The organism is Aeromonas sp. 600282, assembly GCF_049175755.1.
GTDB classification, from domain to species: Bacteria; Pseudomonadota; Gammaproteobacteria; order Enterobacterales; family Aeromonadaceae; genus Aeromonas; species Aeromonas veronii_A.
The window spans coordinates 57,672-115,342 of sequence record NZ_JAAKVR010000014.1 but is presented as its reverse complement, the minus strand read 5'-3'; the positions used below and the strand labels follow the sequence as shown (position 1 = coordinate 115,342).

Genomic DNA, 57,671 nt, shown 5'->3' with positions numbered 1-57,671 from the left:
CCCGATCAGCTGGGATAGCACGGAAGCACCCCCTATGGTGGTGATGCTGCGTAGCAGTTTCATAGCGCGCCCCGGGTGGGTGCACCACAGAATCTCAGGTTCTCCGCCCCTTCCAGATCGCGCTCGGCGACCTGGGTCAGCACTGTCCCCAACACCGCCACTCTGGCATCCCGCAGCTGTGCCAGCACGCTCAGCACCCGACTGGCAGGCAGCTGGCCGGACTGGATCACATGAATGGCACCATCCAGCGGCTGCCCCAGCAGCAGGGCATCCTTGCCGACTTCCAGCGCAGGGGTGTCCACTATGATGCGGTCAAACTGCCCTGCCAGAGTTGCCAGCAGTTCGCTCCAGCGTGGCGAGCCAAGCAGTGCCAGCGGGGAGGAGACCGGCTGGCCAGCCGGCAGCAGGGTCAATCCCTCTTTTGGCACCAGACAGGCAGCCAAATCGGCTTCGCCTGCGAGCAGCTCGGCCAACCCCGGTCTGGCTGCCTGCCCCAGCAACTGGCGACCGAGGGAGCCCCGGCGCAGATCCCCATCCACCAGCAGCACTCGCTCATGGCGGGCAAAACTGGCGGCACAGAGAGCCGCCAGCGTCGACTTGCCCTCACCAGCACGGGTCGAGGTGATCATGATGCGCTGCAGCTGACCCGGCTCCAGCCGCATGATGGCGTAGAGGTCATCGGCACTGGCACCTACTCTGGGATTGACCGCCCCCACCCGCAGCAGAGCACTCTGATCCTGCAGGGCCGCCAGCCGCGGGATTTCACCAAGCACCCGACCACCGAGCTGGGAAACCAGCTGGCTCAGACGATCCAGGGTATTGCGCAGCGCTCCGGCAGTGATGACGGCCAGCACGGCAACCATGCCCGCCATGATCACCGCCATCAGCAGAAACAGCATCTTGTTTGGCTTGGCTGGCAACAAGGGCACCGATGCCGCATCGTAGAGGATGGCATTCGACTCGTGCAGCTGAGCGTTCAGGCGAGTCTCTTCCTGACGGCGGAACAGCTCGTTATAAAGCTGACGGGTCTTGTCGATATTGTTCTTCAGGTTGTTGTACTCATCCTTCTTGACTGCCAGCGAGGAGAACTCCCGCTTCTTCTCGTCAAGCTGGGCGAGGTATTCCTGCTCCTTGCGCTGGCTGCTCTGGTAGCGATCCTCGATACCGTCGGCAATCTCCCGCATCAGCTGGTTTGACTGGGTATTGAGCGCCTTGATGCGTGCTTCGGCCTGCAGAATACGGTCATGCTTGGGGCCATAACGCTTGGCCAGCTCGGAGAGCTCCTGCTGGGCCTTGATGAGGGCGATGCGCAGATCCTGCATCTGGGGGTGGTTGGAGACCTCGGGCAGGGAAGCCAGCGCCGCCGGATTACGGCCGTACTCCTGAATGGACTGGAATTCGGCCTGCGCCGCCAGCCGACGCTCGCGGGCATCCGCGTACTTGTTGGTGATGATGCCGAGCTCTTCGGTTTGCAGACCATCTACGCCGCGAAACGTCAGCAGATCATTGCGGGCAAGGAAATCGCTGAGCTGCTTCTCCTGCTTCTCCAGACTGGCCTTTATCTCCACCAGCCGGCTCTGGTTCCAGTGCGATGCCGTGGTGTTGGCATCGACCCGCTCCTCCACATTGAGATCGATGTAGGTCTGGGCCACCTCATTGGCGACACTGGCGGCCAGCTCGGGAGAGCGGGATTCGAACCCGATGCTGACCAGCTGGGTATCGCGCACCGGCGAGACGGTCAGGTGTCTGGCCAGATACTCCAGCGCATGCTGGTGGCGTGAGGAGACATCCTCCTGATGTCCGGCACTCCAGAGCCCCTTGATGCGGCTCAGCCAGCTGTCGGGATTGGGCTGTCCGTTGAATTCCGGCAACTCGGCCAAACCCAGATGAGTAACCACCTTCTCGGCCACCCGGCGTGACTTGAGCAGCTCGAACTGGGTGTTGTAGTACTCGCGGCGGCTGGTATCGACCCGGTAGACGGGCTCGATAGGGGAAGCGCTGTTGGCATCTGCCTTCAGCAGCAGGGTCGCACTGGATTGATAATAGGGCGGCATGCTGAGGATAAAGGGGGCTGCCGCCAGGGTCACCACGGCGGCAAACAATACCACCTTCCACCAGTTTGCCTTGAGCACCCGCCAGGGGCCGCTGAAATCGAGGCGACTCTCTAGCGCACGGCCATTTTCAACCAACAATGAAGTCATGAAGAGCGTCCTGGATCAGAAGAAACTTTGTTCGATGGTGATGATGTCGCCGGGATTGAGCTGCCGTTGCAGGCTCACCTCTTCCAGCAACTGATCGCTGCCATTGAGGCGCAGGCTGATATCCCGTCTGGCGGCGCGATCGGTGTAACCACCCGCCAACGCGACAGCCTTCTCCACCGTCAGGCCGGGCTGGTATTCATAGCCACCCGGGTGAGCCACCTCGCCAGCCACAAACACTTGGCGGAAAGTGGTCACGTTGACCGTCACCATGGGGTCGAGCAGCACGCCGTGCTTGAGCCCTCTGGTCAGCAGCTCGGCCACCTCAGTGGTGGTATGGCCCATCAGCAGCACCTGACCCAGATAGGGGTAATTGACGTGGCCACTGGTATCGACCTTGAACTTCATCGACAGATCCGGCTCGCCATACACCCGGATTTCGACCTCGTCCCCCGGCGCCAGCCGGTAGGCGGAATCGTTGCCTTGCGGGCTCTGGCCAGCCCAGACCGACAGGCTGAACAACCAGCCAAGCAGAAGCACCATCACGCTTTTGTTCATGTTAAATGGCTACCTTGAGTGAAAGAGAAAGCTGTTGTTTGTCGTAACCGAGGGCACGGCCATAGCAATTGCCGCCGATGTCGATGGGCTGCCCGGCAAAGCTGGAGCCGGAGTCGGCCTGCTGGTAGTGGAGCCCCAGATTGACGGAGGGACGAATGTCGTAGCTGATGCCCATGCCCCAGCGATGGATATCGTCCTGACGGTGGCGGTTGTCGTTACCACAGACCACCGACTGGTGATAATCATCCCGGATATCGTGATAAGAGAGCGTGGTCGCCACTCCGGGTGACCAGTGGTGCTGCCACTCGGCGCCATATAGCTGGCTGCTGACATAGCCGCCGTCACCACCCGGATCACGAATGGTCCGGCTGGAGAGCAGCGCGAGCTTGCTGTAATCGAGCGGTTGCCACTCCAGACGTAGATCCCAGTTCAGTCCTTTGAAACTCTCTGCCTGCGGATCGTTGACGAAACGCTTGTAGATCCCGCCGATATTGGCATCGATCCGGGTCTTGCCAGTCAGCTGGCTCATCACCCCGGTGATGAGAAAAAACTCGTCGGAATCCTTGCGCGGATTGGCCGGATAGCGTCGCAGATTGGTCTGCAGGGTGTAACGAAAACGGCTGACATGGCTCACCTGATCGAACAGCTCGACAATAGCAGTGTTCTCCTGCCACTCCTGCTCGGCCATATAGCGTTCAAAGTCATGCAGGTAGAGGTGCTTGTCGAGATAGCCCAGCTCCTTGTGGGAGAGCGCCAGCTCCAGCTTTCCTCTGGCATCGGGAGCGCCGTAACTGTAGCGGCCACCCACTTCGCTGCGTTTGAAGCGCAGCGGCTCATTTATCTGAAATCTGCCGAATGTGGCATCACCACAGAGCGCACGACCTTTCTTATCAGCGTCGCTGGGACAAGGAGAGGCATCTCCCTGCAACATAAAGCCTTCGGTCAGCCCCTCGCCACGCGCCTCATGGCCCAGCCGATACTGGTACATCAGTTTGAAGGCGTTGCGCAGGGAGAAGCGCCAGCTGCCGTCAAACTGGAACTGGTGATCGGCATAGTCATCCGCATGGCTGCTGCCATAGCGACGATAATCACCCAGATAGCTGAACTGATAACGATCCAGGCCGCGTTCACCCACCATGCGAAATTCCGGGGAGATCCCGACGAAATCGGAGTCAATCGCCTGACCACTGTCACGCAGCCACAGCAGGTTGCTGTCGTGACCATAACGACTCTCCACTTCGGTCTGGATCTCCAGACCCAGCGGCCCCTGATGGGATACGGGAGTGACCTCGGCACGGACTGAAAGAGAGGGGGAGAGCAGCAGTCCGGCGCAAACGAGGCTAGTAAGCGGACGCACCAATAAACCCCTTGAATACAGTCAGGAAAATGACTTTGAAATCCAGTCCGAGCGACCAGTACTGGATGTACTTGAGATCGAACTTGACCCGCATCTCCATCTTGTCGAGGGTGTCGGTTTCACCACGAAATCCATTTATCTGGGCCAGCCCGGTAATCCCCGGTTTGACCTTGTGGCGCAGCATGTACCGCTCCACCAGTGAGCGGTACTGCTCGTTGTGTGCCACGGCATGGGGACGTGGCCCCACGATCGACATGGAGCCCTGAATCACATTGAAAAACTGCGGCAGCTCATCCAGCGAGGTACGACGCAAAAACGCACCGAATGGCGTCACTCTGGGATCGCCTCTGGTTGCCTGAGTCACCACGGCATCATTCTCCATGACGCGCATGGAGCGGAATTTCCAGACCTGGATCCGTTTTCCCCCCAGGCCGTAGCGATCCTGCTTGAAGAGTACAGGTCCGGGTGAAGAGAGACGCACCCCGAGCGCCACCAGCGCCATGACCGGAGAGATGAGCAGCAGGATGAGTGAACCCAGCACCAGATCTTCAATCCGTTTGAGCAGGGCGGCGCCCCCTTCAAACGGGGAATCGAAAAAGCTGAAGGTATAGATATCGCCCACCCGATCGATGTGGGATACGGTCAGGCCATACTCGTAAAAATCGGGTACCAGATAGGTATCGACCGTGGTATCGGAGAGTTCGTAGAGGTAGTGATTTATGCGCTCCCGGGCAGTCAGGGGCAGCGCCAGATAGACTTCGTCGACCAGCCCTTTGCGGGCCAGCTCGAGCAGTTCGTCGACATCACCCAACAGAGGACTGCGAGTCGGGTAACCGAAGCGCTCTTCGCTGCGGGCATCGAAAAATCCGAGCATCTGGATATCGTGACGCGGACTCTCCCAGAGGGATTTCTCCAGCGCTAGTCCAGCCGGAGTCACGCCAATGATGGCCACACGACGACAACAGGAAGCACCGCTGAACCAGAGGGTCACCAGTTGGTACAGCACCCGATAGCCGGTAGAAATAAGACAGGCCATGGCAAGCCAGAGCACAGCCAGCTCAAGCGGGAAAGGGTGGTAGGGTTTAAAGATGGGAACCAGATAGACCAGCAGGTAGAGCAGGGTAGCTGTTACCAACCAGGAGAAGATGAGGCGCAGCAGAGACTGCGCCAGATGTTTACGAACCCGGCTGCAATAGAGCCCGGTATTCTGGGAAACCAGAAAGAAGACCACCATGCCCAGCGTGGCCAGTGACATCTCGTCCAACCCATGAAACAAACCAAAGTGCCGCGAAAGCAGCACCATTGAGACTGAAATTCCCACCAGATCGACAAAGCGGGAAAACAGACTGTGGCTCGCGTCTGCGAGCTTGATGATTCGTTTGTTCATGGGTCGCCTTCATACTGATATCACTTATCAGTTTTCTTGACCGGACGAGCCCAGTTCTTGATGTGACGCTGGGGTACCCGGGTAATCACGAGTTCATTTTCACCCACGTCCTTGGTAATAGTAGAGCCGGCTCCCAGGGTGGCCCCCTTGCCGATGCGAACAGGCGCTACCAGTTGGGTATCAGAACCGACGAACACATCGTCCTCGATGATGGTCTGGAATTTGTTGACCCCGTCGTAGTTGCAGGTGATGGTACCGGCACCGATATTCACCCCGGCTCCTATCTCGGCATCACCCAGATAGGTCAGATGACCGCACTTGGAACCAACCCCCAGACGGGCCTTCTTCATCTCGACGAAGTTGCCAACGTGCGCATCCTGCTCCAGAACCGCCCCCGGACGCAAGCGGGTAAACGGACCCACTGAGCACTGATCTGCCACCTGTGCACCCTCGATAACCGAGTAGGGTTTCACCTCGGAGTGATCGCCAATGACACAATCTTTCAGTACGCAACCGGCTCCGATACGAACGTGATTGCCGAGAGTCACCTTGCCCTCAATGATGACGTTTGCATCAATAACAACCTCTTCACCAATTTCCAAAACCCCACGCAAATCAAAGCGTGCGGGGTCGATCATGGTTGCACCTGCAATCATCAGTTTCTCGGCCTGCATCTGCTGATAGCTGCGCTCAAGCTGAGCCAATTGCACCCGATTGTTGGCCCCTTCCACCTCGGCGGCACGCTCCGGATGAACGGCGGCAATCGGGCAATTATCGCCGTGAGCCATGGCGATCACATCGGTCAGATAGAACTCGCCCTGGGCGTTTTTGTTGTCGAGACGAGACAACCATTGACGCAACTGGCCCCCATTGGCCACCAGCACGCCGGTGTTCACCTCACGAATGACCAGCTGTTCGGCATTGGCATCCTTCTGCTCGACGATACCGACTACCTGACCATTTTCACGGACGATGCGGCCATAGCCGGTGGGGTTGTCCAGCACCACGGTCAGCAGTGCCATCCCGTTTTCAGCCTTGGCGGCGAGCAAGCGCTGCAGGGTCTCGGGCTGGATCAGCGGGGTATCGCCGTAGAGCACCAGCACATCGTCTTCATCCTTCCAGAACGGGATGGCCTGGGCGACGGCATGACCAGTTCCCAGCTGCTGAGCTTGCAGCACCCAGTTCACATCGGCCGCCACGATCCGCTCTTTCAGCAGCTCGGCACCGTGGCCATAGACCAGATGCAGCTGCTCGGCACCGACCTGACGAGCGGTATCGATCACATGGGAAACCATGGGTTTGTTGGCTACCGGGTGCAGTACCTTGGGCAGGGAAGAGCGCATACGGGTACCTTTACCCGCAGCCAGGATCACGACGTTGAGGGACATAAATTGGCCTTTGGAACATGAAAAATACTCGGCGGAGTCTATCCAACGGGTAAAAAAAAAGCGACCCGAAGGTCGCTTTTTGCATCACCGTTATTAGCGGTAATTCTTTTTGACGATATCGATGACTCGCAGTTGAGCCATCGCCTTGGCCAGCTCGGTGGCGGCCTGGGCGTAGTCGATATCACCATGGGAGCTGTGGATCCGCTCTTCGGCTGCGCGCTTGGCTTCCTGGGCTTTCGCCTCATCCAAGTCGTCAGCACGAATCGCGGTGTCCGCCAGCACGGTCACGGATTCAGGTTGTACTTCCAGCATACCGCCGGAGATGTACAGCACCTCTTCAGTTCCGTTCTGCTTCACCAAGCGGACCAGGCCCGGCTTGATGGCAGTCAGCAACGGAGCATGACCGTGGCGGAGACCCAACTCACCTTCGGAGCCTGATACCTGAGCGGATTGCACGCGACCGGAAAACAGTTTTCCTTCGGCGCTCACCACGTCCAGGTGAAAGGAGATCATCTCTGCCATGGGCCCTCCTGTCGAGGCTTACAGTTTCTTGGATTTCTCGACGACTTCGTCGATACCGCCAACCATGTAGAACGCCTGCTCGGGCAGATCGTCATACTCGCCTTTCAGGATGCCCTGGAAACCACGGATGGTCTCTTTCAGCGGCACGTATTTACCCGGAGAACCGGTAAACACTTCTGCAACGAAGAACGGCTGGGACAGGAAACGCTCGATCTTACGGGCACGGGCTACGGTCAGTTTGTCTTCTTCTGACAGTTCATCCATACCCAGGATGGCGATGATGTCCTTCAGCTCTTTGTAGCGCTGCAGTACGGTCTGAACGCCACGAGCGGTCTCGTAGTGCTCCTTGCCAACCACCAGCGGATCCAGCTGACGAGAGGTAGAGTCCAGCGGGTCAACGGCCGGGTAGATACCCAGTGCCGCGATCTGACGGGACAGTACGACGGTCGCATCCAGGTGGGCGAAGGTGGTCGCCGGAGACGGGTCAGTCAAGTCATCCGCAGGAACGTAAACGGCCTGTACGGATGTGATGGAACCGGTCTTGGTGGAGGTGATACGTTCTTGCAGAACACCCATCTCCTCGGCCAGGGTCGGCTGGTAACCTACTGCGGAAGGCATACGGCCCAGCAGTGCGGATACTTCGGTACCGGCCAGGGTGTAACGGTAGATGTTGTCCACGAAGAACAGCACGTCACGACCTTCGTCACGGAACTTCTCGGCCATGGTCAGGCCGGTCAACGCTACGCGCAGACGGTTTCCGGGCGGCTCGTTCATCTGACCGTAAACCAGAGATACTTTGTCCAGTACGTTGGACTCCATCATCTCGTGGTAGAAGTCGTTACCCTCACGGGTACGCTCACCTACACCGGCGAATACAGAGTAACCACTGTGTTCGATCGCGATGTTACGGATCAGCTCCATCATGTTTACGGTTTTGCCTACACCGGCACCACCGAACAGACCAACCTTACCCCCCTTGGCGAACGGACATACCAGGTCGATAACCTTGATGCCGGTCTCCAGCAGCTCGGTACTGTTGGACTGATCTTCGTAGCTGGGGGCTTCACGGTGGATTGACCAGCTCTCTTCTTCACCGATCGGGCCTTTCTCGTCGATTGGCTCGCCCAGTACGTTCATGATCCGACCCAGTGTCGCAGTACCGACCGGAACCTGGATGGATTTACCGCTATTCATTACTTCCAACCCACGACGCAGACCGTCGGAGGAACCCATGGTGATGCAACGAACGACGCCGCCACCGATCTGTTGCTGAACTTCCAGCACCAGACCCTGGCCTTGACCTTCGCTAACGACCTTCAGTGCATCGTACACCTGGGGCACGGCATTCTGCGGGAACTCGATGTCCACTACAGCGCCGATGATTTGGACGATGAAACCGTTACTCATGTCAAATCCTCTAAACCTTTGATAACCCTTGCCTTACACCGCAGCAGCACCGGATACGATCTCTGTCAGCTCCTGGGTAATACTGGCCTGACGGGCCTTGTTGTATACCAGTTGCAGATCGTTAATCAGGTTACCGGCGTTGTCAGTCGCGGCTTGCATGGCAACCATTCGGGCTGCCTGTTCACTGGCCAAGTTTTCCACTACACCTTGGTAGACCTGAGATTCGACATAGCGAACCAGCAGGGTATCCAGCAGCTTCTTGGGATCCGGCTCATAGAGGTAATCCCAGTGGTGTTTCTTGGCGAGCTTGCTGTCTTCAGTTACGGGCAAAGGCAGCAGTTGATCGACCCGTGGTTGCTGCACCATGGTGTTGACGAACTTGTTGTACACCAGATACAGCTTGTCAATCTCACCGTTGTCGTAAGCCTTCAGCATGACCTTGACTGAACCAATCAGGTCATTGACGCTCGGGTTATCGCCCAGTCCTGCGACATGAGCTTTCACCTTGGCGCCGTGCCGTTCAAAGAAGTTGGAGGCTTTGTTGCCGATCAGAGCCAGGTCAACCTTGGCACCTTTCGCGCTCCATTGCTTCATATCATTGAGGGCAGCCTTGAACAGGTTGATGTTCAGACCACCACACAGGCCACGGTCGGTGGAGACGACGATGTAACCCACTCGCTTGACCTCACGTTCGATGAGGTAGGGGTGCTTGTATTCCAGGTTCCCCTGAGCGATATGGCCGATCACCTTGCGCATGGTTTCAGCGTACGGACGGCTGGCAGACATGCGATCCTGCGCACGGCGCATCTTGCTTGCTGCCACCATTTCCATAGCGCTGGTGATCTTTTGAGTGTTTTTAACACTCCCGATCTTGTTACGTATCTCTTTTGCGCCGGCCATCTCTTCTCTCCATCAGGTGGCAGCTTGCGCTGCCACACTCGCTTACCAGGTCTGGGTTGCCTTGAAGTCATCCAGCAACGCAGTCAGCTTGCCAACGATCGCGTCGTTGTAGTCAGCCTTGGCATTGATTTCAGCCATCAGCTCAGCATGCTGGGTATCGGCGAAAGAGAGCAGAGCGGCTTCGAAGTCGAGGATCTTGCTCAACTCGACATCAGAGAGATAGCCTTTTTCCGCGGCGAACAGCACCAGAGACTGGTGAGCCACGCTCATCGGAGAGTACTGCTTCTGTTTCATCAGCTCGGTCACTTTCTGACCGTGGTCCAGCTGCTTGCGAGTTGCATCGTCCAGGTCGGAAGAGAACTGGGCAAAGGCAGCAAGTTCGCGATACTGGGCCAGCGCGGTACGGATACCACCGGACAGCTTCTTGACGATCTTGGTCTGGGCGGCACCACCCACACGGGATACGGAGATACCCGGATCAACCGCAGGACGAATACCGGCGTTGAAAGACTGGGAAGTCAGGAAGATCTGACCATCGGTGATGGAGATCACGTTGGTCGGAACGAACGCGGATACGTCGCCCGCCTGGGTTTCGATGATCGGCAGCGCGGTCAGAGAACCGGTTTTGCCCTTCACTTCACCCTTGGTGAACTTCTCTACGTACTCGTCGTTGACGCGAGCTGCACGCTCCAGCAGACGGGAGTGCAGATAGAATACGTCGCCCGGGAATGCTTCACGTCCTGGCGGACGGCGCAGCAGCAGGGAGATCTGACGATATGCAACGGCCTGCTTGGACAGGTCATCATAAATGATCAGGGCATCTTCACCGCGGTCACGGAAGTACTCACCCATGGAGCAACCTGAATACGGAGCCAGGTATTGCAGGGCAGCCGCTTCGGAAGCAGAGGCAACCACTACTATGGTGTTGGCCAGAGCACCGTGCTCTTCCAGCTTGCGCACCACGTTGGCGATGGTGGAGGCCTTCTGGCCAATCGCAACGTAGACACACTTAATGCCGGAGTCTTTCTGGTTGATGATGGTGTCGATCGCAATGGCAGTTTTACCTACCTGGCGGTCACCGATGATCAGCTCACGCTGGCCACGACCGATAGGGATCATGGAGTCGATGGCTTTCAGACCGGTCTGGACAGGCTGGTCAACAGACTTACGCTCGATAACGCCCGGGGCAATCACTTCTACCGGAGAGAAGCCATCGTGCTCGACCGGACCTTTACCGTCGATAGGCTGACCCAGGGTGTTGACCACCCGGCCCAGCAGACCACGACCGACCGGCACTTCCAGAATGCGGCCAGTACCTTTTACTTTCATCCCTTCGGCCAGATCGGCATAGGGACCCATCACTACGGCACCAACGGAGTCACGCTCCAGGTTCAATGCCAGAGCGTAGCGGTTGCCCGGCAGCTCGATCATCTCACCCTGCATGGCATCGGCCAGGCCGTGGATACGAATGATACCGTCACTCACGGAGACGATGGTACCTTCGTTACGCGCTTCGCTCTTTACATCAAACTGCGCAATGCGCTGCTTGATCAGCTCGGCGATTTCAGTGGAATTCAGTTGCATGCTCTAATACCCCAATCAAGATTGCAGCGCGTCAGCCATGCGATCCAGCTTGCCGCGGACAGTTCCGTCGATAACCAGATCACCGGCCTTGATGAGCACCCCGGCCATCAAGGACGCGTCGATGCTGCAATTCAGCTTCACTTTGCGCGCGAGACGTTGTTCCAGAGAAGCCTGAATATTGGCTTTCTGCTGGTCGGTCAGTGCAATCGCCGAAATCACGTCAGCCTGAACTTCTTTGTCCAGTTCAGACTTGAACACCACAAATTCGGCAACGACCGCCGGCAGCACACCCAAGCGACCATTCTCTGCCATTACCCGGATCAGGTTCTGGCCATGCTCGTCGAGTTGCTCCCCGCAGATGCTGACAAACAGTTTTGCCAGCTCGTCGGCAGCCACAGAGCCGTTAACCAGGGAGTGGATGGTCTCGTTCTTCACTACTTCCGCAGCGAAGCTGAGCATCCCCAGCCACTGATCAACCGCCTTGTGCTCAACGGCAAACTCGAAAGCAGCCTTGGCGTAGGGGCGAGCGATTGTAGTCAGTTCAGACATAGCCCCGTTCCCGTTACAGTTCAGCTACCAGTTTGTCGACGATGTCGCTGTTGGCAGCCTGGTCGATTTGGCGCGCCAGGATCTTCTCTGCACCCGCAATGGCAAGAGCAGCAACCTGCTTGCGCAGTTCCTCTTTGGCACGATGACGTTCAGCTTCAATCTCGGCACGGCCTTGAGCCAGGATTTTTTCCCGCTCAGCCTGAGCACCGACAGTTGCCTCATCAATGATCTGGGCCTTGCGTTTGTTGGCCTGTTCAATGATTTCAGCAGCCTGCAGCTTGGCTTCTTTCAGCTGATCGACGGCATTGGCCTTGGCCAAATCCAGATCTTTCTTGGCTCGTTCGGCAGAAGAGAGACCGTCAGCAATAGCTTTCTGACGGGCTTCGATGGCAGCCATCAGCGGCGGCCATACATACTTCATGCAAAACACAACGAAGAAGAAAAAAGCAATTGCTTGGCCGAGGAGGGTGGCGTTGATATTCACAGCCGATGTCCTCTTTAGTTAGTTAATGGGTTATGCCTGGAGATGTCGTAACGACTTAGCCAGCAACCGCAAACATCACATACAGACCCAGACCAACGGCGATCATCGGGATCGCATCCACCAGACCCATTACGATGAAGAACTGGGTACGCAGAACAGGGATCAGATCAGGTTGACGAGCAGCACCTTCCAGGAACTTGCCACCCAGAATACCGATACCGATGGAAGCGCCGATAGCAGCCAGACCCATCATCATTGCAGCAGCGATGTACAGCAGGTCCATGTTCAAGTTTTCCATGAGGATCTCCATTTATTTAGATGTAATTGATTGTATAAAAAGGATTATTTGAGTCGCATCAACCATGGTCTTCCTGTGCCATCGACAGATAGACGATGGTCAGAACCATGAAGATGAATGCCTGCAAAGTGATGATCAGGATGTGGAAAATTGCCCAAGGCACGGACAGGATCCACTGTGACCACCAGGGTAGCAAACCCGCAATCAGGATAAAGATCAGTTCGCCAGCATACATGTTGCCGAACAGTCGAAGACCCAGAGAGACCGGTTTGGATACCAGCGTAACAGTTTCCAGGATGAGGTTAACCGGGATGGCCGCCGGGTGGTTGAAAGGCTGAAGCGTCAGCTCCTTCACAAACCCGCCGATACCCTTGACCTTGATGCTGTAATACAGGATCAAGAAGAACACGCCCAAAGCCATGGACATGGTGATGTTAACGTCAGCAGAGGGAACCACACGCAGATAGGGAATACCCATCAATTGTGCAGCGTGAGGGATAAAGTCAACGGGGATCAGATCCATCAGGTTCATCAGGAAGATCCAGACAAACACAGTCAACCCCAAAGGTGCGATGACCTTGTTGCGACCATGAAAGATGTCTTTGACGTTACCATTCACAAACTCGACCAGCATCTCCACAAAGCACTGCAGCTTACCCGGCACCCCGCTGGTAGCGTTAACGGCTACTTTGCGGAACAGCAGGATAAACAGGGCGCCTAGCACGACGGAGAATACCATTGAGTCGATATTCACCGTCCAGAACCCGGACCCGACTTGAAGGTGGGTCAGGTGGTGGGAGATATATCCCTGAGGAGTCAGGACTTCTCCGGTTGCAGACATGAGTTTTCCTAATAGTGGTTGTTAAGCGTGAATGAGACTATCCACTGTACAACGAGGGCGAGGATATAAGTGGCGAAAAACGAGACGGTAACGACCTCGACTTTCGCACCAAACAACAGAGCAAACAGACCTGCTGTCGAAACGAGCTTAATCCCAGCCCCACCATAAAAGTCCCGCAAAACCAGGCCCACACTCTCGGTTGTCACCTTGCGGCGCAGCACCCAGACAGTAAACAAGGCTTGAGGAACCCAGTACATCCCCCCTCCGTAAAGGGCGGAATAACCGGCGCTGGCACTAATCTGATAAAACCAGACAGCACTCATCGCCAGGATCAGGATGAGCTGACAAACGAGCATAACCCAGGCTAGCGTAAAACCTTCCAAGGCTATTTTCTGCTTCACCAACCTACCCCTGAACATTACAGAACTGTAAAAAATCGGGATCCGAAGACCCCATGTTAACAGCTCTTAAAGCCGGTCAAATTATACCCTTGAGGGCCGCTATTGCAATATGACAAAAATCCTTAATTTTTGCGGCTTTCCGCGGCAAATCAAGGTTATGGCCATATCAAAAGGAATGGATGTTTTATTACTACAAAAAGCGTAAGAATCACGATTCTGACACGCCAAAATAGCCCAATATACGGTCCAAATCGGATAAATTCTCGTAACTTATTACTAACTTTCCGCTATCCCGCTTGCCAGGCTGAAGTTGCACCTGATTGCCAATTTTTTCTGCCAGTTGGCGCTCCAGGTAGCCGATCTGCGGATCACGGGCCGGTTCGACCCTGGCTTTTGCCGGTTCAAGCGCTTTTTGCACCAGCTTCTCGGTATCGCGTACAGTCAGCCCTTTCTGGGCAACCAGCTTGGCCAGTTCGGACTGAGCCTGACCGCTCAGGGCCAGCAGGGCTCGGGCATGACCCATGTCGAGGTCGCCATGCTCGACGAAACGCTTCACGTCGTCGTTGAGCTGGTTGAGACGCAGCAGGTTGGTCACCGTGGTGCGGGACTTGCCCACCGCCTCGGCCACCTGCTGGTGGGTGAGTTCGAATTCGGTCAGTAGTCTTTGTAAAGCGACCGCCTCTTCGATGGCATTGAGGTCTTCCCGCTGGATGTTCTCAATCAGCGCGATGGCAACGGCAGCCTCGTCGGGTACATCCTTGACGATGCAGGGCACCACCTCGAGCCGCGCCAGCTGGGACGCGCGCCAGCGCCGCTCACCGGCGATGATTTCGAAGGATTGTTCGCCGAGAGGGCGTACCACGATGGGCTGGATCACCCCCTGGGCGCGGATGGAGTTGGCAAGCTCTTCCAGTGCATCCTGGGACATGTCCTTGCGGGGCTGGTACTTGCCGGACTGCAACCACTCCACCGGCAGCTTGCGCAGCTCGCCCTGATTGGTGGGGGCCATGGCCTCTTCAGTACGTTGATCGCTCATCACCTGTTTCTGGCGGGCAGCCGTGCTGGTACTGAGCAGGGCATCCAGCCCCTTGCCCAGTCCACGTTTTTTCGGAGTCATATGCTCTCTCGGTCTGCGATGGTCGCCTGACGTTCCTGCTCCTGGCGGCGCAGGATCTCGCCAGCCAGTGCCAGGTAGGCCTTGGCGCCCACCGATGATTTGTCATAGTGCATGGCCGGGGCACCGAAACTCGGGGCCTCAGCCAGTCTAACATTGCGGGGAATGATGGTGCGGTAGACCTTGTCGCCAAAGTGCTGTTTTAGCTGATCGGACACATCATTGGCCAGCCGGTTGCGGTGATCGTACATGGTACGCAGCACACCTTCGATCTTGAGATCGGGATTGACCACGGCGGCCAGCTTGCTGATGGTGTCGACCAGGGCGGTGAGCCCTTCCAGCGCATAGTATTCGCACTGCATGGGCACCAGCACGGAGTCGGCGGCGGCCATGGCATTCACGGTCAGCATGTTGAGGGAAGGTGGGCAGTCGATGAAGACGTAGTCGTACTTGTCCCGCACCGAGGCCAGCGCATTGCGCAGACGGATCTCGCGGGCGAAAAACTCCATCAGGCGGATTTCGGCTGCGGTCACGTCGGCGTTGGCGGCGATCAGGTGATAACCACCGGAAGTTTCGGGTATGATCACCTCGCTGATGGGAGCATCTTCGATCAGCAGCTCATAGGCGGTGCGCTCGACTTCGTACTTGTCGACGCCGCTGCCCATGGTGGCATTGCCCTGCGGATCCAGATCGATCACCAGCACCTTGCGCCGGGTGGCGGCCATGGAGGCGGCCAGGTTCACACAGGTGGTGGTTTTACCCACTCCACCCTTCTGGTTGGCTATGGCAATGACTTTTCCCACACTATCCCCTAAATGAAACTGCGACCCTATTCGGGCTGGATATGTTTGAATTCCAGCAGATGACGTTCGCCTTCCAGCTCCGGCACCCGCAGCTCATGACAGGCTACCAGACGGATATTGGCAGGCAACTGGGCCAGCTCCTCTGCGGGATATTGTCCCTTGAGCGCGAGGAAGCTGCCCTGTTCTGACGGCAGGTGGTGACACCAGCTCAGCATGTCCTCTAGCGAAGCGAACGCTCTGCTGAGTACACCATCAAACCCGACTTCGGGTTGATACTCTTCCACCCGGGATTTGATCGGCGTCACATTGGTCAACCCCAGCTCCAGAATGACCTGGCGGATGAAGTTGATCCGTTTGCCCAGACTGTCTAGCAGAACGAACTGCTTGTCCGGATTGATGATCGCCAGCGGCAATCCCGGCAGGCCGGGACCGGTCCCCACGTCGATGAAGCGCTCACCGTGCAAGTGGGGGCTTACCACCAGGCTATCGAGGATATGCTTGACCAGCATGGCGTCCGGATCTCGCACCGAGGTGAGATTGTAAGCCTTGTTCCACTTGTGCAGCAACTCGACCAACTGCACCAGTTGGCTCTTTTGGGTATCGGTGATAACAATTCCGGCCTGCATGAGCAGGCCGTTCAATCTTTCCAGCATATTTTCCAACGGTAAGAATCCTCAGGCGGTTTTACGCAGCAGGCCGTGTTTTTTCAGGTGAACCAGCAGGATGGAGATGGCCGCCGGGGTGATGCCGGAGATGCGGGAAGCCTGACCAATGGTCTGCGGCTTGGCATCGTTCAGCTTGGCTTTCACCTCGTTGGAGAGGCCGTTCACCTCGCGATAGTCCAGATCCAGCGGCAGCAGGGTGTTCTCGTTGCGCAGCTGCTTTTCCACTTCATCGTGCTGACGCTCGATGTAACCGGCGTACTTGATCTGGATCTCAACCTGTTCGGCCGCGGCAGGATCGGTCACGGAAGGGCCGACACCTTCGATGGCCATCAGCGCATCATAGGTCACCTCGGGACGACGCAGCAGCTCTTCCAGACTCTGTTCGCGGGTCAGCGGGGTGTTGACCAGGGCGTTGACTGCCTCCAGTGACGGATGTTGCGGGTGGATCCAGGTTGAACGCATGCGCTGACGCTCCAGCTCGACCTGTTCCATCTTGGCGTTGAATTTGCTCCAGCGCTCGTCATCCACCAGACCCAGCTCGCGACCGATGGCGGTCAGGCGGATATCGGCGTTGTCTTCACGCAGCAGCAGGCGGTATTCGGCGCGGCTGGTGAACATGCGGTAAGGCTCGCGGGTCCCCAGGGTGGAGAGATCGTCCATCATCACGCCCATGTAGGCCTGATCCCGACGCGGGTTCCAGGGATCCTTGTCTTGGGCACGCAAGGCCGCGTTCAAACCCGCCATCAAGCCTTGTGCCGCTGCCTCTTCGTAACCGGTCGTGCCGTTGATCTGGCCGGCAAAGAACAGATTTGGAATGCACTTGCTCTCCATGTTGGCCTTGAGATCCCGCGGATCGAAGAAATCGTACTCGATGGCATAGCCGGGGCGGGTGATGTGGGCGTTCTCGAAGCCACGCACGGAACGGACGATCTGCACCTGCACGTCAAACGGTAGGCTGGTAGAGATCCCGTTCGGATAGAGTTCGTGGGTGGTCAGGCCTTCCGGTTCGACGAAGATCTGGTGCGCAGTCTTGTCGGCGAAACGGGTGATCTTGTCTTCGATCGACGGGCAGTAGCGCGGGCCGATCCCCTCGATCACCCCGGCGTACATGGGGCTGCGATCCAGGTTATTGCGGATCACATCGTGGGTGCGCTCGTTGGTATGGGTAACGTAGCAGGGCACCTGACGGGGATGCTGGCTGGCATCACCGATGAAAGAGAATACCGGACGCGGATCGTCACCGTGCTGTTCCTGCATGACGGAGAAATCGACGCTGCGGGCATCGATGCGCGGAGGGGTGCCCGTCTTGAGACGATCGATGCGCAGCGGCAGTTCACGCAGGCGCTGGGCCAGAGCGATCGAGGGAGGATCCCCGGCACGACCGCCCTTGTAGTTTTCCATCCCGATGTGGATCAAACCATTCAGGAAGGTACCGACCGTCAGCACCACAGTCTTGCCGCTGATGCGGATCCCGCTTTGGGTGACCACACCGGCAACACGATCCCCATCCATGATCAGATCGTCACAAGCCTGCTGGAAGATCTTCAGGTTCGGGTAGTTTTCCAGCATCTGGCGAACGACGGCCTTGTAGAGCAGGCGATCCGCCTGGGCACGAGTGGCTCGCACTGCCGGGCCCTTGGAGGAGTTGAGGGTGCGGAACTGGATCCCGCCAAGATCGATGGCACGCGCCATGATCCCGCCGAGTGCGTCAACTTCCTTGACCAGGTGTCCCTTGCCGATCCCGCCGATCGCCGGATTACAGGACATGTGTCCCAGCGTATCGATATTGTGGGTCAGCAACAGGGTGTTCATGCCCATACGGGCTGCCGCTGTTGCTGCTTCGGTTCCGGCATGACCGCCACCGACGACGATCACATCAAATTGTTCATGGTATTGCATTGGGATCACCTTGATCTGCACGCCTGAAGATCTTTATTTGCCTGGGCTAAAGGGCGGAACATTCTATCTGTTTCGCGTCCTGAGGGGAACGTCTACTTAACGTTCAGTATGAAGGGAGGATCCACTAATTAGATCTTAAGGATCTTTAGATCGATCTTTTACTGGATCTCTTATTAGGATCCGCCCTTTCTGTTGATAAGCACTTTTTGATCATAAAGATCATTAATTTAAGGACGATCCTAGCTTGTGGAAAAGCTTGGATCCTGGCCCGGTGAACGAGGGGATAACCAGGACTTTTATACACAGATGTCTGTCGGTCTGGATCTAATACATGGATAACTATAGGTTTTACAGAGCTTTACACCGTAGTTATGCACATTACCCCTGGGCGTTGTGGGTAACCTTGTAGAACAACTCCCCCGGATCAATCTGTTAATAACATGGTGGATAGTCGATCTGGGGATAAGTGGGGAGATCAAGCTTTTTTTCAGGATCTCCCGCACGCCGATCAGGCGATCATCGTCATCCAGTCGCGGATCCACACTTCTGCGGCATCTTCGGGGATCTCGTGTTGGGTCACATCGATGTCGAGTCGCTCGCCAATCCGGCTGGCTCCGCACTCGGCCAGCAGGCGATCCAGCGTCTTGCCGCCCTGGCAAAAGGTGTCATAACTGCTGTCACCAAGGGCGATCACGCCATATTTCAATGAATTAAGATCCGGATGCTGCTCGGCAAGCTCCTTGGCGAAGGGTTGCAGGTTGTCGGGCACATCCCCGGCACCATGGGTGGAAGTGACCACCAGCAGGATGGATCCCGCATCATCCAGTACCTCTGCCAGCTTGGCCGGGTTGTGGATCCGGGTCTGGTGGCCAGCCTGTTCCAGCAGGTTGGCGACGTGGTCTGCGACATATTCGGCGGCGCCCAGCATGGAGCCGACGACGAGATTGAGTTTGGCCATGGAATGGATCCTGATTTCAGACAAAGAAACGGAAAGCCGGATTCTACCGCCAAAGGGTGTGGATAAATATGGATAAAGCTTGGGGATAATGGATCCAGTCAGATAATGCCATCGGATCCATCCTGCCGATCTTTTTTCTGCTTCTTTATATTCCTCTCCATTTTCTTCTCCGCTCATAGCTCTCCTGATGGCTCCCATCTCCCGCGAAATCCTGCCAACGATGCAGCCAGATAACAATGTAGATGCAAATGATTAGCAATTATTGAATCGATTCGATCACGGCTCCTGTAGTAGGATTGCGCTGCTTTATTCGCCCATGGAACAGGGTGATGTCGTGACAAACGACCACAAATAACAATTAAAACAACATAACTCATTGATAAACGAGACTTTAATATGATTGCGCAAAAATACACAACAGGACCCGGCAAGAAGGGCGCCTTCGGCGTGCTTTCGCTCTCCGGTTTGCTCGTCTCCCTGCCGCTGATGGCCGAACAAACCACCGCTGAGCTGCCCAAAGCCAGCGAAACCATGGTGGTGACCGGTACGGCCATGAAGGTGGAAGTGCCGATGGCCGAGACCCCTCGCGCCGTCTCCGTGGTTAATCGCGAGGAACTGGATCAGCACGCCGTGTTGCAGCTGGATGAAGCGATTCGCTACCGTTCCGGCGTATTGACCGGTCTCTATGGTTCCGACAACAACACCGACTGGTTCAAGGTGCGTGGCTTCGATGCCGCCTCTTATCTGGATGGCAACCGCTTGTTTGGCACCGGCTACTACGTCTGGACGCCGGAACCGTTCGGTCTGGAGAGTGTGGAAGTGCTGAAAGGGCCAGCCTCGATCCTTTACGGTGAGGCGCCTCCGGGCGGGGTGATCAATGCCATCAGCAAGCGGCCGACCGCCACGCCGCAAGGGCAGGTGGATCTGCAGCTTGGCAGCCGGGATCATCGTCAAGTCGGGGTGGACGTCTCTGACGCGCTCTCCGACAACAGCCGCTACCGCATGGTTGCTCTTTATAAAGAGCGTGATGGGGTGCTTACCGGTACTTACAACGATCGGGTTTATCTGGCGCCCAGCGTCACCTTCGATCTTTCGGATCGTACCAGCCTGACCCTGCTGGCCAGTTTTCTGCACGACGAAGGGGTCCCGACCAACGGCTTCTTCCCGGTCTATGGCACCCTGAATACGTCAGGTGGCCAGATTGATCCCTCCACCAACCTGAGCCAGCCGGATTACGATCGCAACCGCAATACCCAGATCTCCACCGGTTACGAGCTGGCCCACCAGCTCAACCAGACCTGGGAGTTCAAGCAGAACGTCCGCTTCAACTACAACGATCTGCTGCTGCGCCAGACCTATATCTTCCCGACCTATGAAGGCACAACCGCCAGTCGTGGCCTGGTTTACCGCGATGGCAATACCAAGAGTGCCACTATGGACAACCAGATGGTGGGCTACTGGAACACCGACAGCACCGAGCAGACCTTGCTGCTGGGGGTGGATCTGCAGCGTCACGTCAATGAAGGGGTCGAGGCCGACAACTACGCCATGGGCTCCATCAATACCATGAACCCGGATTACAGCGGCTTCCCCGGTTTTGATGAGTCGACTGCTACTCACCAGAAGAGCAGCAAGGGCCAGAGCGGTCTCTATGCCCAGCACCAGATCCGCTGGGACGATCGCTGGTTGCTGACTGCCGGTGGCCGTTTTGACTATGTGGAGACCCACAACACCAATACCAGCAAGGACGAGCGCCAGTACGATCACGAGCTCTCCCTCTCGGGCAGCCTGATGTATCTGGCTGACAACGGCCTCTCTCCCTACTTTGCCTATGCCGAGTCGTTCGAGGTGCTGCCGGGGATCGATCCCAACACCAAGAGTTCCTACAAGCCGCTCAAGGGCAAGCTCTACGAGACCGGCGTGAAGTATGCGCCTGCCTTCCTCGACGGTTACATCAATCTGGCGCTGTTCGATCTGGCCCAGACCAACTCGCTGGTCTCTACCGGTTCCGGCCAGCAGACCCAGGCGGGTGAAGTGACCTCTCAGGGGGTTGAGCTGGAAGGGAGCGTGCAGGTGACCGATGCGCTGCGTCTGACCGCTGCTTATACCTACACCGATGCCAAAACCAACGACACAGGCAGTAGCGATCGCCGTGCCAGCCTGATCCCGCGCCACCAGGCCTCCTTCTGGGGTAACTACAAGGTGCAGCAAGGGGTGGCTTCGGGTCTGGAGCTGGGTACCGGTGTGCGTTATATCGGTTCCAGCGTGGGTATTGGCGCCGTGAATGCGGACTACACCCCCATCTACGGCTCTGCCGAGGTGCCGGCCCATACCGTCTGGGATGCGATGATCGGGTATGACTTTGCCAAGAACTGGCGTGCCCAGCTCAACGTCAACAACCTGCTGGGTGAAACCTACGTGGCCAGTTGTGACTACTACTGCTACTACGGCGAGCCGCGCAGCGTAGTGGGCAGCATCAACTACCGCTGGTAATCGAAGTCGGGCGGGAACCGGATTCCCGCCCTTCTTTTCACCCGCAGTTGTTCTGATCTCTCTGGAATACCGGTCCGTTATGGAACTCTTGTCTCTGGTTTATCGCCAATATCGTTGGCCCTTTATCGCCATCACCCTGCTCAGTCTGCTCAGTGCCGTCAGCGGGATTGGCGTCATTGCTTTTATCAATCAGTCTCTTATCGAATCTATAGGTGATCCGCTGCCGATCCTCGGTCAGCTGGTCGGCCTGATTGTGTTGCTGCTGGTGATCACGCTTGGATCCCAGCTGGCCCTGACCACTCTCGGTCACCATTTTGTCTACCGGTTGCGCGGCCGTCTGCTCAAGCAACTGCTGGATACCGATGTCGCCCGCATCCGACAGATTGGTCAGGGGCCACTGCTGGCCTCCCTCTCCAGCGATATCGGCCAGATCACCATCGCCTTCGTGCGCCTGCCTGAGCTGGTGCAGGGGCTGGTGCTCACGCTGGGCTCTGCCTTTTACCTCGGCTGGCTCTCTCCGGCCCTGCTCGGGGTGACCGCGCTCTGGGTCACCGTCACCATGGTGGTGGGCTGGTTGCTGGTGAACCGTGTTTATCGCCATCTCTCCCACATGCGTCAGGCCGAAGATCGGCTCTATCAGAACTATCAGGCCATCATCGCTGGCAGCAAGGAGCTGGCGCTCAACCGCGAGCGGGCTCACTTCGTTTACCACCAGCTCTATGAGCAAAATGCCCGTGACTATCGCCAGCAGATCATCCGCGCCGACACCTATCACCTGAGCGCGGTGAACTGGTCGAATATCATGATGCTGGGGGCCATCGGTCTGGTCTTCTTTCTGGCCAACGGCCTTGGCTGGGCCAACACCAATGTGGCCGCCACCTTCGCCCTGACCCTGCTGTTCCTGCGCACCCCGCTGTTGCAGGGAATTGGCGCCCTGCCGACCCTGCTTGCCGCTCAGGTGGCGTTCGACAAGATCGCCGCCCTCAATCTGGCCGAGCCGGATGCGGACTTCCCGCTGCCGCCCGCCATCCGACCCTGGCAGCGTATCGAGCTGGAGCAGGTGAGCTTTCACTATCAGGGGGAGGGCGGTTTTGCCGTTGGCCCAACCGATCTGGTCATCGAAAAGGGGGAGCAGATCTTCATCATCGGTGGCAATGGCTCCGGCAAGTCGACCCTGGCCATGCTGCTGACCGGCCTCTATCAACCGGTATCGGGCCGGATCCTGCTGGATGGTGAGCCGATCACCGATCGCAATGGCTATCTGGCGCTCTTCTCCGCCATCTTTACCGACTATCACCTGTTCCAGCACCTGCTGGGGCCGGAACCCAAGGATGAGCTGGTGGCCGAGTGGCTGGAGCGGTTGCAGATGGGCAGCAAGCTCACCATCAAGGATGGCTTTATCGCCGATATCGATCTCTCCCAAGGGCAGCGCAAGCGGGTCGCCCTGCTGCTGGCGCTGGCCGAGCAGCGCGAGGTGATGCTGTTTGACGAGTGGGCTGCGGATCAGGATCCCCAGTTCCGCCGCATCTTCTATCAGGTGCTGTTGCCGCGCCTCAAGGAGATGGGCAAGACAGTGATTGCCATCAGTCACGACGATCACTACTTCCCGCTGGCAGATCGCCTGCTGGAGATGCGCCAGGGCCAGCTCACTGAGCTGACCGGGGCGCGCCGCGCCGCAGTGAGCCGCGATGCGATCGCCCATCTGGATTGCGAGGTGCCGGCTTGATACCGGCACCGATGAGACTGACGGCAAGCCAGCACAGGAATTGCTTATGTTCGAGATGAAATCAACCAGCTTCACGGTCAATGACCGCACGCTGCTGCACCCCACCGACCTGCGTTTTGAGCAGGGACAGGTCTATGGCCTCATCGGCCACAATGGTTCGGGCAAATCGACCCTGCTCAAGCTGCTGGCACGCCAGCAACCCTTGAGTGATGGAGAGATCCTGTTCGATGGCAAGCCGCTACCCGAATGGGGCAACCGGGAGTTCGCCCGTCAGGTGGCCTATCTGCCCCAGCATCTGCCGAGCGCTGAGAATCTGCTCGGGCGGGAGCTGGTGGAGATGGGCCGCTATCCCTGGCGCGGCCTGCTGGGCCGGATGGGGGCGGAGGATCACCGCCAGGTCGATCGGGCCATCGCCCTTACCCATACCGAACGCTTTGCCGATCGGCTGGTGGATACCCTCTCCGGCGGCGAGCGGGGGCGGGTCTGGCTGGCGATGCTGCTGGCCCAGGAGAGCCGTTTTATCCTGCTGGACGAGCCGCTGGCCGCGCTGGATGTGGCCCATCAGGTGGAGGTGCTGACGCTCGTCAAGCAGTTGAGCCGTCAGCTAAACCTTGGGGTCATCATCGTCATTCACGACATCAATATGGCCTCCCGCTTCTGTGATCGGCTGGTGGCGCTCCACTCCGGCCGCCTGCTTACCCACGGTGAACCTGAGGGGCTCATGACCAGCGAGACCCTGCACGCTATCTATGGCATTCCGATGGAGGTCATTCGCCACCCGGCTCATGCTCATCCCATCGCCATCGTCTGACCGGGGGGCTCTCTTGAACCGTTTATTGAAGAAGATGGCACCCTGCCTTATTAGCCTGCTGCTGCCACTAGCGGCGCAGGCCGACACATCCCCGATCGCCTCTGCGCCGCTACCCCGTATTGCCACTGTCGACTGGACCATAGCCGAGACCCTGCTGGCGCTCGGGGTGACGCCGCTGGCGGTGGGGGATGCAGGCCCCTATCAGGCATGGGTCGGCGAGCCACGGCTACCTGCCGGAGTGGTGGATATCGGCCTGCGCACCCAGCCCAACCGTGAGCTGCTGGCGGAGCTCAAACCCGATCACATCCTCATCTCGCCGCTGGCGGCCCCGCTGGCGCCAACTCTTTCCCGCATTGCACCGGTGAGCACCATCGCCCTCTATGATGGGCAAACCGATCTGTGGCAGCGGCTGCACGAGGTGACCCTGACCCTCGCCCGCATGGTGGGCAAAACCGCCGAGGGCGAACGGCTGCTGGCCGGGCTGGATCGGGATCTCGCCAGAATGCAGGCCGGATTGTCTGCGGATCTGCCGCCTCTGCTGGTGGTGCAGTTTATCGATGAGCGCCATGTGCGGGTGTTTGGTCGCCACAGCCTGTTCGATGCGGTGATGACGCGGCTCGGGCTGCGTAATGGTTGGCAGGAGCAGACCAATGACTGGGGTTTCTCGGTGGTCAGTATCGAGCAGTTTATGACCTTGCCAACCGCGCGGCTGGTGGTGGTCGATCCCATCCCGGTAGGGGTGAGCGAACGGCTGCAGGAGCCTGGGCTGTGGCAGCATCTGCCGCAGGTACGGCAGGCGCCTGTGCTGCATCTGCCTGCGGTCTGGAGTTTTGGTGGCGTATTGGCCGCCCGCCGTTTCGCCGGTCTGCTCAGCGATGCATTGTTGCAAGATGCCGAGCGTATGGAGGCTAGCCGATGAAGCGACTGCTCACATCGCCGCTGCTGCGGCCGGTCTCGATCCTGCTGGGATTGACCCTCTTGCTCGCGTATTGGGAGCTGGCTCGCCAGCTGCCCGCTGCGCTCTGGTGGCAGAGCCTGTTCACCCCCAATCTGGATGATGTCAGCCAAGCGGTGGTGCATTTCAGCTGGCTGCCCCGCTTGGTTGTCACCCTGCTGGCTGGGGCGGCGCTCGGGCTGGCAGGCACCCTGATGCAGCAGGTGCTGCGCAACCCGCTCGCGTCACCGACCACCTTGGGGGTGGCCTCCGGCGCCCAACTGGCGTTGATGATGGTGACCCTGTTTGCCCCCTCCTGGTTGCTGTTGGGGCGGGAGTGGATCGCCATGGCCGGTGGCAGCCTCGCGATGGCACTGGTGTTTGCCCTGGCCTGGCGTCGCCAGCTCAATCCGGTGGTCATCGTCTTTGCCGGGCTGGTGATCAACCTCTATCTGGCGGCCATCAGCATGGGACTCTTGCTGTTCTTTCAGGAGGAGCTGAAAGGCTTGCTGGTGTGGGGCAGTGGCTCGCTAGTGCAGAACAGCTGGAGCGGGGTGAGTTACCTGTTACCCCGCCTGCTGGTAGCCGCTGCGCTGGCCGTTGTGCTGGTACGCCCGCTGGCAGTGCTGGAGCTGGATGATGCCAGCGCCCGCAGTCTGGGGGTCTCCCTGCAGCATCTGCGTTTTGCCGGACTGGGGCTGGCGGTGTTTATCACCACTTGCGTGGTAAGCGTGGTGGGGCTGATCGGCTTTATCGGGCTGGCGGCGCCCGCCATGGTGCGGCTGCTCGGGATCCGCCAGCTTGGCCAGCGGCTGCTGTGGGCACCGATCCTCGGCGCCCTGCTGCTGGCGGCGACCGATCTGCTGCTGCAGAGCCTGAGCCGCTTCTGGCCAGTCTTGATACCCACCGGCGCAATGACCGCCCTGCTGGGCGCACCGCTGCTGCTCTGGCTGATCCCGCGCCTGGGCATCAAGTCGGGTGCGCCTAAGGCAAACGCCGGCCTGCTGGTGGCCCGCCATCCGGCACCGACTCGCCTTATCGGCCTGTTGCTGGTCGGGCTGCTGCTGGCCGTGGTCGCCTCCCTGCTGGTTGGGCAGGGGATGACGGGCTGGAGTTGGCCAAGCTGGCTCCGCTGGCAGGCCCAGCTGGAGTGGCGACTGCCGCGCACTCTGGCTGCGGGGGCGGCTGGCGTGCTGCTGGCGCTGGCGGGCACCCTGTTGCAGCGGGTCAGCAACAACCCGATGGCGAGTCCGGAGCTGCTGGGGGTGAGCGGCGGCACCTTTATGGGGGTGATTACCACAGCGCTGCTGCTGCCCGCGTTGCCCCTGCCGCTGATGCTGGCCGGTGGCTTGCTCGGAGCCTTCGGCTGCCTGTTGCTGCTGGTGGTGGTCAATCGCAAGCACGGCTTTCAGCCGGAGCGGATCCTGCTCTCAGGTATCGCCATCACGGCACTGTTTGAGCCGCTGCAGGCCATTGCGCTGGCCAACGGCGACCTGCGGGTGCAGCAACTGCTCTCCTGGATGTCCGGTTCTACCTATTACGTCACCCTGCCGGTGGCCTATGGGCTGGTGGGGCTGGCGCTGTTGATGCTGGCCGCCTGCCTGCTTGTCAGCCGCTGGCTCGATCTGCTGCCAATGGGGAGTGCGGTGGCGACCGCACTCGGCATTCGCCTCAACCGTGCCCAGCTCGCCATCCTGCTGCTGGTGGCCGTTCTCACCGCCAGTGCCACCCTGGTGGTGGGGCCGCTCTCCTTCATCGGTCTGCTGGCGCCGCATATGGCCAAGCTGATGGGGTTGGTGCGGGCACGTTGGCATCTGCTTGGGGCCGCCGCTTCCGGCGCCCTGTTGATGGTGTCGGCGGACTGGGTCGGCCAGCAGATCATCTTCCCGCAGGAGGTGCCGGTCGGACTGGTCTCCACCCTGTTGGGGGGCGCTTACTTCATGTGGTGCCTGCGCCGCCTTTAGGTTTGTGGATTGGCTATCGTGTAGTCGGATCAGGGTTGCCAATATGGCAGTAACGATAGGCAGTGTTTTTTGGGGCCAATAACTTGGCCCCCAATATGAGCCGACGTGGCAACTGTTGGGATCATGCTGTCTCTGAATCGTTCTTCAGTTCGCTGAAAAAAAGATCGCATCATAAAAAGGATCAACAAAACCCACGATCTGGCCCGCGCCGAAATCTTCGATTGCATTGAAGCGTTCTACTACAGAGTGCGACGCTAGAGCCACCTTGGATGCGCGCCACACCAAAGGTCTTCGAATAAGTCTCGTCGTGAGAACAGAATATGTCTACCATCGTGGGCTAAGTCCATCTGATCTGGGTATGATCCTGCGCCAGATTGTCTCGACTTCACTTGCTTATTGTCTTATAAATACAAACGTTTAGATATTGCCAACCTAGCGAGGCAAAGGATGAAATTTATTTTCGATCTCGACGGAACACTTAGCTGCTGTGAAACATTGCCTATCATAGCTAAAAGTTTCAATGTCACTACGCAAATAGAAGAGTTAACTGCCCAGACTATTAATGGTCAGATCCCATTCATGGAAAGTTTCATCAAGCGGGTTGACATACTTGGTCACCTAGATGTGGCTCAAGTTGCTCGCATCGTAGCGGATATTCCCCTTAACCAGTCTCTGCTCGATTTTATCAATAGTAACCGTGATGACTGTATTATTGCCACTGGAAATTATAATGGCTGGATCGCAGAATTAGCCAAAAAAATAGAGTGCGTAATTCGATCATCAGAAGGGGAAGTTGATGCCAATGGCAAGGTTAGATTAACCAAAATACTAAAGAAAGAAGATATTGTTAAAGAGTATCAAGCGCAAGGTGAGCAAGTCGTTTTCATCGGTGATGGAAATAATGATGCTGAGGCCATGAGGATCGCTGATGTTTCTATTGCTTGCGGCTTGATTCACCAACCGGCAAATACGGTAATGCAAGTTGCAGATTATGCAGTATATGATTCTGTTGCTATGCTCAGGTTACTGCAACAGATAAAATCACCTCAAAATGGAAGGTCAGTGGTAATTAGTGCTGCGGGGGTTGGTTCGCGCCTTGGGCTGGGACAAACAAAGTCGCTTATTAAGCTACAAGGGGTGCCACTTATTCATCTACAGCTAGAACAATTCCGGCATGTAAGTGATCTTAGAATAGTTGTTGGTTTTCAGGCTAGCAGTCTTATTGATGAAGTATGCTCGATCAGAAAAGATATTATTTTTGTTTTCAATCACGATTATTTTCACTCTAAAACTGGCGCTAGTCTCTATCTTGGTGGTAAACATGCTAATGAAATGATTATTGCTTGGGATGGGGATCTATTAGTTCACCCAGATGATATTGCTCAGTGCATTGAAGCAGAGCAAGAATTTATTGGGGTGAGTCAAAAAGTGAGCGAAGACGCAGTTTTTGTGAAGCTCAATGAACAAGAACAAGTTGTTTCATTTTCCAGAGATGATGGTGATTACGAGTGGTCTGGACCTGCTGCCATCCGCAGGGAAAATATAAGATTTACCTCGGGCCATCTTTACAATCTTTTAGAACCATTATTGCCAATGTCTGCGAAGATAATACGAGCGCAAGATATTGACACTTATGAAGACTATAAGAAAGCTGTTGATTTTGTGGACTCGTGGAGTAGTGGTAATCATAAAATAAATAGTTATTATGAAAAACTAGCCAGCAAAATAAAATCACCAATAGAGACTAGAAATAAAGCCCCCGATTTTTCTATTTTTGATATTGAGTTAGTCAAACGTTTCTCAGATAAAAGTAAAACCCTGCTTGATCTTGGTGCTGGTACTGGGCTGCTTGTTAATCACCTTACAGAAGATTTCTCTAAAATAGTCGCTGTAGAAAAATATTCTAACTTTAGCGATTTTATAAAAAGAATGGACAACCTGAAAGTTATTAATGAAGATCTCAATATATTTGATGTGGCAGAGAAATTTGATCTTGTTACCATTTTTGGTGTGATGAATTTCTTCAATAGAACAGAGGCGGAACGGATTTATCAGAAGGCTCGCTCATGGATACGACCTGCTGGTACTTTGATAGTCAAGCATCAGATGGGGTGTACTGAAGATGTCATTGTTGATGGTTACTCCAAAGAGCTAGGAACAGATTACTACTCTGAATATAGATGGCTACAGCATGAGATAGATCTTATACGTCAAGCCGGTTTCAGCATTAAGGAAGTTGTTGATATTTATCCAAAAGAGTACAACCGATGGGATAACACCCATTTCTATGCCCTTGTCTGTATACCTGAAGAGAGCAGTTAGGCAAAACTGTACTGAATAATAATTATTGGATGACGATACCATGAGTCGATTTACGCGTTTTCTCCAATCATTCCTGAGGTGTTCAGGAAAGTGCGATGCTGATCTCATTTTTTCAGAACAGCTGGTTAATCTGAGTCAGGGGATTGAGCAAGGTAACCAGCAACTGTCAGAGGGGCAGCTAACTCTGCGTGATGATATCTCCAGACTTCAGGCTATAACAGAACTTCTGCGCGAGAAAGTCAGTTCATTACCGGTGATGTCATCAGCCAATGTCCACGATGTGATAGTTACAGCGGCTGAGCTTGAAGATGTTTTTGTTGGTATTTCTAAAAATATCAAGAGTTGGCAGCAGTGCAATATAGTTTTTGCATGTCCAGTGCTACATGATGGTGTCTCGTTACTGTTGCAAGATCAGGAAGTTATTTATGTTCGCAATGTTGACGATTTTGTATTGCATTTGAAAGATCGTCATGTAACAAGTATTGGTATCGCATCACCTTGGCTGATGCAGGATTTTTTTTGTGAGCGACATATCCTAAATCTACTTCTGAGGGCTTGTCAAAGTCATATTTTATATATCGATAATTGCCATTTTGTGGTACATAGCAAGAACACTAGAAAATGTCTTCATAAGGTTGGTTTCTATGAGATAGCACAGCTTTCGGAAAATCAAAAATGTGATTTTGTCTCTATTGGATGTTTGCCTGATGGTTCTTATTCTGTATTTGGTTCTGCACCGGCGATTTATACTGAGTCGCCCAGCTGTGTAACACTTAGGGCGGCTAGACTCCCAATTTGCAATACCGAAAATTTCTATTGGGAGAATTTGATGATAACACCATTTGATTCGACCAAGATTGGTTTTATGGCGCCAGCTGATGGTTTTTCTCTGGCCATTGCTCAGGCAAAAACTGCTGTAGATGATGTGATTAGTATAAAGGCTAAATTTTCGTGGTTGGGGGCTGGGAGTGGACATGCTTCTCTGGTCGCTTGCTATTCAGGCCCGCAAGATAGTCATATGTATGCCTGTATGCTTCAGGCATCCACGGCAGATATGCCTGTTATCACATTATGGGTTAATGATGGTAGTTGGAGGATAATAAGTGAGCCTAAATTTATACCAAGTGAAGAGGTGAATGTTACCGCTGGGCAGTACTCTACTATTATTGCACTCTCTGTCATGTCTACCAAGGTAATGGTTGAGGTTGGCAGCACTCTCATTATTGATGTCATTGACACCAAGTTGACGCGTACACCGCGAGTGGGGATAAGAGCAAGCGATAATCAGTTTGCTGTTTCTCAAATTACCACATAATAAAAGGCCAGACCTCATGAAAATTGTTACCTCAGGCGTAGATTCTGAGTATGTGTTGGCTGATTTATGCAAATACCTTAGGGCGGTTGGTTATGATGTCACAGAGTTGGATTTTGGCCAACTCACAGCGCAGGATGAAGATTTACTTGCCCCCTTTATTGGTGAGGATGTTGTCTACATTACATCAGCACATACTAATTTAACTAGAGATGTTGCAAAGTTTTTGGCGCCAAAATTTAATGAACACTACCCAAATTATTTATCGCCATTAGAAATAATTCAAAAATTAAAACCTAAGAAATCCATATATATTCCACATGATCTTCTTACTCCTTTTGGAGATAAAAATCTCAATGAACTAAGGTTTTTGGATCTTTTTGACTACATACTTACGCCTTTTTCATCCTCTGCACTCCAGGCGACCTTGGGTCGTCATACGAAAGTCATAGAAAGTGGATGGATAAAGCATACAAAAAGTGCTCGTCCTAGCCAGCCAGCCCAAAAAAATAAACCGAGGATTGTACTGTTCATCAGTATGTTTGAACACTTGCGTCTGAGATTTGGTGATTCAGGAATAGTCGATTACTTTGCTCCGCTTATAACGGAAAATGTCAGAGTCAAGTTACCTGCTTGGCGGGACGTGGCGCAGGTAGAGAAATTATTCAATAATCGTTTTCCCGATTGCATCATTCCCGCTGAGGAGTGCTCGATCCGAGCGATTCAGGAGGCTGATGTTGTGTTGTGCAACGGTGCTTCCTCCATACATGCCGAGTCCATTCTAATGGGGCGGCCCACAGTCTGCCTGTTGGATGATGAGGGCTTGCCATCCGATGAGCAGCGCAGCAAGCTGGGACATCTCCAGGCCATTCTGTTTCATGACTATCGACAACGAGCACCATTGGCAGATGAGTTTGTCGAGCAGGCGATGAAATATCACAGCAACTTCCCGTCAGCCCACTTTGATTATGGTGTAGTGGAAAACATCATCAGCAAGTGATGCTGTGGTCATTGTGATGGCGCAGTTGCGTTTGTGCTTGCGGATGCCTGTGGCTGGATCAAGGTAGGAGCCGGCGTAGTAGGTTAAGCGCAGAGCGCGCTTGCCTTCGGCGTCCGGTGCGCAGAATTCGATGCTGATCTTCATGAGTGTCCCCCGAAAGTACCCCGAGAGGTTACTTCGGGGTACTTTCGGGGTAAATTCTCACGAAACAAGATCAGGCAAGAATAGCCAGTAAAAAACAAAATCCAATATTTACAATATCTTATGTTCTCACTGGCTGCTTTTTATTGCTGATTTTTCACCACATTACTTCCCGATGCAGAAGCTGGAGAAGATGCGGCCCAGCAGATCGTCGGAGCTGAATTCGCCGGTGATCTCGGAGAGGGACTCTTGCGCGAGGCGCAGCTCTTCGGCCACCAGCTCGCCGGCCATGAACACTTCCAGCTGCTCCTTGGCCACCAGCAGGCGCTCGGCGGCGCGCTCCAGCGCATCCAGATGGCGGCGACGGGCCATAAAGCCCCCTTCGGTGTTGCCCTGGAAGCCCATGCAGGCTTTCAGGTGCTCGCGCAGGGCAGGCAGCCCCAGCTCGGTCTTGGCGGAGATGCGGTAGACGGCGTGGCCCTGCTCCTGGCTCGGTGCCAGATCCTCGCCGGTCAGGTCGGCCTTGTTGCGAATGACGGTGAGGCCGATGTTTTTTGGCAACCGATCAACAAATTCCGGCCAGATCTCCCGCGGGTCAACCGCGTCTGTGGTGGTGCCATCCACCATAAACAGCACCCGGTCGGCCTGTTCGATCTCGGCCCAGGCGCGTTCGATACCGATCTGCTCCACCTTGTCCTGAGTGTCGCGCAGACCGGCTGTGTCGATGATGTGCAGCGGCATACCATCGAGATGGATATGCTCGCGCAGTACGTCGCGGGTGGTACCGGCAATCTCGGTGACGATGGCTGACTCGCGCCCTGCCAAAGCGTTGAGCAGGCTCGATTTGCCGGCGTTGGGACGACCTGCGATCACCACCTTCATCCCTTCCCGCAGCAGAGCGCCCTGTTTGGCTTCCCCGCGCACGTCGTCCAGCTCGGACATGATGCTGTAGAGGTCGCCCGCCACCTTGCCGTCAGAGAGGAAATCGATCTCCTCGTCCGGGAAGTCGATGGCCGCTTCCACATAGATGCGCAGCCGGATCAGGCTCTCCACCAGTTGCTGGATTTTGCTGGAGAACTGCCCCTGCAGGGAGTGCATGGCGCTGCGAGCGGCCTGTTCGCTGGAGGCTTCGATAAGGTCAGCGATGGCTTCGGCCTGGGCCAGATCCAGCTTGTCGTTGATGAAGGCGCGCTCGCTGAACTCGCCGGGGCTGGCAGGGCGGATGCCATCGATTTTCAGAATGCGGCGGATCAGCATGTCCATGATGACGGGGCCGCCGTGGCCCTGCAGCTCCAGCACATCCTCGCCGGTGAAGCTGTTGGGGGCTTTGAACAGCAGGGCGATGCCCTGATCCAGTACCTGGCCTTGCTCATCCTTGAACGGCAGATATTCGGCGTAGCGCACCCGAGGGAGCTTGCCGAGCACTATCTCGGCGACCTGTTCGGCGGCGGGGCCGGAGACCCGGACTATGCCGACGCCACCACGGCCTGGCGCGGTGGCCTGGGCCACGATCGTATCTGTTGTCATCTTGCTTGGCTCGTTTGTTCGCTGATAGGAAAACGTAGTGGGGGACATTGTAATAAAAAAGGCGGCCCGAAGGCCGCCTCTTTTGTCATCACGGGAAGATTAGCTGCGTGAATGCAGTCCTTTCTTCTCCAGCTGACGATAGATGATGGTCTGCTGGATGATGGAGATGATGTTGCTCACCAGCCAGTAGAGAGTCAGGCCAGCCGGGAACCAGAGGAACATGAAAGTGAAGATGATCGGCATGAACTGCATCACTTTCTGCTGCATCGGGTCGGTTACGGTGGTCGGGCTCATCTTCTGCAGATACCACATGGAAGCACCCATGAGGATTGGCAGCACGAAGAAGGGGTCCTTCACTGACAGGTCAGTGATCCACAGGGCAAACGGCGCGTGACGCAGTTCAACGGACTCCATCAGTGCCCAGTAAAGGGCGATGAAGATCGGCATCTGAACCAGGATCGGCAGGCAGCCACCCAGCGGGTTGACCTTCTCCTTCTTGTACAGCTCCATCATGCCCTGAGACATCTTCTGGCGGTCATCGCCGAAGCGCTCGCGCAGGGCCGCAATCTTGGGTTGCAGCATGCGCATCTTGGCCATGGAGGTGTACTGGGCCTTGGTCAGCGGGAACATGATGCCGCGCACCAGCAGGGTCAGCATGATGATGGCCAGACCCCAGTTCTGGACGAAACCGTGGAACACGGTCAGCAGCCAGTGCAGCGGTTGGGCGATGAACCACAGCCAGCCGTAGTCGACGGTCAGGTCGAGATGGTTAGCCACCTTGGCCATCTGGTCTTGCAGCTTGGGGCCAACCCACAGTTTGCTGGTCACTTCGGCCTGTTGACCGGCAGCCACGTCAACCAGCGGCGCCTTGTAACCGATGATGGCCTGGCCTTTACCCGGGATCACGCGGCTGTAGAAGCTGTTGGTATCGTCGGCATTCGGAGCCCAGGCAGAAACGAAGTAGTGTTGCAGCATGGCGACCCAACCACCCTTGGTGGTCTTGTTCAGGTCGGCATCCTTCATCTCGTCGAAGGTGTACTTCTTGTAGCGGGTATCTTCAGTGGAGAAGGCACCACCACGGTAAGCGCTGGCTACCATGGCATGACCTTCCTGATCCTTCGGTGTGGCTACGGTCTGCTTCAGCTGACCATAGAACTGCACCTGAACCGGCTCGGCAGATTTGTTGTCGATCTTGTAATCAACGCCAACGGCATAGTCGCCACGCTTGAGGATGAACTCCTTGGTGAAGACCACGCCCTTGCTGTCGGTCCAGGTCATCGGAACGACGACTTGATCCTGACCATCGGCCAGCTGATAGCTGGTCTGGGCGGCTTCATAGGTAGGACGTCCTTCGGCCTGACTGTCCGGACCGTTGCGACCTACCAGACCGCTCTGGGCGATATAGAGGTGCTCAGGCTTGCTGGTCAGCAGCACGAACGGTTGGTCCTTGCCCTCTTCCAGTTTGTGAGACAGCAGTTCGGCAGACACGATGTCGCCACCCTGGGTGTCCAGGGTCAGCTTGAGCACGTCAGAGGAGACGGTGATCAGCTTGCGTGCGGCAGTCGCGTTGGCTTGCTCGGAAACCTGAGGAATATCACCGGTCTGACCGGCTTCAGGTACGAAATGTTCGGTTTGGGCCACGGTAGTCGGGGCCGGCTTCGGAGCCTTGTCGGACTCCCACTGTTGCCAGAGCAGAAAGCTCACGAACAGCAAACCGATCAGGAGTAGATTGCGTTGTGATTCCATAGTTTTCAGTTTCTTCGCTTTGGTTGCGGAACCGGGTCATAACCACCCTCGGATAAGGGATGGCATTTTAATAGACGTTTGCTGGCTAACCAAACGCCTTTTATGAAACCGTGAAGTCGGATGGCTTCTATCGCAAATTGGGAACAAGTTGGAGTAAAACGGCAGCGCGGCCCGAGCAGAGGGCTAATGATTAGCTGATACAGGCGTATCAGTTTGATAGCTACCCATTGCAACGGCGTGACAGGGTGCGCCATAGCTTTTCCAGTAACTTGAACAGTTCCTCGTTATCCATCTCTTTCACACCGGCCTTGGCGATCACCACGATGTCGATAGCGGGCAGCTGATGTTGTTTGAGGCGGAAACTTTCCCGAACCACCCGTTTGACACGATTACGCCAAACGGCACGCTTGAGTGCTTTTTTGGGCACAGCGAGACCAAGACGAGGGTGTTCGAGCGAATTGGGAGAAGCGAGAAGGGTTATCTGCGGAGAGGCGGCCCGGACAGGCTCGGCGAAAACGCGTTTGAAGTGTTCGGGAGTTAACAGACGTAACTCCCGAGAGAAGGTGTGCTGGGTAGGCATTAGACTACCAGGCGGGCACGACCCTTGGCACGACGAGCGGCCAGAACTTTACGACCGTTGGCAGTTGCCATGCGGGCGCGGAAACCGTGAGAGCGCTTGCGCTTCAGGTTGGACGGTTGAAAAGTACGTTTCATGATTCGATTCCGTATTTCTGTACAGTTTTGATTGTCACACTTAGCCGACGCGCCAGCTATAGCGTGTGACGACTAGCAAAAGAGGCCGAATTCTAAACAGAGTTCGGCTTTTAGTCAATCCGCCGTTCCCTCTCATCCTGCCATGGTCTTGAAAAGGCCACTGCCGAGCGTGAGGATCCAGAGGATCAAGGGCTCCGGATTATACTGGCAACCCGGGGTTAAACAAGGGATCCCTCAATAAAAAAGGCGGCCAGGCCGCCAAAGAGAGAGCTATTTAAGGACTTTCCGCAAGAACTCCCGGGTACGGGGATCCTTGGGATCGACCAATATCTGATCCGGCGGGCCCTGCTCGACGATCCGCCCCCCTTCCATGAAGATCACCCGATCGGCAACATCACGAGCAAATTCAATCTCATGAGTCACCACCACCATGGTCTGGTGCTGGCGGGCCAACTCTTTCATCAGTCCCAAAACCTCGTCGACCCACTCGGGATCGAGGGCCGAGGTGGGCTCGTCAAACAGGATCACCTTGGAGTGGGCCGCCATGGCGCGGCCAATGCCGACCCGCTGCTGCTGGCCGCCGGAGAGGGAGGCCGGATAGGCATCCTGCTTGTCGGCAAGACCAATGTCCTTGAGGATGCCGAGCGCTGTGGCACGGGCCTCCGCTTTTGGCTGCTTCCAGACGGTGATCAGCCCTTCGGCGATGTTGTCGAGCGCTGTTTTGTTGGCAAAAAGGGCGTAGTTCTGGAACACGAAGGAGGCCCGCTTGCGCAGCTCGATCGCCTGCTGTTCGCTGGCCTTGGCCAGATTCAGCTTGAGATCGTCGATGGCAAGGGTGCCCGCATCCGGGGTCTCCAGCAGGTTCAGGCAGCGCAACAGAGTCGACTTGCCGGTGCCGGAGGGGCCGATGATGACGACAATTTCCCCCTTTTTGACCTCCAGATCGATGCCGTTGAGCACCTGATTGCCGTGATATGCCTTGGAGAGGCCGGTTAGCTTGATCATGAGAGCCCTCCTTTAATAGGCACGGTTAAGACGGACTTCCAGCAGATGCTGCAAGCGGGTAAAGAAGATCACCACTACCCAATAGATCAGCGCCACCGCCATAAAGCTCTCGAAGAACTTGAAGGAGGATGAGGCTTCCATCTGCGCCTTGCCCATGATCTCGGCCACTCCCAGGGTGAAGGCCAGCGAGGTGCTTTTGATCATGTCGATGAAGTAGTTCATCAGCGACGGGGTGGCGATACGGGCCGCCTGCGGCAGGATGATCCGCTGCATCGCCTGATAACGGCTCATGCCGATACTGAGCGCCGCTTCCATCTGGCTTTTGTGAATGCCGAGGATGGCTGCGCGGATCGACTCGGCCATGTAGGCGGCGAAGTGCAGGGTCAGACCGACGATGGCGGCGGTAAAGGCATCCATTCCTACGAAGATCGGGAACAGTTGCGGCAGTCCGTAGTAGAGCAGGAACAGCTGAACGAGTAGCGGTGTACCCCGAAAGAACGAGATATAGAGCATCGCCAGCCAGTGGATCGCGGGGACGCGAAACACCCGTACTATCGCCAGGGCCAGCGAGAGTACGAGTGCCAGCACGAATCCCCACAGGGCCATTTCCATCGTGGTGCCCAGGTATTTGAGCAGGATGGGAAACAGCCCCAGCGTGTATTCGAGGTCAAATTCCATCATTTATTTGTCGGTGATGTCGGAAGCGAACCATTTCTCGGAGATCTGACGCAGGGAGCCATCCTTGCGCATGGCAGTCAGGGCCTCGTCGACCTTCTTCAGCAGCGCCTGTTTCTCCGGGGTCTTCAGGAAGGGCAGGGCGTTCTCGATAGTCTCGAACGGTGCGCCAGCCTGTTGCAGCGGCAGCTTGGACTCTTTGATCAGCTGGGCGGTGGAGACGCGGTCCATCACGAAGGCATCGATGCGACCCAGGGCGACATCCTGCTCGAAGGCGGAGTCATAGGTGCGGATGTCGATCTTCTTGTTCGGGTCATTCTTGCGCAGCAGCTCTTCAAAGTTGGAACCCAGGTTCACGGCCACCTTCTTGCCTTCCAGATCCTTGATGCCATGAATGGTGCTGTTGCCCTTGCGTACCACAATCTGGGCGCCGTCATAGACGTAAGGCTGGGAGAAGTCGTACTTCGCCTTGCGCTCGTCGGTGATGGTGATCTGGTTGGAGATAGTATCGACACGGCCGGTTTCCAGCATGCCGAACAGGCCGGAGAAGCTGGCGGTCACGAACTCGACCTTGTAGCCGGTGCGCTCGCCGATCTGGTTCCACATATCCACTTCAAAGCCCTGCAGCTTGTCCTGCTTGACGAAAGTGAACGGGAAGTACTTGCCGGACATACCGACCTTGATGGTCTCCTGGGCGATGGCCTGACCAGACAGGGTAGCCAACAGGATGGCTGCGCCGGAAATAAGCTTGATGGAAGTTTTCATGGGGTTTCTCTCTCTAAATGTCTTGTATTTGTAGTTGTAATAACTGCTTTGGCCCTGATGTTATTGGAATAAAATTTAAAAAATAAATGACATTTGGTTATATGAAATAACAGGAGTGCAGCACGAGATCCGCCAGTTGCAGCAGTGGATCAAGCTGTGGGTAACTTTGGGGATGAAAGATGATCCGGAGGCGCTGGATCCTTGAAAGTCAAGGATCTTATTTGCTGGATCCGCGGGGTCACGGCTGGAGATCCGGCGGCTAAAAACGTAGAATAGCCGGTCTTTAGTTAATCAATCGACAGGAGTTTAGAGTGACTGCTTCGCTATGGCAGCAGTGCCTTAACCGGCTGCAAGATGAGTTGCCCTCGGCAGAATTCAGCATGTGGATCCGGCCGCTTCAAGCGGAGTTGAGTGACAATACTCTGACCCTGTATGCACCGAATCGCTTTGTTCTGGACTGGGTACGAGACAAGTATCTCATCCGGGTTAACGGCATCATCAACGAACTCTGCGGGGTCGACGGCCCCGCCCTGCGTTTTGATATAGGCAATCGTCCCCATCCTGTTGCTGTCGCCAGAGCGCCGGTACAGGGTGCCGCGCCTGTGAATAACTTGCAGAAGAGCTGGGAAAGCAAGGCTGAAGCCAAGCCCGAGCCGAACCACAAGAGCAACACCAACGTGAACTATACCTTCGAGAATTTCGTCGAGGGTAAGTCCAACCAGTTGGCGCGTGCGGCTGCCCGTCAGGTAGCGGACAATCCGGGTGGTGCTTACAACCCGCTGTTCCTCTATGGCGGCACCGGCCTTGGTAAAACCCACCTGCTGCACGCCGTTGGCAATGCCATCAAGGAGAGTAAAAAAGATGCCAAAGTCATCTATATGCACTCCGAGCGGTTTGTTCAGGACATGGTGAAAGCGCTGCAAAACAACGCCATTGAAGAGTTCAAGCGTTACTACCGCAGCGTCGATGCCCTGCTCATCGATGACATCCAGTTCTTCGCCAACAAGGAGCGCTCCCAGGAGGAGTTCTTCCATACCTTCAATGCCTTGCTGGAAGGTAACCAGCAGATCATCCTGACCTCGGATCGCTATCCGAAGGAGATCAACGGTGTCGAGGATCGCCTCAAGTCCCGCTTCGGCTGGGGCCTGACCGTGGCGATCGAACCGCCGGAGCTGGAGACCCGTGTCGCGATCCTGATGCGCAAGGCAGACGAGAACCAGATCCATCTGCCGGACGAAGTGGCCTTCTTCATTGCCAAACGTCTGCGATCCAACGTCCGTGAACTGGAAGGCGCCCTCAACCGGGTGATCGCCAACGCCAACTTCACCGGCCGTGCCATCAACATCGATTTCGTGCGCGAAGCGCTGCGCGACCTGTTGGCACTGCAGGAGAAGCTGGTCACCATCGACAACATCCAGAAGACGGTGGCGGAGTACTACAAGATCAAGCTGGCGGATCTTCTCTCCAAGCGTCGTTCCCGCTCTGTTGCCCGTCCGCGCCAACTGGCGATGGCACTGGCCAAGGAGCTGACCAACCACAGTTTGCCGGAGATAGGTGATGCCTTTGGTGGTCGTGACCACACTACCGTTCTTCATGCCTGCCGCAAGATCGAGCAGCTGAAGGAGGAGAGTCACGACATCAAGGAGGACTATTCCAACCTGATCCGTACCCTTTCTTCCTGATAACGGAATCGAGTGGACAGATGCAGCGCGAATATTCCAACCTGATCCGAATCTTTTCCTCCTAATCACAACGGAGAGCACAGATGCAGCTCGAAATTAGCCGTGAGGCCCTGTTACGTCCTCTGCAGCTGGTGTCCGGCGCCCTCGGCGGCCGACCGACCCTGCCGATCCTCGGCAACGTGCTGCTTGATGTCAGCAACGGTCTGCTGTCACTGACCGGTACCGATCTCGAAGTAGAGATGATCGGTCAGGTCTATCTGAACGGGGCCAGCGAAGATGGCCGCACCACAGTACCGGCGCGCAAGCTGCTGGATATCTGCCGTGGTCTGCCGGAAGGCGCCGAGATCCGTCTCAATACCGAAGGGGAGCGCCTGATCATCCGATCCGGTCGCTCCCGCTTCAACCTCTCGACCCTGCCGGCGACCGAGTATCCGAACATTGAAGATTGGGAATCCGTGCTCGAGTTCGATATCAGCCAGCTGGAGCTGAAGAAGCTGATCGATGCGACCCAGTTCTCCATGGCCAGCCAGGACGTGCGTTACTACCTGAACGGCATGCTGTTCGAGAGTGAAGGTCACGGTCTGCGTACCGTAGCGACCGACGGTCACCGTCTGGCCACCTGCCGCCGCGAGGTAGTAGGGGAATCGCTGCCCGATCATCAGGTTATCCTGCCGCGCAAAGGGGTATTGGAGCTGGTGCGTCTGCTGGAGGCGGAAGACAAGCCGGTGCGGCTGCAGATCGGTCGCAGCAACCTGCGTGCTGCGCTGGACGGCTTCATCTTCACCTCCAAGCTGGTGGATGGCCGCTTCCCGGACTGGCGCCGCGTCATTCCGCGCAACAGCGACAAGGCCTTGATCGCCGGCCGTGAGGATCTGCGTCAGGCGTTTGCCCGTGCCGCTATCCTCTCCAACGAGAAATTCCGTGGGGTGCGTCTCAATCTGCAGGAAAACCTGCTGCGCATCACCGCCAACAACCCGGAACAGGAAGAAGCCGAAGAGCTGCTTGACGTACAATATGCCGCTGGCGAGATGGAGATCGGCTTTAACGTCTCTTATGTGCTCGACGTGCTGAATACGTTAAAATGTGACCAAATTCGGATTAGCCTGAGCGATTCCATCAGCAGTGCCATTATTGAGGATTTTGAACATCAGGATGCTCAGTACGTGGTGATGCCGATGCGGATCTAGTCGTGTCCCTGGTCAAACTCCAGCTCAGCGATTTTCGCAATATCCAGCAAGCCAGTCTCAAGCTGTCGCCCGGCCTCAACATTCTGGTCGGGTGCAATGGCAGCGGCAAGACCAGCGTGCTGGAAGCCATTCACTACCTTGGTCTGGGGCGCTCCTTTCGCACTCATTTGACCGGGCGGGTCATCCGCCAGGGGGAGAGGGCCTTTACCCTGTTTGCCCAGTGCGAGCTGGAGGGACGTCAGGTACCGATCGGTCTTGCCAAAGACAAGAGTGGCGAGACCCAGCTCAAGATTGCCGGGGCACAGGCCCAGCGGCTGGCCGATTTGGCGGAGCTGTTGCCGGTGCAGTTGATCCATCCCGATGGTTTCAACTTGCTGACGGGCGGGCCTCAGGCTCGCCGCGCCTGGCTCGATTGGGGCGTTTTCCATCAGGAGCCGACCTTCTTTGCCCTGTGGGGGCGAGTGCGGCGGCTGCTGAAACAGCGCAATGCGCTGCTGCGCCAGAGCACCCAGTACCGCCAGCTGGCGTTCTGGGATCAGGAATTGGTGCGGCTGGGTGGTGAGCTGGCCGAGTTTCGCGCCAGTTATTGTCAGGCCATTACGCCCCTGATCAAGGAGATGACGGCGGATTTTCTGCCGGAATTCGATATCAGTCTCGGCTTTTACCGGGGCTGGGAGAAAGATACTCCCCTCGGCGATCTGCTGGAGGCGGGGTTTGAGCGGGATCGGGCGCTGGGCTATACCGGTGTCGGTCCACAGAAAGCCGATGTTCGCCTCAAGGCGAACGGGGTACCCGCTCAGGATATTTTGTCCCGGGGTCAGCTGAAGTTGCTGGTCTGCGCCATGCGACTGGCCCAAGGGCTCTATTTGAATCAACATAGCAGCCGTGGCTGTATTTTTTTAATTGACGATTTTGCCTCTGAACTGGATGTCGACAAGCGCCGCTTGCTGGCCGCAAGGCTGAAGCAGTGTGCGTCCCAGGTGTTTATCACTGCCATCGACACCGGTCAGCTCGCAGACATGATGGATGCGAATGACTGCAAGTTGTTCCACGTGGAACAGGGTAAAATCTCCGAAACGTTAGAGAAGGCAGAGAGTAAGCTATGAGTGAAAATACTTACGACTCCTCGAATATCAAGGTGCTGAAGGGCCTGGATGCGGTCCGCAAGCGCCCGGGGATGTATATCGGCGATACGGATGATGGCTCGGGTCTGCACCACATGGTGTTCGAAGTCGTCGATAACTCCATTGACGAGGCGCTCGCTGGCTACTGCTCCGATATTCTGGTCAAGATCCATTCCGACGGTTCTGTCTCTGTGCGTGACAATGGCCGGGGTATCCCGGTAGACATGCACGAGGAGGAGGGCCGCTCCGCCGCAGAGGTCATCATGACCGTGCTGCACGCTGGCGGTAAGTTTGATGACAACTCCTACAAGGTATCCGGTGGCCTGCATGGCGTGGGTGTCTCGGTAGTTAACGCCCTCTCTGATAAGCTGTTGCTGACCATTCGTCGTAACGGCCACGTCTACGAGCAGACCTATCATCTGGGTGAGCCGCAAGCGCCGCTCAAGCAGATTGGCGACAGCACCGGCACCGGTACCGAAGTTCGCTTCTGGCCGAGCCCTGCCATTTTCAGCGATACCCTGTTCCATTACGAGATCCTGGCCAAGCGCCTGCGCGAGCTCTCCTTCCTCAACTCCGGTGTCTCCATCCGTCTGCAAGACGAGCGTGATGGCCGCGAGGCGCATTTCTGCTACGAGGGTGGCATCAAGGCGTTCGTTGAATACCTGAACCAGAACAAGACCCCGATCCACCCGAAGGTGTTCCATTTCACCACCGAGCAGGATGGGATTGGTGTTGAAGTGGCGATGCAGTGGAACGACGCCTATCAGGAAGGGGTCTACTGCTTCACCAACAACATCCCGCAGCGGGATGGTGGTACTCACCTCGTTGGCTTCCGTACCGCGCTGACCCGTACTCTGAACTCCTATATGGACAAAGAGGACTACAGCAAGAAGGCCAAGTCTGCCGCCAGTGGCGACGACGTACGTGAAGGTCTGATTGCCGTTATCTCCGTCAAGGTGCCGGATCCCAAGTTCTCCTCCCAGACCAAGGACAAGCTGGTCTCTTCCGAAGTGAAGACCGCCGTTGAACAGGCGATGGGTGAGAAGCTGGCTGACTTCCTGCTGGAAAACCCGGGCGATGCCAAGATCGTGGTCAACAAGATCATCGATGCGGCCCGTGCCCGCGAAGCGGCCCGCAAAGCCCGCGAACTGACCCGCCGCAAAGGCGCGCTGGATATCGCCGGTCTGCCCGGCAAGCTGGCTGACTGTCAGGAAAAAGACCCTGCTCTCTCCGAACTCTACATAGTGGAAGGGGACTCTGCTGGCGGTTCCGCCAAGCAGGGTCGCAACCGTAAGAACCAGGCCATACTGCCGCTCAAGGGCAAGATCCTGAACGTAGAGAAGGCCCGTTTCGACAAGATGATCTCCTCGCAAGAGGTGGGTACCCTGATCACCGCACTGGGTTGCGGTATCGGTCGCGACGAGTACAACCCGGACAAGCTGCGTTATCACAACATCATCATCATGACCGATGCGGACGTCGATGGTGCGCACATCCGAACCCTGCTGCTGACTTTCTTCTATCGTCAGATGCCGGAAATCATCGAACGTGGCTACGTCTACATCGCCCAGCCGCCGCTCTATAAAGTGAAGAAGGGCAAGCAGGAGCAGTACCTGAAAGACGAAGACGCGCTGCTGCAGTACCAGACCGCCATGGCGCTGGATGGTGCTACCCTGCACGTCAACGAGTCTGCTCCGGCCATCGGTGGCGAGGCGCTGGAGCGTCTGGTCAACCAGCACCGCTCGGTGACTCACCTGATCACCCGCATGTCTCGTCGTGCGCCGGAAGCGGTGCTGACCCAGCTGATCTATCAGCCGGAGCTGAACGAAGCGCTGCTGAACAGCGAGAGCGATCTGCTGGCCTGGTGTCAGGGTATGGAAGCCGTGCTCAACGAGAGCAACCACGGTATCCAGTACCAGATCCAGGTTCGTCGTGATGAAGAGCGCAGCCTGTACGTGCCGCACGCCGTGGTACGCCAGCACGGGGTCGACCGCGAATATCCGCTCAGCTACGACTTCCTGCAGTCCGGTGAGTACCGTCAACTGGTCTCGCTGGGCAAGGAGATCGCCAACCTGATCGAGGAAGGTGGTTTCATCAAGCGTGGCGAGAAGGTCAAGCCGGTTGCCAACTTCGTAGAAGCCGTCGAGTGGCTGATGGGCGAAGGCAAGCGCGGCATCTACATCCAGCGCTATAAAGGGCTGGGTGAGATGAACCCGGACCAGCTGTGGGAAACCACCATGGATCCGGAAGCCCGTCGCATGCTGCGCGTCACCATCGACGACGCCGTCGGTGCCGACCAGCTCTTCTCCACCCTGATGGGTGATGCCGTTGAGCCCCGTCGTGACTTTATTGAGACCAACGCCCTGCGCGTGGCCAACCTCGACGTCTAATCGACGCTGTCAGCCCGATATAAAAAAGCCGCTCCCTGTGAGCGGCTTTTTGTTTTTGGGCGGAGTAGGTGGCACGTTCCACGTGAAACATCGTGCTTTGGTATCAGGGGTTTTAGCCGCGAAAAGATCGTCGCCACTCGCTGGGGGAGATGGAAAAGCGGGCGCGGAAGTGATTGCGCAGGGAGGTGGCACTCTTGAAGCCGACCAGCTCGGCGATGCGATCGATGGAATGGCCGCTCACCTCCAGCAGCTCCTGACTGCGCCTGAGCCGTTCCGCCAGCAGCCATTCACCCACCGAGAGGCCGGTTGCCTGATGAAAACGGCGGGTAAAGGTGCGCCGACTCATCAGGGTATGGGCCGCCAGAGAATCCAGGGTGTGAGGCTCGGCCAGATGGGCACGCAGGTGATCGAGCAACTGGTTCATCCGGACATCGCGGGTGGAGGCGGGCACCGGCTGCTCGATAAACTGGGCCTGACCCCCTTCCCGGTGGGGCGGGATCACCAGCCGCCGCGCCACCTTGTTGGCGATGGCCGAGCCGTGGTACTGGCGTACCAGATAGAGGCAGCAGTCCAACCCGGCGGCAGTGCCTGCCGAGGTGACCAGCCCATCGTCATCCACATAGAGGGCGTTGGTATCAAGCTGCACGCAGGGAAAGCGGTGGCAGAAATCCTGCTCATATTCCCAGTGGGTCGATGCCTTGTGACCATTGAGTAACCCGGCGTAGGCGAGCACATAGGTGCCGAGACAGAGCCCGACCAGCCGGGCACCTCTGGCTCTGGCGGCAATCAGGGCATCGAGCAGCTGTGCTGGTGGCCGTGCAGCCGGGTCGTGCCAGAAGGGAATGACGATGATCTCCGCCTCGGCCAGCACCTCCAGCCCATGGGGAGCCTGAATGGTGAAGCCTTGCGCCGAGTGTGAGTGGTGGTTGCCATCACCGCAGCAGATCTTGAGCTCGAACAGCGGCTGGCCCGGCAGGATGTCGCCGAAGATGAGGCAGGGGACGGCGCAGTGAAAAGGGCTGAAGTTATCGAAGGTCACCACGGCAACGATCGGGGTGGGCATGGTGTTGACTCCTCTCTGCGCGCAGACCCCTCATCATAAGCGTTCGGCAGAGAAAGCCGAAGGGCCATCTCTGGCATGGCCCTCCTGTGGGTCACATTGATATCGCCTCGCCATCTTCTGGCACCCGTACCCGATCCATCATGCCCCGTACCGCCAGATAGTCGCGCAGCTCCTGGCGTGACAGCACGGCGTGGTTGACCGCCTCCATATGGCTGGCGATCAGCGTGGCTTGCGGTGCGGCCTGATAAACGGCGGCGACATCCTCCTTGCCCATGATGATGGAACCGAGTCCGGGCACCTGTGCATCGCCACAGTTGAGGATGATGACCTCGGGTTGATGCTGTTGCAGGGCTTGCTCGACCGAGGGATGCCAGATGGTATCACCGGCCAGATAGAGGCACTGTTCGTCGGGATGGGAGAAGACCACGCCGCACACTTCTCCCATGCGTTCACCCAGTACCGCCATCAACTGGTCGTTGCCGTGCTGGCCACCGGTTTGCTGCAGGCGAATGCCGGCAAACTCGGGCTGGTCGCTCAGCAGACGCACATCCTCAAAGCCACTGGCACGAATAGCATCGGCATCTTTCTGATGTTGCACCAAGAGCGGCAGATGCTTGGGGATCCGGGCTCTGGCGGCATCATCCCAGTGGTCGGGATGGTCGTGGGTGACGATAACGGCGTCCACATCGACCAGCTCATCGATCGGTAGCGGCAGCTCGACCAGTGGATTGCGCAGCTGGCTGTTGGCGGTGCCCTCAAAGCCGGGGAAGGCCCCTTTGGCCGAGAGCATGGGGTCGATCAGAAAGCGGGTGCCGGCATAGTCGAGCAGCAAGGTGGCGTTGCGAACCTGGGTAATCTTCATGAGATGGCTCCATGTTGGCTGGTGGATATGCAACCAATTATGGAGTGCGGAGCGCATTGCCATCAGTGGCCACGGGTCGATTATCATCACTATCGGGCCAACAGGTTGATGTTCTACAGGTCGGTGCGGCCATTTAAAAAATTTGAAAAAATCCCCTTGAAAGGAAAAAGTGAGCCCCTATATAGGTAACAAGGCCGGAACGCTCGACAGAGGTTTCGACCAGGCGCCCGTCCATAAGGAGGGCAAACAATCCGTTATCGCTCACAAGAGGGTAATACTATGCGTTCTATCGATTTTTCTCCGCTCTATCGTTCTGCCATCGGTTTCGATCGTCTGGCCAATCTCATCGAATCTGCGGCCAGCAATGGCAATGCCGGTTATCCCCCCTACAACATCGAGCAGCTGGGTGACAACGACTACCGCATCAGCATGGCGGTGGCGGGCTTTACCCAGGAAGAGCTGGAGCTGAGCTTCCAGGAAAATCTGCTGACGGTGAAGGGCAACAAGCAGGCCGACACCGGGCGCAACTATCTCTATCAGGGGATCGCCGAACGTGGTTTCGAGCGCCGCTTCCAGCTGGCCGACTATGTGCGGGTGAAAGGGGCCGACCTGAAAAACGGCTTGCTGCACATCGAGCTGGTGCGTGAAGTGCCCGAGGCGATGAAGCCGCGCAAGATCGAGATCAACGGCTGATAGCCTGAATTCACTGAAATTTTAAAATTTCCCGGGTGCCGATGACGGGCCTGTGGAGAGTTGAACCTGTTGCTTATTAGAAGGATAGGATTATGCGTAACCTCGATTTTTCTCATCTCTATTCCAACGCCGTCGGCTTCGAGCGGATGGCCCGTGAGCTGGAAGGTCTGTTCGAGCAGAAGACTGCCGCTTACCCCCCGTACAACATTGAAAAGCGCGATCAGGATGGCTATCGCATCACGGTCGCCGTGGCTGGCTTCGAGCGCGAAGAGCTGGAGCTGGAGACCGAAAACGGCACCCTCAAGGTGAAGGGGCGCAAAGGGGCTGCGGCTGGTGAGCGTCAGTTCCTCCATCAGGGGATTGCCGAGCGTGACTTCGAGCTCGCCTTCAAGCTGAGCCAGCACGTGGAAGTGCAGGGCGCCAAGCTGGAGCATGGTCTGCTGACCATCGATCTGGCACGCGAACTGCCGGAGGCGCTCAAGCCCCGCGCCATTCCCATCGGTAAACCCGAGCAGCTGGCGCTGCCCGGCTAAGTAAACCGGATCGCGACAGACAACAAAGGCCTGCATCTGCAGGCCTTTCTGTTTTTGGCTGGCCGGACTGACTTAGCCGGCGTAGAGGGCATTGATTTCGTCGGCCAGAATGGCGATACCACGGCGCACCAGCTCCTCGCTCTGGGAGTAGTTGAGGCGGATGCACTCCTGGCTGTGGCGCCACTCTGGGTCGTCGATGCCGGGGAAGAAGTAGTGACCCGGCACGATCAGCAGGTTCTTCGCCTTCAGTCGCTCATAGAGCTCCTGACAGTGGATCGGCAAATCTTCAAACCAGAGCCAGAGGAAGAGGGCGCCTTCCGGCTTGTGGATATGGAAGCGCGGGTCGGGGATCGCTTCGCGCAGCAGCTGCACCGCCAGCTCCGCCTTCTGCTGATAGAAGGGCTTCACCACCTGTTCGCTGAGGGCGATGATCTCGCCGCTCTCGATCATCGGGATGGTGATAGCGGGCCCCAGACTGCCCGGCGCCAGATTGATGATGCCGCTCAGGTTGGTGATGGCCTGAATGATCTTCTCGTCAGCGATGACGATGCCGCAGCGGGTGCCCGGCAAGCCGAGCTTGGAGAGGCTCATGCAGAGGATGGTGTTGGCGTTCCAGAATGGCTTGGCTTCGCTGAAGATGATGCCCGGGAAGGGGACGCCGTAGGCGTTGTCGATCAGCAGCGGGATCCCCTTGTCGCGGGCGATCTGATCGAGGTGTTCGATCTCTTCGTCGGTCAGCACGTTGCCAGTGGGGTTGGTTGGGCGGGAGACGCAGATCACCCCGATATCGTCACCTACCTGCAGACTCTCGAAATCCACGTGGTATTTGAACTGGCCATCGGGCAGCTTCTCGATGGTGGGTTTGTAGGCCACGAAGTAGTCGTCGGCCAGTGCTGAGTCAGCATAGCCGATGTATTCAGGGGCGAGCGGGAACAGCACCTTCTTCTTGCGGCCATCGGCAAATTCGCCGGCCAGCAGGTTAAACAGGTAGAAGAAGGCATTCTGGCTGCCGTTGGTCAGGGCGATATTGCGGGCCGAGATATCCCATCCCAGCTCCTTGCTGAGCAGGGCGGCCAGCGCTTTGGTGAACCTGTCTTTGCCTTGCGGGCCGTCGTAGTTGGCCATCGCTTTGACCAGCTCGCCGTTGTCGAGCAGGCTCTTGGCCTCGGCCTGAAAGCGCTCCAGCATGGCGGGGATCGGGGCTGGATTGCCGCCACCCAGCATGATTGCGTCCGGATTGGTCAGCCCCTGATTGAGGTCATCCATGAGTTGGGTAATACCGGCGTGGCGAGTGAACTTCTCGCCGAACAAGGAAAATTCCATTCAGTGACAGATCCAGATTTGAGTTACGGGGATGTAGCACCATAGCTCAGTTTAAAAGCGGGTGTCGATCAAAAAGATGGGACGTTCCACGTGGAACATGGTGCAAAAATCAAGCGTGGTTAAAAGCACCAACTGTTGGTTTAAAAATGACCGAGCGGGATGCATTTTGCGACTCAATTTGGTATCGATATATAGTTAATTTAAACAAAATCATCATGTTATGAATTGCGTGAGGATTGGCACAACTATTGGAATAGCTATCTGGTCATCTCAACCATACCGGAGCAAACCAGATGAAAAGCCTGATCGCTACCCTGATTGTGAGTGCCCTGAGCCTGAACGTGATGGCCAACGAAAACCCGCGGCCCGAGCTGGAGAGTGCCCAGCTGGAGCAGGATGTGCAGAGCGAGTTGCAACAGGCATCCCATGCCGTGGTGCAGGATGCGCTGCACAATCTCAAGCCGCTGGCGCTGGATACCCTGGTGGTGGAGGCGAGCCAGGTTGTGGCGACTCACCCCGAGAGCTGAGGTAGCGCAGGGGGGTCTGTCCCGTATGTTGTTTGAAGAAGCTGATAAAGGCGCTGTCGCTGGAGAACTCCAGCGTAGCGGCAATCCGGCTGATGGACTCGCTTTCTGCCAGCAGCTCCATGGCGCGCAACAGCCGCCACTGCTGGCGCCACGCCTGATAGCTCATGCCGGTCTCCCGCATGAAGATGCGGCCAATGGTCTTGTCACTGGCACCCACCCGTTCGGCCAGCCGGTTGAGCCGATCGGGCAGGGCATCTCCCCGTTTCAACTGCTGTAGCCAGCCGCCCAGTCTGGGATCCGTCGGCAGCGGCAACTGCCACGACTCCCGCGGCGCCTGCCCCAACTCCTCCATAAACAGTGCCACCGTCCGTTGTTGCTGCTCTTGCGGTTTGTCCCACGGCCAGAGCGCCATCCGTTCGATCAGTTCGTGCAGCAGCGGATTGACCGCCAGCACTTCGACCGTGCCGGGCAACTCGGGGTGCGGCTGGAAGTAGAGAGAGCGGTAGGCCACCACACCGCGCATCAAGATCCGGTGTTCGGTGCCAGCAGGCAGCCAGGCGGCGCGGGTGGGCGGCAGCAGGCAGACCCGACCTTCCAGTTCCATAGTCATGCAGCCGGATTGGGCGAACAGCAGCTGATGACGCTGATGTTGATGCAGGCCCGAGTCGTGCCAGCCAAGGGCGGAGGCAATGCCGATCACGCAGCCGGTCAGCTGGTCGGGGTCAAAAGGGTGATCGGGAAGAATAAAGGCCATATGTCCGATTTTTGATGTTTATAGTCCTGCTTATTGTAATCAGACAGTTGGCGTCTCTCTAGAATGGCGACCTCTTGTGAAGGAGGTTTGTCATGAACAACAAGTTGCCACCGCTCTGGCTGGTGGTGGGATTGATGATGTTTCCCCAGATTGTGGAGACCATCTACAGCCCGGTCCTGACCCACATCGCCAGCCAGTTTCAGGTGAGCGAAGGGCAGGCATCCCAGACCCTGTCGGTCTATTTTCTGGCGTTTGCGGTAGGCGTGGTCTGCTGGGGACGGCTCTGCGATCTGATCGGGCGCCGTCCCGCCATGCTGGCGGGTCTGCTCACCTATGGCGCCGGCACCCTGCTGGCGCTGCTGGCCAACCAGTTTGAAACCCTGCTGCTGGCCAGGATCATCTCGGCCTTTGGCGCTGCAGTGGGTTCCGTGGTGACCCAGACCATGCTGCGCGATAGCTATCAGGGCAGCGATCTGGCGCGGGTCTTCTCGGTGATGGGCATAGCGCTCTCCCTGAGCCCGGTGCTGGGGCTGCTCAGTGGCGGGCAGCTGGCGAGCGGGTTCGGTTATCTCGGGGTATTCAGCGGTCTGCTGATACTGGCGGCTCTCTTGCTGCTGGTTGCCTGCTGGCAGCTGCCGGAAACCCGTCCGGCCACCAGCCAACGAGTCGCGCTCTGGCCGCTGGCATGCCGGATGATGAAGGATGGCGGACTCTGGCGCAGTGCCATGCTGGTTGCCCTGTTCAACACCATGCTGTTTGGCTACTACAGTCTGGCCCCATTCCTGTTTGCCGGATTGGGATTGAGCACCGGCGAGTTTGGCTATTCGGGGATCTTGCTGGCGCTGGCGACTCTGCTCGGCAGCCTGCTCAACAAGCATCTGCTGGGGAGGGGGTGGCTGCCATCCTCTCTGATCAGACTGGCTTGCGTTTTGGCACTGGTCGCCGGGCTGCTGGTCTGGACGACTCAGGCCAGCCTCTGGTTCCTGCTACCCATGATGGGAATCGTGGTGGCCTTCGGACTGGCGATCCCTAACGTGCTGAGTCAGGCGCTGTTGGCCTATCGCGAGGTGGCAGGCAGTGCTGGCGCCCTGTTCGGGCTTGGCTATTACCTGCTGCTCAGTCTGGGATTGGCGGTGGCGGCCGGATTGCAGGATCTCGGCCTGTTGCTCAGTGGCTGCGGTCTGCTGGCGCTGCTTGGCTGTGGGCGTCGTTCCACGTGAAACGTCAGTTGCCGATAAAGCGGTAGCCGATACCTGATTCGGTCTCGATAAGCATCGGTTGCTGGGGGTTATCCCCCAGCTTTTTGCGCAGACTGGCGATGACGATGCGCAGGTAGTGGGTGTCTTCCTTGTGGCTCGGCCCCCAGATGTCGTTGAGCAGCTGGGTCTGCATCACCAGCTTGCCGGGGTGGCACACCAGCGCCTGCAACAGGGCGAACTCCTTGCGGGATAGGGGGATCTCCTCCTCCTTCATGGTCACCTTGTGGCTGCTGACATCAAGCGTCAGGCCGCATTGGGGGAAGTGGCGCCGCTCGCCGCTGCTGACGCCAGCCCGCTGGCGCAACAGCACACGGATGCGGGCCATCATCTCGCCGATGCCGAACGGCTTGCTCATGTAGTCGTTGGCACCGGCATCCAGCAGTCGCACCTTCTCCTGCTCCGAATCACGGGCCGACAACACCAGCACCGGATTGGGGTGGTGTTCGCGAATGGCCTGCAACACCTGAATGCCATCGCCATCCGGCAGACCGAGATCGAGGATCACCAGATCGGGGTTGAGGTGGCGATACTGCTCCAGCCCTTCATTGACCCCCACCGCCTCACTCACCTGATGCCCCTCGGCAATCAGGCTGATCCGCAGAAAGCGACGGATCGCCGCTTCATCATCTATGACCAGAATGTGCGCCATCGAACCTCCAGAGGCGAATGGTGGGAGGGGCTGAGTGACCCGATCTGGCGGTCAACCATCAGACCTCCGGTGAATTGAGTGCGAGCGGCAGGGAGATGCGCATGCAGGTACCGTTGCCATTGGGGCCGGAGAAGGCCCAAATCTTGCCGCCGTGGGCCTCTATCATAGCGCGGGAAATGGCGAGGCCAAGCCCAGTGCCACGGCTGCCGCAATCACCCACCGGTTGGGTGTAGAAGAGGTTGAAGATCTTCTCCCGATCCGATTCGGCGATACCGACCCCGATATCGATGATATCGATGATGAGGTCGGGTTCGGCCACCATCACCTTGAACTCGATGGGGGTGCCTGCCGGCGAGTAGCGGGAGGCGTTGTCGAGGATGTTGACCAGCACCTGCTCGATCAGGGCGCCATGCACATAGAGCTGGGGCACATGCTGATCGATGTGTACCAGCAGCTTGTGCTGGCGCCAGGAGGAATCGAGCCGCTTGCGGGCGCTCTCCACCAGATCTGCCAGATCGACCCAGTCCCGTTTCAGCTGGAAGTCGGGGGAGCCGATGCGGGTCATATCCAGCAGATTCTGCACATAGCTGTGCAGGCGGCGAGCCTCCTCCTGCACCGAGTGGAGCAGTTCGTCGCGGTCTTCGGCGGGGATCCGGTCACCATATTCCAGCAGAGTGCTGCCTGCCCCCATGATGGTCGCCAAGGGGGTCTTCAAATCGTGGGAGACCGAGGAGAGCAGGGCTGCGCGCATCCGGTCGGTCTCCGCCTGCAACTGGCTGTCGGCCAGCCGCTCGTTGAGGTCGATCCGCGCCAGCGCGGCGCGAATATCGGTGAGCAGCGCCTGCAGCTGATGCTCGGCAGAGGAGGAGAGCGGATTGGCCAGCGTTATACCGATCACCAGATCGTCGCTGAGATGATGATACTGGGCCTCGGCGGCATTGAGGGTGGCGGTGTGGGCCCCGGCGCTCTGCTTCTGGGCCAGACACCAGTCGATGGCCGCCTTGTCGGTCTGGCCGGGCCTGTGCTTCTCGTTGCCGAGCCGATCGTTGAACTCCTTGTCGATCACCACGGTCGGCTGGCCCAGTGCCAGCGAGATCGCTTGTGCCCCTTGTCTGAGCACCTCCTCCGGGCTGCTGGCGGTGGCCAGCCCCTGACTGAGGGAGAGCAGGGCATTGCCCAGCTGCTGGGTCTCTCTCAGACCGATCAACTGCTGGCGCTGACGGGAGGCGAGCCGCCCCGCCGTCATGCCGACGATAAGCAGCACAAACAGGGTGAGCAGGTCGCTGTGGTTGGCGACGCTCAGGGAGAAGTAGGGGGCGGTGAAGAGCAGATTGTGGGCGATAAAGCCCAGCACAGCCGCCAGCGTGGCGGGTACCAGACTGGTGGTGAGGGCCGTCGCCAGCACCCCCAGCACGAAGATGAGCGGTAACGCTGCGGGGGGCAGCCAGTAGGAGAGCCCCCAGGCGGCGGCCGAGGTGATCCCCATGATGGTCAACGCCAGCAGGCTGTGGTGAATATCCTTCGGGGTCGGGACGCGCATCCCCACTTCGGGCTTCTGCTTCTCGGTATCGACCAGCGTGATTTCGAGCCCCTGTGCCTGCTTGAGCAGGTGCTGCACCAGCGAGCGGCGCCACGGTGCCTTGTGGGGTTTGCCGAGCAGCAGCTGGGAGACCTGCTGCTGTTCGGCGGTCTCCAGCAGGGTGTTGGCGACCGCCGGGCTGGATAGCGTCAGCACCTTGGCGCCGAGGTGGGAGGCGAGCGCCAGCGCCTGCTCCACATCGGCCGAGCGGCGGCCATTGCTGTCGACATGCACCACCAGCCACGGGAGCTGACGGCGCTGGGCAAAGCGGTGGCCGTAGCGCACCAGCGCCGAGCCGTGCAGGTCACCGAGGCAAACCATCAGCTTGCCCCGCAACGGCAAGGTGCTCTTGCCTGCTGCCTGCCACTGTAGTTGCAGATCGCCCTCCACATGGCTGGCGGCGGTCTGCATCGCCAGCTCCCGCAATGCGGTGAGGTTGTTGAGGGAGAAGAAGGATTGCAACGCAGCCTTGGCCTGATGGGGCACATAGACCTTGCCCTCCTTGAGGCGGCCGAGCAGCTCCTTGGGGGGCAGGTCGATCAGCACCAGACTGTCGGCTTCCAGCAGCACCTGGTCGGGCAGGGTCTCTTTCACCCTGACCCCGGTCAGCTGCCACACCAGATCGTTGAGGCTCTCCAGATGCTGCACGTTGAGGGTGGTGTAGACGTCGATCCCGGCGTTGAGCAGCTCCTCCACATCCTGCCAGCGCTTCTCGTGGCGGCTGCCGGGGGCGTTGCTGTGGGCCAGCTCGTCCACCACGGCAATGGCCGGTTTGCGGGCGAGCAGGCCGTCGAGATCCATCTCCTCCAGTCGCTGCTGGCGGTGCATGTGGATCTTGCGCGGCATGATGGCGAGCTTGTCGAGCAGAGCCAGGGTCTCCTGACGGCCGTGGGTCTCCACCACGCCGATCAGGATGTCGACCCCCTCCTTGGCCTGTTCCCGCACCGCCTGCAACATGGCGTAGGTCTTTCCCACGCCGGGAGCTGCGCCGAGAAACACCTTCAGCTTGCCCTTGTGCTCTTGCTCCAGACTTGCCAGCAGGGCGTCGGCCCTTACCTCATCACGCATCCCCATGCTCCTGCATCAGACTCGTCAGCAGGGCGTCAGCGCTTGCTACATCAGCCATTGTTATCCCTATCGAGCCAACTGCCCGTTGCGAAAATCGAGGTCATCACCAAACCGGAATGGGCGCCATCAGGCGCCCTTTTTATGATCCAGTTGCAGATTCAGCTGGAGAATGTTGACCACCTGCGGGCCAAGGATACCAGCTTGTGTGGCCGACTTGACCTGCTCCGTCAGTTGGGCGGGATCCAGTCCACGTTCTTTGGCGACGCGGTCGACCTGAGCCAGCACCGCATCCAGCGGCAGGTGGGGATCGAGGCCGGAGGCGGAGCGGGTCAGCATGGCGGGGGAGCGGGTTCCAGGCTGAGCCTTGGCTGCCTGTTCGGCAAACTCTGCCCGCAGCGGTGAGCTCATCCCCAGATTGCTGGCGCTGCCGCCTATGGTGTTGAAATCGCTGGCGGAGGGACGGGGATGGAAGTAGTCAGCCCGCTCGAATTTCTGCCCCAGCAGGGCGCTGCCGATGAGTTGCTGTTTGCTGTCGGTCAGCTGGCTGCCGTTGGCCTGCCAGGGGAAGAGCAGTTGGGCCAGTCCGGTGACCGCCAGCGGATAACCCACTCCCAGCAGCAGGGTCAGGGTCAACAGGGTTCTGATTGCTATCATGATTCTCTTGCTCCAAATGGATGGCTGGGGATGCGGGTCTGTCCCGCATCCCGGTTTATGTCGTTACACCAGACCCAGGCCGGTAATGACCAGATCGATCAGCTTGATGCCGATAAACGGCACCAGCAGGCCGCCGACACCGTAGATCAGCAGGTTGCGGCGCAGCAGGCTGGCGGCCGAGCCTTTCAGGTCGACACCACGCAGCGCCAGCGGCACCAGCGCCACAATGATCAGGGCGTTGAAGATGATGGCCGACAGGATGGCGCTCTGCGGGCTGCCCAGCTGCATCAGGTTCAGTGCCCCCAGTTGCGGGTAGGCGGCGATGAACAGGGCTGGCAGGATGGCAAAGTACTTGGCCACGTCGTTGGCGATGGAGAAGGTGGTCAGGGCGCCACGGGTCACCAGCAGCTGTTTGCCGACCAGCACCACGTCCAGCAGCTTGGTGGGGTTGGAGTCGAGATCCACCAGGTTGCCCGCCTCCTTGGCGGCCTGGGTACCCTCGTTCATGGCCAGACCCACGTCAGCCTGCGCCAGTGCGGGCGCATCGTTGGCACCGTCGCCGCACATGGCAACCAGACGACCATCGGCCTGCTCCTGACGGATATAGGCGAGCTTCTTCTCCGGCGTTGCTTCGGCGATGAAGTCATCCACCCCGGCTTCGGCGGCGATGGCGGCGGCGGTTTTCGGGTTGTCTCCGGTGATCATCACGGTACGGATCCCCATATGGCGCAGGATCTGGAAGCGAGCCTTGATACCGGGCTTGATGATGTCCTTGAGGTAGACCACCCCCAGCAGTTTCTCCTGAGTGCAGACCAGCAGCGGAGTCCCACCCTGACGGGCGATGCTGTCGACTGACTTGAGCACCAGCTCAGGCACCGCCTTGCGGTCGAGGCTGAGGTAGTTCAACACGGCATCCACCGCACCCTTGCGATATTGATGACCGTTGCGATCCAGTCCGCTCAGGCGAGTCTCGGCGCTGAAAGGGATCACCTTGTCGCTCTCCAGCTGGCTCGGCTTGGCCATGCTCTTGCTGGCCAGAGTCAGGATGGATTTGCCCTCCGGGGTGTTGTCACCCAGCGAGGCCAGCATGGCGGCTTGTGCCAGCAGGGCGGGGTCGACACCCGGTGCCGGGATCAACTCGTCGGCCATCCGGTTACCGAAGGTGATGGTGCCGGTCTTGTCCAGCAGCAGGGTACGCACGTCACCGGCCGCTTCCACGGCACGGCCAGACTTGGCGATGACGTTCAGCTTCACCAGTCGATCCATACCGGCAATGCCGATGGCGGAGAGCAGGCCGCCGATGGTGGTCGGGATCAGGGTGATAAAGAGAGCGATCAGGTACAGACGCGGTACCTGGGTGCCGTTGTAGTCGAGGAACCAGGGCAGGGTGGCGACCACCAGCAGGAAGATCAGGGTCAGACCCACCAACAGGGCATCCAGCGCCATCTCGTTGGGGGTCTTCTGGCGCTTGGCCCCTTCCACCAGTGCGATCATCCGATCCAGCGTGCTCTCGCCCGGATTGTTGCTGACGCGCACCCAGATCTCGTCGGAGACGACCGTCGTGTTGCCGGTCACGCCGCTGCGGTCGGTACCTGACTCGCGGATGACGGGGGCGGATTCACCGGTGATGGCCGCCTCGTTGACCGAGGCGATGCCGGCGATTACTTCACCGTCGGCCGGGATCATCTCGCCGCTGCGTACCAGCACCAGATCCCCCTTCATCAGGCTGGTGGCGGGTACCCATTCGCCCTGACCATCTTTGGCATTCGCCACCCGGCGGGCCTTGAGCTGGCTCATGCCCGCTTTCAGGCTATCGGCACGGGCCTTGCCGCGTCCCTCGGCCAGGGTTTCCGCGAAGTTGGCAAACCATAGGGTA

Annotated in this window: 53 protein-coding genes and 1 pseudogene (2 of these 54 cut by a window edge); 17 read left to right on the top strand and 37 right to left on the bottom strand. The window is 57.6% G+C overall.

The window, feature by feature from the left end:
* The 20 genes from G5137_RS14395 to mioC form a co-directional block, all read right to left on the bottom strand.
* Positions 1–63, bottom strand: partial view of a lipopolysaccharide biosynthesis protein gene (locus G5137_RS14395; RefSeq protein WP_421255583.1) — the 5' end (the start) only. Its footprint begins 1,152 nt before the window's first position; 63 of the gene's 1,215 nt are visible here — the first part of the coding sequence; it begins with the start codon at positions 61–63; its stop codon lies off the left edge, out of view.
* On the bottom strand, positions 60–2,201 hold the full coding sequence (locus G5137_RS14390) for a GumC family protein (protein WP_421255582.1): 2,142 nt from the start codon (positions 2,199–2,201) through the stop codon (positions 60–62). Before G5137_RS14390 ends, G5137_RS14395 begins: the two co-directional genes overlap by 4 nt.
* A gap of 15 nt (positions 2,202–2,216) precedes the next feature.
* Positions 2,217–2,756 (bottom strand): polysaccharide biosynthesis/export family protein, encoded by a 540-nt coding sequence (locus G5137_RS14385; RefSeq protein ID WP_338455833.1) that lies wholly within the window; start codon positions 2,754–2,756, stop codon positions 2,217–2,219.
* A gap of 1 nt (position 2,757) precedes the next feature.
* Positions 2,758–4,113 carry an outer membrane beta-barrel protein gene (locus G5137_RS14380; protein ID WP_421237996.1) on the bottom strand — a complete coding sequence of 452 codons (1,356 nt, stop codon included), beginning with the start codon at positions 4,111–4,113 and terminating at the stop codon, positions 2,758–2,760.
* Positions 4,097–5,500 (bottom strand): undecaprenyl-phosphate glucose phosphotransferase, encoded by a 1,404-nt coding sequence (locus G5137_RS14375; protein ID WP_421255581.1) that lies wholly within the window; start codon positions 5,498–5,500, stop codon positions 4,097–4,099. Before G5137_RS14375 ends, G5137_RS14380 begins: the two co-directional genes overlap by 17 nt.
* 20 nt (positions 5,501–5,520) lie before the next feature.
* Positions 5,521–6,888 (bottom strand): bifunctional UDP-N-acetylglucosamine diphosphorylase/glucosamine-1-phosphate N-acetyltransferase GlmU, encoded by a 1,368-nt coding sequence (gene glmU, locus G5137_RS14370; RefSeq protein ID WP_421255580.1) that lies wholly within the window; start codon positions 6,886–6,888, stop codon positions 5,521–5,523.
* 93 nt (positions 6,889–6,981) lie between these two features.
* On the bottom strand, positions 6,982–7,410 hold the full coding sequence (locus G5137_RS14365) for a F0F1 ATP synthase subunit epsilon (protein WP_005339345.1): 429 nt from the start codon (positions 7,408–7,410) through the stop codon (positions 6,982–6,984).
* A gap of 18 nt (positions 7,411–7,428) precedes the next feature.
* Positions 7,429–8,817, bottom strand: a complete 1,389-nt coding sequence (gene atpD, locus G5137_RS14360; RefSeq protein ID WP_026455856.1) for a F0F1 ATP synthase subunit beta — start codon at positions 8,815–8,817, stop codon at positions 7,429–7,431.
* 33 nt (positions 8,818–8,850) lie between these two features.
* Positions 8,851–9,717, bottom strand: a complete 867-nt coding sequence (gene atpG, locus G5137_RS14355) for a F0F1 ATP synthase subunit gamma (protein ID WP_041210471.1) — start codon at positions 9,715–9,717, stop codon at positions 8,851–8,853.
* A gap of 42 nt (positions 9,718–9,759) precedes the next feature.
* Complete coding sequence (atpA, locus tag G5137_RS14350; protein ID WP_216952485.1) at positions 9,760–11,301, bottom strand: F0F1 ATP synthase subunit alpha; 1,542 nt, start codon at positions 11,299–11,301, stop codon at positions 9,760–9,762.
* Positions 11,302–11,316: 15 nt separating this feature from the next.
* Complete coding sequence (atpH, locus tag G5137_RS14345; RefSeq protein WP_204480539.1) at positions 11,317–11,850, bottom strand: F0F1 ATP synthase subunit delta; 534 nt, start codon at positions 11,848–11,850, stop codon at positions 11,317–11,319.
* 13 nt (positions 11,851–11,863) lie between these two features.
* Positions 11,864–12,334: a F0F1 ATP synthase subunit B gene (gene atpF / locus G5137_RS14340; protein WP_204480536.1), complete on the bottom strand. Its 471-nt coding sequence runs from the start codon at positions 12,332–12,334 to the stop codon at positions 11,864–11,866.
* Positions 12,335–12,389: 55 nt separating this feature from the next.
* On the bottom strand, positions 12,390–12,632 hold the full coding sequence (gene atpE, locus G5137_RS14335; RefSeq protein WP_005307205.1) for a F0F1 ATP synthase subunit C: 243 nt from the start codon (positions 12,630–12,632) through the stop codon (positions 12,390–12,392).
* Positions 12,633–12,690: 58 nt separating this feature from the next.
* The gene (atpB, locus tag G5137_RS14330; protein ID WP_216952488.1) at positions 12,691–13,473 is read right to left on the bottom strand and encodes a F0F1 ATP synthase subunit A; all 783 of its coding nucleotides are present in this window, start codon (positions 13,471–13,473) and stop codon (positions 12,691–12,693) included.
* A gap of 8 nt (positions 13,474–13,481) precedes the next feature.
* The gene (locus G5137_RS14325; protein ID WP_216952492.1) at positions 13,482–13,892 is read right to left on the bottom strand and encodes an ATP synthase subunit I; all 411 of its coding nucleotides are present in this window, start codon (positions 13,890–13,892) and stop codon (positions 13,482–13,484) included.
* Between the two features lie 190 nt (positions 13,893–14,082).
* Positions 14,083–14,991: a ParB/RepB/Spo0J family partition protein gene (locus tag G5137_RS14320; RefSeq protein ID WP_005342343.1), complete on the bottom strand. Its 909-nt coding sequence runs from the start codon at positions 14,989–14,991 to the stop codon at positions 14,083–14,085.
* A complete protein-coding gene (locus G5137_RS14315; protein ID WP_216952494.1) occupies positions 14,988–15,791 on the bottom strand; it encodes a ParA family protein in 804 nt (267 codons plus the stop codon). The genes G5137_RS14320 and G5137_RS14315 overlap by 4 nt, the downstream gene beginning before the upstream one ends.
* A gap of 26 nt (positions 15,792–15,817) precedes the next feature.
* Positions 15,818–16,444, bottom strand: coding sequence for a 16S rRNA (guanine(527)-N(7))-methyltransferase RsmG (gene rsmG / locus G5137_RS14310; protein WP_033115246.1), 627 nt, complete (start codon positions 16,442–16,444; stop codon positions 15,818–15,820).
* Between the two features lie 21 nt (positions 16,445–16,465).
* Entirely contained in the window at positions 16,466–18,355 is a 1,890-nt protein-coding gene (gene mnmG, locus G5137_RS14305; protein WP_421255579.1) for a tRNA uridine-5-carboxymethylaminomethyl(34) synthesis enzyme MnmG, read from the bottom strand.
* 508 nt (positions 18,356–18,863) lie between these two features.
* Positions 18,864–19,313, bottom strand: coding sequence for an FMN-binding protein MioC (gene mioC, locus G5137_RS14300; protein ID WP_335838293.1), 450 nt, complete (start codon positions 19,311–19,313; stop codon positions 18,864–18,866).
* A 396-nt stretch (positions 19,314–19,709) separates the two neighbouring features.
* Here mioC and G5137_RS14295 point away from each other — a divergent pair, with 396 nt between their 5' ends.
* The 9 genes and pseudogenes from G5137_RS14295 (at position 19,710) to G5137_RS14255 (ending at position 31,875) form a co-directional block, all read left to right on the top strand.
* Positions 19,710–21,806, top strand: a complete 2,097-nt coding sequence (locus G5137_RS14295) for a TonB-dependent siderophore receptor (RefSeq protein WP_227341687.1) — start codon at positions 19,710–19,712, stop codon at positions 21,804–21,806.
* 79 nt (positions 21,807–21,885) lie between these two features.
* A complete protein-coding gene (locus G5137_RS14290) occupies positions 21,886–23,532 on the top strand; it encodes a multidrug ABC transporter permease/ATP-binding protein (RefSeq protein WP_421255578.1) in 1,647 nt (548 codons plus the stop codon).
* A 46-nt stretch (positions 23,533–23,578) separates the two neighbouring features.
* Positions 23,579–24,343 (top strand): ATP-binding cassette domain-containing protein, encoded by a 765-nt coding sequence (locus tag G5137_RS14285; RefSeq protein WP_421255577.1) that lies wholly within the window; start codon positions 23,579–23,581, stop codon positions 24,341–24,343.
* A gap of 34 nt (positions 24,344–24,377) precedes the next feature.
* Entirely contained in the window at positions 24,378–25,262 is an 885-nt protein-coding gene (locus G5137_RS14280; protein ID WP_421255595.1) for an ABC transporter substrate-binding protein, read from the top strand.
* Positions 25,259–27,241 (top strand): Fe(3+)-hydroxamate ABC transporter permease FhuB, encoded by a 1,983-nt coding sequence (gene fhuB / locus G5137_RS14275; protein WP_421255576.1) that lies wholly within the window; start codon positions 25,259–25,261, stop codon positions 27,239–27,241. The genes G5137_RS14280 and fhuB overlap by 4 nt, the downstream gene beginning before the upstream one ends.
* 24 nt (positions 27,242–27,265) lie before the next feature.
* Positions 27,266–27,499: pseudogene (locus tag G5137_RS14270) on the top strand (IS3 family transposase); the annotation flags it as partial.
* A gap of 189 nt (positions 27,500–27,688) precedes the next feature.
* Positions 27,689–29,563 carry an HAD-IB family phosphatase gene (locus G5137_RS14265; protein ID WP_421223548.1) on the top strand — a complete coding sequence of 625 codons (1,875 nt, stop codon included), beginning with the start codon at positions 27,689–27,691 and terminating at the stop codon, positions 29,561–29,563.
* A gap of 40 nt (positions 29,564–29,603) precedes the next feature.
* A complete protein-coding gene (locus tag G5137_RS14260; protein WP_421255575.1) occupies positions 29,604–30,878 on the top strand; it encodes a hypothetical protein in 1,275 nt (424 codons plus the stop codon).
* Positions 30,879–30,894: 16 nt separating this feature from the next.
* On the top strand, positions 30,895–31,875 hold the full coding sequence (locus G5137_RS14255; RefSeq protein WP_216952506.1) for a hypothetical protein: 981 nt from the start codon (positions 30,895–30,897) through the stop codon (positions 31,873–31,875).
* Here G5137_RS14255 and G5137_RS14250 read toward each other — a convergent pair.
* The 9 genes from G5137_RS14250 to G5137_RS14210 form a co-directional block, all read right to left on the bottom strand.
* Positions 31,828–32,019, bottom strand: a complete 192-nt coding sequence (locus G5137_RS14250) for a hypothetical protein (RefSeq protein WP_421223552.1) — start codon at positions 32,017–32,019, stop codon at positions 31,828–31,830. The genes G5137_RS14255 and G5137_RS14250 overlap by 48 nt on opposite strands.
* Positions 32,020–32,181: 162 nt before the next feature.
* Complete coding sequence (gene mnmE / locus G5137_RS14245) at positions 32,182–33,543, bottom strand: tRNA uridine-5-carboxymethylaminomethyl(34) synthesis GTPase MnmE (protein WP_421255574.1); 1,362 nt, start codon at positions 33,541–33,543, stop codon at positions 32,182–32,184.
* A 99-nt stretch (positions 33,544–33,642) separates the two neighbouring features.
* Complete coding sequence (gene yidC / locus G5137_RS14240) at positions 33,643–35,289, bottom strand: membrane protein insertase YidC (RefSeq protein WP_203119687.1); 1,647 nt, start codon at positions 35,287–35,289, stop codon at positions 33,643–33,645.
* 5 nt (positions 35,290–35,294) lie between these two features.
* Positions 35,295–35,543 carry a membrane protein insertion efficiency factor YidD gene (gene yidD, locus G5137_RS14235; protein WP_075116235.1) on the bottom strand — a complete coding sequence of 83 codons (249 nt, stop codon included), beginning with the start codon at positions 35,541–35,543 and terminating at the stop codon, positions 35,295–35,297.
* The gene (rnpA, locus tag G5137_RS14230; protein WP_005342318.1) at positions 35,510–35,869 is read right to left on the bottom strand and encodes a ribonuclease P protein component; all 360 of its coding nucleotides are present in this window, start codon (positions 35,867–35,869) and stop codon (positions 35,510–35,512) included. The genes yidD and rnpA overlap by 34 nt, the downstream gene beginning before the upstream one ends.
* Entirely contained in the window at positions 35,869–36,003 is a 135-nt protein-coding gene (gene rpmH / locus G5137_RS14225) for a 50S ribosomal protein L34 (protein WP_005307156.1), read from the bottom strand. The genes rnpA and rpmH overlap by 1 nt, the downstream gene beginning before the upstream one ends.
* Positions 36,004–36,273: 270 nt before the next feature.
* Positions 36,274–37,008, bottom strand: a complete 735-nt coding sequence (locus G5137_RS14220) for an amino acid ABC transporter ATP-binding protein (RefSeq protein ID WP_040068428.1) — start codon at positions 37,006–37,008, stop codon at positions 36,274–36,276.
* A gap of 12 nt (positions 37,009–37,020) precedes the next feature.
* Positions 37,021–37,689, bottom strand: a complete 669-nt coding sequence (locus G5137_RS14215; RefSeq protein WP_019445518.1) for an amino acid ABC transporter permease — start codon at positions 37,687–37,689, stop codon at positions 37,021–37,023.
* Positions 37,690–38,448 carry an amino acid ABC transporter substrate-binding protein gene (locus tag G5137_RS14210; RefSeq protein ID WP_421244754.1) on the bottom strand — a complete coding sequence of 253 codons (759 nt, stop codon included), beginning with the start codon at positions 38,446–38,448 and terminating at the stop codon, positions 37,690–37,692.
* Between the two features lie 311 nt (positions 38,449–38,759).
* Here G5137_RS14210 and dnaA point away from each other — a divergent pair, with 311 nt between their 5' ends.
* From dnaA to gyrB, 4 genes are all read left to right on the top strand, one after another.
* Positions 38,760–40,130: a chromosomal replication initiator protein DnaA gene (dnaA, locus tag G5137_RS14205; RefSeq protein WP_005339307.1), complete on the top strand. Its 1,371-nt coding sequence runs from the start codon at positions 38,760–38,762 to the stop codon at positions 40,128–40,130.
* An 83-nt stretch (positions 40,131–40,213) separates the two neighbouring features.
* Entirely contained in the window at positions 40,214–41,317 is a 1,104-nt protein-coding gene (dnaN, locus tag G5137_RS14200) for a DNA polymerase III subunit beta (protein WP_005339306.1), read from the top strand.
* A 2-nt stretch (positions 41,318–41,319) separates the two neighbouring features.
* The gene (gene recF / locus G5137_RS14195) at positions 41,320–42,423 is read left to right on the top strand and encodes a DNA replication/repair protein RecF (RefSeq protein ID WP_005339305.1); all 1,104 of its coding nucleotides are present in this window, start codon (positions 41,320–41,322) and stop codon (positions 42,421–42,423) included.
* The gene (gene gyrB, locus G5137_RS14190) at positions 42,420–44,831 is read left to right on the top strand and encodes a DNA topoisomerase (ATP-hydrolyzing) subunit B (protein WP_005357188.1); all 2,412 of its coding nucleotides are present in this window, start codon (positions 42,420–42,422) and stop codon (positions 44,829–44,831) included. The genes recF and gyrB overlap by 4 nt, the downstream gene beginning before the upstream one ends.
* A 112-nt stretch (positions 44,832–44,943) precedes the next feature.
* Here gyrB and G5137_RS14185 read toward each other — a convergent pair whose 3' ends face one another.
* Both G5137_RS14185 and G5137_RS14180 read right to left on the bottom strand, forming a co-directional pair.
* A complete protein-coding gene (locus tag G5137_RS14185; protein WP_421255573.1) occupies positions 44,944–45,894 on the bottom strand; it encodes a helix-turn-helix domain-containing protein in 951 nt (316 codons plus the stop codon).
* Positions 45,895–45,985: 91 nt separating this feature from the next.
* On the bottom strand, positions 45,986–46,756 hold the full coding sequence (locus tag G5137_RS14180; protein WP_421255572.1) for an MBL fold metallo-hydrolase: 771 nt from the start codon (positions 46,754–46,756) through the stop codon (positions 45,986–45,988).
* A 279-nt stretch (positions 46,757–47,035) separates the two neighbouring features.
* Between G5137_RS14180 and G5137_RS14175 the strand changes: the two genes are divergently transcribed.
* Positions 47,036–47,449, top strand: a complete 414-nt coding sequence (locus G5137_RS14175) for an Hsp20 family protein (protein ID WP_005339298.1) — start codon at positions 47,036–47,038, stop codon at positions 47,447–47,449.
* 92 nt (positions 47,450–47,541) lie between these two features.
* Positions 47,542–47,982 (top strand): Hsp20 family protein, encoded by a 441-nt coding sequence (locus G5137_RS14170; protein ID WP_005339297.1) that lies wholly within the window; start codon positions 47,542–47,544, stop codon positions 47,980–47,982.
* Between the two features lie 72 nt (positions 47,983–48,054).
* Here the strand turns inward: G5137_RS14170 and G5137_RS14165 are convergent, their stop codons facing one another.
* Positions 48,055–49,305, bottom strand: a complete 1,251-nt coding sequence (locus G5137_RS14165; protein WP_219265258.1) for a valine--pyruvate transaminase — start codon at positions 49,303–49,305, stop codon at positions 48,055–48,057.
* 293 nt (positions 49,306–49,598) lie between these two features.
* Here G5137_RS14165 and G5137_RS14160 point away from each other — a divergent pair, with 293 nt between their 5' ends.
* Entirely contained in the window at positions 49,599–49,832 is a 234-nt protein-coding gene (locus G5137_RS14160; protein ID WP_421255571.1) for a hypothetical protein, read from the top strand.
* On the opposite strand, the gene G5137_RS14155 is transcribed toward G5137_RS14160, so the two are convergent.
* Positions 49,762–50,586: an AraC family transcriptional regulator gene (locus G5137_RS14155; protein WP_158111053.1), complete on the bottom strand. Its 825-nt coding sequence runs from the start codon at positions 50,584–50,586 to the stop codon at positions 49,762–49,764. The genes G5137_RS14160 and G5137_RS14155 overlap by 71 nt on opposite strands.
* A gap of 92 nt (positions 50,587–50,678) precedes the next feature.
* On the opposite strand from G5137_RS14155, the gene G5137_RS14150 reads away from it, so the two are divergent.
* Positions 50,679–51,806, top strand: a complete 1,128-nt coding sequence (locus G5137_RS14150) for a multidrug effflux MFS transporter (protein ID WP_421255570.1) — start codon at positions 50,679–50,681, stop codon at positions 51,804–51,806.
* A gap of 4 nt (positions 51,807–51,810) precedes the next feature.
* Here G5137_RS14150 and G5137_RS14145 read toward each other — a convergent pair whose 3' ends face one another.
* From G5137_RS14145 to kdpB, 4 genes are all read right to left on the bottom strand, one after another.
* Complete coding sequence (locus G5137_RS14145; protein WP_245133351.1) at positions 51,811–52,494, bottom strand: response regulator; 684 nt, start codon at positions 52,492–52,494, stop codon at positions 51,811–51,813.
* A 58-nt stretch (positions 52,495–52,552) separates the two neighbouring features.
* Positions 52,553–55,141, bottom strand: a complete 2,589-nt coding sequence (locus tag G5137_RS14140) for an ATP-binding protein (protein WP_421255569.1) — start codon at positions 55,139–55,141, stop codon at positions 52,553–52,555.
* Between the two features lie 126 nt (positions 55,142–55,267).
* Positions 55,268–55,795, bottom strand: coding sequence for a potassium-transporting ATPase subunit C (locus G5137_RS14135; protein ID WP_019446835.1), 528 nt, complete (start codon positions 55,793–55,795; stop codon positions 55,268–55,270).
* 63 nt (positions 55,796–55,858) lie between these two features.
* Positions 55,859–57,671, bottom strand: the 3' portion of a protein-coding gene (gene kdpB, locus G5137_RS14130; RefSeq protein ID WP_005355771.1) for a potassium-transporting ATPase subunit KdpB. The gene runs 245 nt beyond the window's last position; 1,813 of the gene's 2,058 nt are visible here — the last part of the coding sequence; the start codon falls outside the window, past its right edge; its stop codon occupies positions 55,859–55,861.

Coding starts and splice junctions, on each gene's coding strand:
- atpH (WP_204480539.1), bottom strand. CDS start 11,850: ATGTCTGAACTGACTACAATCGCTCGCCCCTACGCCAAGGCTGCTTTC.
- G5137_RS14135 (WP_019446835.1), bottom strand. CDS start 55,795: ATGATAGCAATCAGAACCCTGTTGACCCTGACCCTGCTGCTGGGAGTG.
- G5137_RS14140 (WP_421255569.1), bottom strand. CDS start 55,141: ATGCGTGATGAGGTAAGGGCCGACGCCCTGCTGGCAAGTCTGGAGCAA.
- mioC (WP_335838293.1), bottom strand. CDS start 19,313: ATGGCCAAACTCAATCTCGTCGTCGGCTCCATGCTGGGCGCCGCCGAA.
- atpD (WP_026455856.1), bottom strand. CDS start 8,817: ATGAGTAACGGTTTCATCGTCCAAATCATCGGCGCTGTAGTGGACATC.
- G5137_RS14295 (WP_227341687.1), top strand. CDS start 19,710: ATGATTGCGCAAAAATACACAACAGGACCCGGCAAGAAGGGCGCCTTC.
- G5137_RS14385 (WP_338455833.1), bottom strand. CDS start 2,756: ATGAACAAAAGCGTGATGGTGCTTCTGCTTGGCTGGTTGTTCAGCCTG.
- G5137_RS14155 (WP_158111053.1), bottom strand. CDS start 50,586: ATGGCCTTTATTCTTCCCGATCACCCTTTTGACCCCGACCAGCTGACC.
- G5137_RS14150 (WP_421255570.1), top strand. CDS start 50,679: ATGAACAACAAGTTGCCACCGCTCTGGCTGGTGGTGGGATTGATGATG.
- gyrB (WP_005357188.1), top strand. CDS start 42,420: ATGAGTGAAAATACTTACGACTCCTCGAATATCAAGGTGCTGAAGGGC.
- rnpA (WP_005342318.1), bottom strand. CDS start 35,869: ATGCCTACCCAGCACACCTTCTCTCGGGAGTTACGTCTGTTAACTCCC.
- G5137_RS14390 (WP_421255582.1), bottom strand. CDS start 2,201: ATGACTTCATTGTTGGTTGAAAATGGCCGTGCGCTAGAGAGTCGCCTC.
- G5137_RS14160 (WP_421255571.1), top strand. CDS start 49,599: ATGAAAAGCCTGATCGCTACCCTGATTGTGAGTGCCCTGAGCCTGAAC.
- mnmE (WP_421255574.1), bottom strand. CDS start 33,543: ATGACAACAGATACGATCGTGGCCCAGGCCACCGCGCCAGGCCGTGGT.
- G5137_RS14180 (WP_421255572.1), bottom strand. CDS start 46,756: ATGAAGATTACCCAGGTTCGCAACGCCACCTTGCTGCTCGACTATGCC.
- rpmH (WP_005307156.1), bottom strand. CDS start 36,003: ATGAAACGTACTTTTCAACCGTCCAACCTGAAGCGCAAGCGCTCTCAC.
- G5137_RS14250 (WP_421223552.1), bottom strand. CDS start 32,019: ATGAAGATCAGCATCGAATTCTGCGCACCGGACGCCGAAGGCAAGCGC.
- G5137_RS14185 (WP_421255573.1), bottom strand. CDS start 45,894: ATGCCCACCCCGATCGTTGCCGTGGTGACCTTCGATAACTTCAGCCCT.
- G5137_RS14365 (WP_005339345.1), bottom strand. CDS start 7,410: ATGGCAGAGATGATCTCCTTTCACCTGGACGTGGTGAGCGCCGAAGGA.
- atpG (WP_041210471.1), bottom strand. CDS start 9,717: ATGGCCGGCGCAAAAGAGATACGTAACAAGATCGGGAGTGTTAAAAAC.
- G5137_RS14215 (WP_019445518.1), bottom strand. CDS start 37,689: ATGATGGAATTTGACCTCGAATACACGCTGGGGCTGTTTCCCATCCTG.
- G5137_RS14170 (WP_005339297.1), top strand. CDS start 47,542: ATGCGTAACCTCGATTTTTCTCATCTCTATTCCAACGCCGTCGGCTTC.
- yidC (WP_203119687.1), bottom strand. CDS start 35,289: ATGGAATCACAACGCAATCTACTCCTGATCGGTTTGCTGTTCGTGAGC.
- glmU (WP_421255580.1), bottom strand. CDS start 6,888: ATGTCCCTCAACGTCGTGATCCTGGCTGCGGGTAAAGGTACCCGTATG.
- G5137_RS14265 (WP_421223548.1), top strand. CDS start 27,689: ATGAAATTTATTTTCGATCTCGACGGAACACTTAGCTGCTGTGAAACA.
- atpA (WP_216952485.1), bottom strand. CDS start 11,301: ATGCAACTGAATTCCACTGAAATCGCCGAGCTGATCAAGCAGCGCATT.
- G5137_RS14285 (WP_421255577.1), top strand. CDS start 23,579: ATGTTCGAGATGAAATCAACCAGCTTCACGGTCAATGACCGCACGCTG.
- fhuB (WP_421255576.1), top strand. CDS start 25,259: ATGAAGCGACTGCTCACATCGCCGCTGCTGCGGCCGGTCTCGATCCTG.
- G5137_RS14210 (WP_421244754.1), bottom strand. CDS start 38,448: ATGAAAACTTCCATCAAGCTTATTTCCGGCGCAGCCATCCTGTTGGCT.
- mnmG (WP_421255579.1), bottom strand. CDS start 18,355: ATGCAATACCATGAACAATTTGATGTGATCGTCGTCGGTGGCGGTCAT.
- G5137_RS14320 (WP_005342343.1), bottom strand. CDS start 14,991: ATGACTCCGAAAAAACGTGGACTGGGCAAGGGGCTGGATGCCCTGCTC.
- G5137_RS14255 (WP_216952506.1), top strand. CDS start 30,895: ATGAAAATTGTTACCTCAGGCGTAGATTCTGAGTATGTGTTGGCTGAT.
- G5137_RS14165 (WP_219265258.1), bottom strand. CDS start 49,305: ATGGAATTTTCCTTGTTCGGCGAGAAGTTCACTCGCCACGCCGGTATT.
- rsmG (WP_033115246.1), bottom strand. CDS start 16,444: ATGCTGGAAAGATTGAACGGCCTGCTCATGCAGGCCGGAATTGTTATC.
- dnaN (WP_005339306.1), top strand. CDS start 40,214: ATGCAGCTCGAAATTAGCCGTGAGGCCCTGTTACGTCCTCTGCAGCTG.
- G5137_RS14175 (WP_005339298.1), top strand. CDS start 47,036: ATGCGTTCTATCGATTTTTCTCCGCTCTATCGTTCTGCCATCGGTTTC.
- G5137_RS14290 (WP_421255578.1), top strand. CDS start 21,886: ATGGAACTCTTGTCTCTGGTTTATCGCCAATATCGTTGGCCCTTTATC.
- G5137_RS14375 (WP_421255581.1), bottom strand. CDS start 5,500: ATGAACAAACGAATCATCAAGCTCGCAGACGCGAGCCACAGTCTGTTT.
- atpB (WP_216952488.1), bottom strand. CDS start 13,473: ATGTCTGCAACCGGAGAAGTCCTGACTCCTCAGGGATATATCTCCCAC.
- atpE (WP_005307205.1), bottom strand. CDS start 12,632: ATGGAAAACTTGAACATGGACCTGCTGTACATCGCTGCTGCAATGATG.
- G5137_RS14325 (WP_216952492.1), bottom strand. CDS start 13,892: ATGTTCAGGGGTAGGTTGGTGAAGCAGAAAATAGCCTTGGAAGGTTTT.
- G5137_RS14145 (WP_245133351.1), bottom strand. CDS start 52,494: ATGGCGCACATTCTGGTCATAGATGATGAAGCGGCGATCCGTCGCTTT.
- G5137_RS14260 (WP_421255575.1), top strand. CDS start 29,604: ATGAGTCGATTTACGCGTTTTCTCCAATCATTCCTGAGGTGTTCAGGA.
- G5137_RS14220 (WP_040068428.1), bottom strand. CDS start 37,008: ATGATCAAGCTAACCGGCCTCTCCAAGGCATATCACGGCAATCAGGTG.
- yidD (WP_075116235.1), bottom strand. CDS start 35,543: ATGGCGCACCCTGTCACGCCGTTGCAATGGGTAGCTATCAAACTGATA.
- G5137_RS14280 (WP_421255595.1), top strand. CDS start 24,378: ATGGCACCCTGCCTTATTAGCCTGCTGCTGCCACTAGCGGCGCAGGCC.